The sequence below is a fragment of the Streptomyces sp. 378 genome, assembly GCF_030124145.1.
Lineage (GTDB): Bacteria > Actinomycetota > Actinomycetes > Streptomycetales > Streptomycetaceae > Streptomyces.
Window position 1 is genome coordinate 1 of record NZ_JASKMS010000041.1, and the last position, 56,384, is coordinate 56,384.

The 56,384-nt window shown below is 73.0% G+C and carries 49 protein-coding genes and 6 pseudogenes (1 of these 55 running past the window's edge); 28 read left to right on the forward strand and 27 right to left on the reverse strand.

All coding sequences use genetic code 11. From position 1 onward, the window contains the following. Positions 1–87: 87 nt before the first annotated feature. Positions 88–1,278 carry a zinc-dependent alcohol dehydrogenase gene (locus QNO09_RS35650; RefSeq protein WP_283974388.1) on the reverse strand — a complete coding sequence of 397 codons (1,191 nt, stop codon included), beginning with the start codon at positions 1,276–1,278 and terminating at the stop codon, positions 88–90. Positions 1,279–1,483: 205 nt separating this feature from the next. Between QNO09_RS35650 and QNO09_RS35655 the strand changes: the two genes are divergently transcribed. After that, entirely contained in the window at positions 1,484–2,464 is a 981-nt protein-coding gene (locus QNO09_RS35655) for a DUF3048 domain-containing protein (protein ID WP_283974389.1), read from the forward strand. A 23-nt stretch (positions 2,465–2,487) separates the two neighbouring features. Here QNO09_RS35655 and QNO09_RS35660 read toward each other — a convergent pair whose 3' ends face one another. Further along, complete coding sequence (locus tag QNO09_RS35660) at positions 2,488–2,952, reverse strand: MarR family winged helix-turn-helix transcriptional regulator (protein ID WP_283974390.1); 465 nt, start codon at positions 2,950–2,952, stop codon at positions 2,488–2,490. 205 nt (positions 2,953–3,157) lie between these two features. Between QNO09_RS35660 and QNO09_RS35665 the strand changes: the two genes are divergently transcribed. The 7 genes from QNO09_RS35665 to pcaDC all read left to right on the forward strand — a co-directional run bounded on the left by QNO09_RS35665 (position 3,158) and on the right by pcaDC (position 9,638). After that, a complete protein-coding gene (locus QNO09_RS35665; RefSeq protein WP_283974391.1) occupies positions 3,158–3,913 on the forward strand; it encodes a CoA transferase subunit A in 756 nt (251 codons plus the stop codon). Next, the gene (locus tag QNO09_RS35670) at positions 3,913–4,557 is read left to right on the forward strand and encodes a CoA transferase subunit B (RefSeq protein ID WP_283974392.1); all 645 of its coding nucleotides are present in this window, start codon (positions 3,913–3,915) and stop codon (positions 4,555–4,557) included. Before QNO09_RS35665 ends, QNO09_RS35670 begins: the two co-directional genes overlap by 1 nt. Continuing rightward, positions 4,554–5,756 (forward strand): thiolase family protein, encoded by a 1,203-nt coding sequence (locus QNO09_RS35675; RefSeq protein WP_283974393.1) that lies wholly within the window; start codon positions 4,554–4,556, stop codon positions 5,754–5,756. Before QNO09_RS35670 ends, QNO09_RS35675 begins: the two co-directional genes overlap by 4 nt. A gap of 92 nt (positions 5,757–5,848) precedes the next feature. Continuing rightward, positions 5,849–6,622 (forward strand): protocatechuate 3,4-dioxygenase subunit beta, encoded by a 774-nt coding sequence (pcaH, locus tag QNO09_RS35680; RefSeq protein ID WP_283974394.1) that lies wholly within the window; start codon positions 5,849–5,851, stop codon positions 6,620–6,622. 6 nt (positions 6,623–6,628) lie between these two features. Continuing rightward, the gene (pcaG, locus tag QNO09_RS35685; protein WP_283974395.1) at positions 6,629–7,234 is read left to right on the forward strand and encodes a protocatechuate 3,4-dioxygenase subunit alpha; all 606 of its coding nucleotides are present in this window, start codon (positions 6,629–6,631) and stop codon (positions 7,232–7,234) included. After that, positions 7,231–8,526, forward strand: a complete 1,296-nt coding sequence (gene pcaB / locus QNO09_RS35690; RefSeq protein WP_283974396.1) for a 3-carboxy-cis,cis-muconate cycloisomerase — start codon at positions 7,231–7,233, stop codon at positions 8,524–8,526. The genes pcaG and pcaB overlap by 4 nt, the downstream gene beginning before the upstream one ends. Further along, the gene (gene pcaDC, locus QNO09_RS35695; RefSeq protein WP_283974397.1) at positions 8,523–9,638 is read left to right on the forward strand and encodes a bifunctional 3-oxoadipate enol-lactonase/4-carboxymuconolactone decarboxylase PcaDC; all 1,116 of its coding nucleotides are present in this window, start codon (positions 8,523–8,525) and stop codon (positions 9,636–9,638) included. Before pcaB ends, pcaDC begins: the two co-directional genes overlap by 4 nt. Before the next feature lie 162 nt (positions 9,639–9,800). Here the strand turns inward: pcaDC and QNO09_RS35700 are convergent, their stop codons facing one another. Continuing rightward, the gene (locus QNO09_RS35700) at positions 9,801–12,485 is read right to left on the reverse strand and encodes an ATP-binding protein (protein ID WP_283974398.1); all 2,685 of its coding nucleotides are present in this window, start codon (positions 12,483–12,485) and stop codon (positions 9,801–9,803) included. A gap of 180 nt (positions 12,486–12,665) precedes the next feature. Here QNO09_RS35700 and QNO09_RS35705 point away from each other — a divergent pair. The 3 genes and pseudogenes from QNO09_RS35705 to QNO09_RS35715 all read left to right on the forward strand — a co-directional run. Further along, positions 12,666–12,933: pseudogene (locus tag QNO09_RS35705) on the forward strand (MFS transporter); the annotation flags it as partial. A gap of 212 nt (positions 12,934–13,145) precedes the next feature. After that, positions 13,146–13,262, forward strand: a pseudogene (locus QNO09_RS35710) (DUF2510 domain-containing protein); the annotation flags it as partial. A 624-nt stretch (positions 13,263–13,886) separates the two neighbouring features. After that, a complete protein-coding gene (locus QNO09_RS35715) occupies positions 13,887–14,846 on the forward strand; it encodes a hypothetical protein (protein WP_502962389.1) in 960 nt (319 codons plus the stop codon). 151 nt (positions 14,847–14,997) lie between these two features. Here the strand turns inward: QNO09_RS35715 and QNO09_RS35720 are convergent. After that, a pseudogene (locus QNO09_RS35720) lies at positions 14,998–15,177 on the reverse strand (TetR family transcriptional regulator C-terminal domain-containing protein); the annotation flags it as partial. An 83-nt stretch (positions 15,178–15,260) separates the two neighbouring features. On the opposite strand from QNO09_RS35720, the pseudogene QNO09_RS35725 reads away from it, so the two are divergent. Then, positions 15,261–15,491: pseudogene (locus QNO09_RS35725) on the forward strand (phosphatase PAP2 family protein); the annotation flags it as partial. Continuing rightward, the gene (locus QNO09_RS35730; RefSeq protein ID WP_283974399.1) at positions 15,488–16,435 is read left to right on the forward strand and encodes a DMT family protein; all 948 of its coding nucleotides are present in this window, start codon (positions 15,488–15,490) and stop codon (positions 16,433–16,435) included. The pseudogene QNO09_RS35725 and the gene QNO09_RS35730, both read left to right, overlap by 4 nt. On the opposite strand, the gene QNO09_RS35735 is transcribed toward QNO09_RS35730, so the two are convergent. Next, positions 16,425–18,476, reverse strand: a complete 2,052-nt coding sequence (locus QNO09_RS35735) for a phosphocholine-specific phospholipase C (protein WP_283974400.1) — start codon at positions 18,474–18,476, stop codon at positions 16,425–16,427. The genes QNO09_RS35730 and QNO09_RS35735 overlap by 11 nt on opposite strands. A gap of 377 nt (positions 18,477–18,853) precedes the next feature. On the opposite strand from QNO09_RS35735, the gene QNO09_RS35740 reads away from it, so the two are divergent. From QNO09_RS35740 to QNO09_RS35750, 3 genes are read left to right on the forward strand one after another with little or no spacing between them, the layout of a single operon-like run. Further along, the gene (locus tag QNO09_RS35740) at positions 18,854–19,924 is read left to right on the forward strand and encodes a Rieske 2Fe-2S domain-containing protein (protein WP_283974401.1); all 1,071 of its coding nucleotides are present in this window, start codon (positions 18,854–18,856) and stop codon (positions 19,922–19,924) included. Next, positions 19,921–20,100, forward strand: coding sequence for a hypothetical protein (locus QNO09_RS35745; protein ID WP_283974402.1), 180 nt, complete (start codon positions 19,921–19,923; stop codon positions 20,098–20,100). The genes QNO09_RS35740 and QNO09_RS35745 overlap by 4 nt, the downstream gene beginning before the upstream one ends. Beyond that, positions 20,097–21,032 carry a PDR/VanB family oxidoreductase gene (locus tag QNO09_RS35750; protein WP_283974403.1) on the forward strand — a complete coding sequence of 312 codons (936 nt, stop codon included), beginning with the start codon at positions 20,097–20,099 and terminating at the stop codon, positions 21,030–21,032. The genes QNO09_RS35745 and QNO09_RS35750 overlap by 4 nt, the downstream gene beginning before the upstream one ends. A 202-nt stretch (positions 21,033–21,234) precedes the next feature. Here the strand turns inward: QNO09_RS35750 and QNO09_RS35755 are convergent, their stop codons facing one another. The 7 genes from QNO09_RS35755 to QNO09_RS35785 all read right to left on the reverse strand — a co-directional run bounded on the left by QNO09_RS35755 (position 21,235) and on the right by QNO09_RS35785 (position 27,387). Next, complete coding sequence (locus QNO09_RS35755; RefSeq protein ID WP_283974404.1) at positions 21,235–21,906, reverse strand: GntR family transcriptional regulator; 672 nt, start codon at positions 21,904–21,906, stop codon at positions 21,235–21,237. A 41-nt stretch (positions 21,907–21,947) separates the two neighbouring features. Next, positions 21,948–22,949, reverse strand: coding sequence for a proline racemase family protein (locus QNO09_RS35760; RefSeq protein WP_283974405.1), 1,002 nt, complete (start codon positions 22,947–22,949; stop codon positions 21,948–21,950). A 5-nt stretch (positions 22,950–22,954) separates the two neighbouring features. Beyond that, positions 22,955–23,845, reverse strand: a complete 891-nt coding sequence (locus tag QNO09_RS35765; protein WP_283974406.1) for a dihydrodipicolinate synthase family protein — start codon at positions 23,843–23,845, stop codon at positions 22,955–22,957. Then, entirely contained in the window at positions 23,842–25,206 is a 1,365-nt protein-coding gene (locus QNO09_RS35770; protein ID WP_283974407.1) for an FAD/NAD(P)-dependent oxidoreductase, read from the reverse strand. The genes QNO09_RS35765 and QNO09_RS35770 overlap by 4 nt, the downstream gene beginning before the upstream one ends. Continuing rightward, positions 25,196–25,510: a (2Fe-2S)-binding protein gene (locus tag QNO09_RS35775; RefSeq protein WP_283974408.1), complete on the reverse strand. Its 315-nt coding sequence runs from the start codon at positions 25,508–25,510 to the stop codon at positions 25,196–25,198. Before QNO09_RS35775 ends, QNO09_RS35770 begins: the two co-directional genes overlap by 11 nt. After that, positions 25,507–26,661, reverse strand: a complete 1,155-nt coding sequence (locus QNO09_RS35780; RefSeq protein WP_283974409.1) for an NAD(P)/FAD-dependent oxidoreductase — start codon at positions 26,659–26,661, stop codon at positions 25,507–25,509. Before QNO09_RS35780 ends, QNO09_RS35775 begins: the two co-directional genes overlap by 4 nt. A 66-nt stretch (positions 26,662–26,727) precedes the next feature. Continuing rightward, complete coding sequence (locus QNO09_RS35785) at positions 26,728–27,387, reverse strand: MmyB family transcriptional regulator (RefSeq protein ID WP_283974410.1); 660 nt, start codon at positions 27,385–27,387, stop codon at positions 26,728–26,730. A 238-nt stretch (positions 27,388–27,625) separates the two neighbouring features. On the opposite strand from QNO09_RS35785, the gene QNO09_RS35790 reads away from it, so the two are divergent. From QNO09_RS35790 to QNO09_RS35800, 3 genes are all read left to right on the forward strand, one after another. After that, positions 27,626–28,285, forward strand: a complete 660-nt coding sequence (locus QNO09_RS35790) for a helix-turn-helix domain-containing protein (protein WP_283974433.1) — start codon at positions 27,626–27,628, stop codon at positions 28,283–28,285. Between the two features lie 32 nt (positions 28,286–28,317). After that, complete coding sequence (locus QNO09_RS35795) at positions 28,318–28,848, forward strand: toxin-antitoxin system, toxin component (RefSeq protein WP_283974434.1); 531 nt, start codon at positions 28,318–28,320, stop codon at positions 28,846–28,848. A 175-nt stretch (positions 28,849–29,023) separates the two neighbouring features. Next, complete coding sequence (locus tag QNO09_RS35800) at positions 29,024–29,248, forward strand: hypothetical protein (RefSeq protein ID WP_030841139.1); 225 nt, start codon at positions 29,024–29,026, stop codon at positions 29,246–29,248. 384 nt (positions 29,249–29,632) lie between these two features. On the opposite strand, the gene QNO09_RS35805 is transcribed toward QNO09_RS35800, so the two are convergent. Both QNO09_RS35805 and QNO09_RS35810 read right to left on the reverse strand, forming a co-directional pair. After that, positions 29,633–30,292, reverse strand: a complete 660-nt coding sequence (locus QNO09_RS35805) for a 4'-phosphopantetheinyl transferase family protein (RefSeq protein WP_283974411.1) — start codon at positions 30,290–30,292, stop codon at positions 29,633–29,635. After that, the gene (locus tag QNO09_RS35810; RefSeq protein ID WP_283974412.1) at positions 30,289–31,149 is read right to left on the reverse strand and encodes a metallophosphoesterase family protein; all 861 of its coding nucleotides are present in this window, start codon (positions 31,147–31,149) and stop codon (positions 30,289–30,291) included. Before QNO09_RS35810 ends, QNO09_RS35805 begins: the two co-directional genes overlap by 4 nt. A 254-nt stretch (positions 31,150–31,403) precedes the next feature. On the opposite strand from QNO09_RS35810, the gene QNO09_RS35815 reads away from it, so the two are divergent. Next, positions 31,404–32,540 (forward strand): ATP-grasp domain-containing protein, encoded by a 1,137-nt coding sequence (locus tag QNO09_RS35815; protein WP_283974413.1) that lies wholly within the window; start codon positions 31,404–31,406, stop codon positions 32,538–32,540. 285 nt (positions 32,541–32,825) lie between these two features. Here the strand turns inward: QNO09_RS35815 and QNO09_RS35820 are convergent. The 4 genes and pseudogenes from QNO09_RS35820 to QNO09_RS35835 form a co-directional block, all read right to left on the reverse strand. Then, a pseudogene (locus QNO09_RS35820) lies at positions 32,826–32,912 on the reverse strand (alpha-L-fucosidase); the annotation flags it as partial. 4 nt (positions 32,913–32,916) lie between these two features. Beyond that, complete coding sequence (locus QNO09_RS35825) at positions 32,917–35,958, reverse strand: alpha-mannosidase (RefSeq protein WP_283974414.1); 3,042 nt, start codon at positions 35,956–35,958, stop codon at positions 32,917–32,919. Between the two features lie 71 nt (positions 35,959–36,029). Then, on the reverse strand, positions 36,030–37,370 hold the full coding sequence (locus QNO09_RS35830; RefSeq protein WP_283974415.1) for a 6-phospho-beta-glucosidase: 1,341 nt from the start codon (positions 37,368–37,370) through the stop codon (positions 36,030–36,032). After that, the gene (locus tag QNO09_RS35835; protein WP_283974435.1) at positions 37,367–38,131 is read right to left on the reverse strand and encodes a DeoR/GlpR family DNA-binding transcription regulator; all 765 of its coding nucleotides are present in this window, start codon (positions 38,129–38,131) and stop codon (positions 37,367–37,369) included. The genes QNO09_RS35830 and QNO09_RS35835 overlap by 4 nt, the downstream gene beginning before the upstream one ends. Positions 38,132–38,279: 148 nt before the next feature. Between QNO09_RS35835 and QNO09_RS35840 the strand changes: the two are divergent. Beyond that, positions 38,280–38,468: pseudogene (locus QNO09_RS35840) on the forward strand (carbohydrate kinase family protein); the annotation flags it as partial. Between the two features lie 133 nt (positions 38,469–38,601). Beyond that, entirely contained in the window at positions 38,602–39,429 is an 828-nt protein-coding gene (locus QNO09_RS35845; protein ID WP_283974416.1) for a PaaX family transcriptional regulator, read from the forward strand. On the opposite strand, the gene QNO09_RS35850 is transcribed toward QNO09_RS35845, so the two are convergent. The 4 genes from QNO09_RS35850 to QNO09_RS35865 are packed head-to-tail and all read right to left on the reverse strand — an operon-like array spanning position 39,420 to position 43,213. Continuing rightward, complete coding sequence (locus tag QNO09_RS35850) at positions 39,420–39,875, reverse strand: MaoC family dehydratase (protein WP_283974417.1); 456 nt, start codon at positions 39,873–39,875, stop codon at positions 39,420–39,422. The two genes, QNO09_RS35845 and QNO09_RS35850, sit on opposite strands and share 10 nt — an antisense overlap. Before the next feature lie 8 nt (positions 39,876–39,883). Next, a complete protein-coding gene (locus QNO09_RS35855) occupies positions 39,884–41,386 on the reverse strand; it encodes an acyl-CoA synthetase (protein WP_283974418.1) in 1,503 nt (500 codons plus the stop codon). Positions 41,387–41,396: 10 nt separating this feature from the next. Further along, positions 41,397–42,272, reverse strand: coding sequence for an amidohydrolase family protein (locus QNO09_RS35860; protein ID WP_283974436.1), 876 nt, complete (start codon positions 42,270–42,272; stop codon positions 41,397–41,399). A gap of 23 nt (positions 42,273–42,295) precedes the next feature. Continuing rightward, positions 42,296–43,213 (reverse strand): SDR family NAD(P)-dependent oxidoreductase, encoded by a 918-nt coding sequence (locus tag QNO09_RS35865; RefSeq protein WP_283974419.1) that lies wholly within the window; start codon positions 43,211–43,213, stop codon positions 42,296–42,298. A 189-nt stretch (positions 43,214–43,402) separates the two neighbouring features. Between QNO09_RS35865 and QNO09_RS35870 the strand changes: the two genes are divergently transcribed. From QNO09_RS35870 to QNO09_RS35885, 4 genes are all read left to right on the forward strand, one after another. Further along, positions 43,403–43,828 carry a MarR family winged helix-turn-helix transcriptional regulator gene (locus QNO09_RS35870; RefSeq protein WP_283974437.1) on the forward strand — a complete coding sequence of 142 codons (426 nt, stop codon included), beginning with the start codon at positions 43,403–43,405 and terminating at the stop codon, positions 43,826–43,828. Between the two features lie 80 nt (positions 43,829–43,908). Continuing rightward, entirely contained in the window at positions 43,909–45,255 is a 1,347-nt protein-coding gene (locus tag QNO09_RS35875) for an MFS transporter (RefSeq protein WP_283974420.1), read from the forward strand. Beyond that, a complete protein-coding gene (locus tag QNO09_RS35880; protein WP_283974421.1) occupies positions 45,252–46,622 on the forward strand; it encodes an alpha/beta hydrolase family protein in 1,371 nt (456 codons plus the stop codon). Before QNO09_RS35875 ends, QNO09_RS35880 begins: the two co-directional genes overlap by 4 nt. Then, entirely contained in the window at positions 46,619–47,362 is a 744-nt protein-coding gene (locus QNO09_RS35885) for an IclR family transcriptional regulator (protein ID WP_283974422.1), read from the forward strand. The genes QNO09_RS35880 and QNO09_RS35885 overlap by 4 nt, the downstream gene beginning before the upstream one ends. Before the next feature lie 274 nt (positions 47,363–47,636). Here QNO09_RS35885 and QNO09_RS35890 read toward each other — a convergent pair whose 3' ends face one another. The 4 genes from QNO09_RS35890 to QNO09_RS35905 all read right to left on the reverse strand — a co-directional run bounded on the left by QNO09_RS35890 (position 47,637) and on the right by QNO09_RS35905 (position 51,614). Further along, entirely contained in the window at positions 47,637–48,488 is an 852-nt protein-coding gene (locus QNO09_RS35890) for an oxygenase MpaB family protein (RefSeq protein ID WP_283974423.1), read from the reverse strand. Between the two features lie 72 nt (positions 48,489–48,560). Further along, positions 48,561–49,445, reverse strand: coding sequence for an SDR family oxidoreductase (locus QNO09_RS35895; RefSeq protein WP_283974424.1), 885 nt, complete (start codon positions 49,443–49,445; stop codon positions 48,561–48,563). A gap of 47 nt (positions 49,446–49,492) precedes the next feature. Further along, positions 49,493–51,112 carry a phytoene desaturase family protein gene (locus tag QNO09_RS35900; RefSeq protein ID WP_283974425.1) on the reverse strand — a complete coding sequence of 540 codons (1,620 nt, stop codon included), beginning with the start codon at positions 51,110–51,112 and terminating at the stop codon, positions 49,493–49,495. Beyond that, a complete protein-coding gene (locus tag QNO09_RS35905; protein ID WP_283974426.1) occupies positions 51,105–51,614 on the reverse strand; it encodes an SRPBCC family protein in 510 nt (169 codons plus the stop codon). Before QNO09_RS35905 ends, QNO09_RS35900 begins: the two co-directional genes overlap by 8 nt. Positions 51,615–52,155: 541 nt before the next feature. Between QNO09_RS35905 and QNO09_RS35910 the strand changes: the two genes are divergently transcribed. After that, entirely contained in the window at positions 52,156–53,550 is a 1,395-nt protein-coding gene (locus QNO09_RS35910) for a glycoside hydrolase family 16 protein (RefSeq protein ID WP_283974427.1), read from the forward strand. Positions 53,551–53,610: 60 nt separating this feature from the next. Here the strand turns inward: QNO09_RS35910 and QNO09_RS35915 are convergent, their stop codons facing one another. Then, positions 53,611–54,498 carry a helix-turn-helix domain-containing protein gene (locus QNO09_RS35915; protein ID WP_283974428.1) on the reverse strand — a complete coding sequence of 296 codons (888 nt, stop codon included), beginning with the start codon at positions 54,496–54,498 and terminating at the stop codon, positions 53,611–53,613. A 157-nt stretch (positions 54,499–54,655) separates the two neighbouring features. Here QNO09_RS35915 and tkt point away from each other — a divergent pair, with 157 nt between their 5' ends. Then, positions 54,656–56,384, forward strand: the 5' portion of a protein-coding gene (gene tkt, locus QNO09_RS35920) for a transketolase (protein ID WP_283974429.1). 347 nt of this gene lie beyond the right edge of the window; the window shows 1,729 of its 2,076 coding nt (coding positions 1–1,729); its start codon is at positions 54,656–54,658; the stop codon falls past the right edge of the window.

Sequence of the window (56,384 nt, forward strand, 5' to 3'; positions counted from 1 at the left end):
CTCCCGTTCGAGCGAAGCCGAGAACGGGGGAGCGTGCCGGGCGTCGCGACGCCGCGGAGATCCATCAGAAGCGGTCTAGTGCCGTGCTCAGGGCTGCATCAGGACCTTGACCGCGCCGTCCTGCTTGCGCTGGAACATCTCGTAGGCGCGCGGGGCCTCCGACAGCGGTACCCGGTGGGTGGCGAAGTCGTCCACGCCGAGGGGGTCCTTGTCGGTCAGGTACGGGATGATCTCGTCGCTCCAGCGGCGGACGTTGGCCTGGCCCATCCGCATCTGGATCTGCTTGTCGAACAGGGTGAGCAGCGGCAGCGGGTCCGCCATACCGCCGTAGACACCGGACAGCGAGATGGTGCCGCCGCGGCGCACCAGGTCGATGGCGGTGTAGAGCGCGGCGAGACGGTCGATGCTGAAGCGCTCGGCGATCGGGGCGCCCAGTTTGCGGGGCAGGATCGCCGCGGTGTTCTGCACCAGGCGCGCGGCCGCGCTGCCGTGGGCCTCGGTGCCCACGGCGTCGATCACGGCATCCGGGCCACGGCCGTCGGTCTGGTCGCGGATCGCGGCGACGAGTTCCTTCTCGTCGTCGAAGGACCTGAGGTCGAAGGTCTCCACGCCCCGTTCCTTCGCCCGGCGCAGCCGCTCCGGGACCAGATCCACGCCGAACACCCGTCCGGCGCCCTGCACCTGGGCGACGCGGCAGGCCATGTCGCCGATGGGGCCGAGTCCCAGCACGGCGACGCTGCCGCCCTGCGGGACGCCGGCGTAGGCGACCGCCTGCCAGGCGGTGGGCAGGACGTCGGAGAGGTAGACGAAACGGTCGTCGGGCGGTCCCTGGGGAACCTTGATCGGGCCGAACTGGGCCTGCGGAACGCGCAGGTACTCGGCCTGGGCCCCCGGCACCGAGCCGTACAGGCGGGTGTAGCCGAACAGCGCGGCGCCCATGCCCTCGCCGTGTACCTGGGTGGTCTCGCACTGCGTGGGCAGGCCGGTGAGGCACATCCAGCAGTTGCCGCAGGCGATCTGGAAGGGCACCACGACCCGGTCCCCCACCTGGAGGTCCGGGACGCCGGCGCCGACCTCCTCGACGATGCCCATGGGCTCGTGGCCGAGGATGTCACCCGGGGTCATGAACGGCGTGAGCACTTCGTACAGGTGCAGGTCGGACCCGCACAGCCCGGTGGAGGTGATGCGGATGACCGCGTCCGTCGGCTCCTGGATCGCCGGATCGGGCACGTTCTCCACCCGCACGTCCCGCTTGCCCTGCCAGGTCACTGCCCTCATCGCCTCGCGCTCCCTCCGTCAGCGTGCGCGTCGGTCGTACGGCGTGGCCCGAGTACCCGGCCACCCCGCGCTGAACCTTGCGCCGATCGACGGACGCGACGGAGACACCGCTCCGCCTGAAACGATCGACTATGGCCATCGATGTTCAGATAAGCGCACAATCAAGACACATCGAATGACATGAGGCGCGATGGCGACGGTGGGCATGGGACGAGGAGCGCGCGGACGGCGTGCCGCGACAACGGCGGCGCTGCTGGCCGCGACGGTGACGGCCGCCCTGGCGGCGGGCTGCACGAGCGGGGGCGGACCGGGCGACGACGGACGCGGATCACCGAAGGAGTCAGGGCAGGAGTCCTCCCCCTCGCAGGCGGGCCCCTCGGCCCTCGCCGTCAAGATCGACAACGCCGCTCGGGCGCGCCCGCACACAGGTGTCGACGCCGCGGACGTGGTCTACACCGAGCAGGTCGAGGGCGGACTGAGCCGGCTGATGGCCGTGTACGCGACGCGGCTGCCGGAGACCGTCGGGCCGGTGCGCAGCGCACGTGAGTCGGACCTCGAGCTGCTCCGCCAGTTCGGCCGGCCCACGCTCGCCTTCTCCGGGGCACAGAAGAAGCTCCTGCCACTGATCGACGAGGCACCGCTGCGGGCGCGGACCCCGGGCAACGCCGCCGACGCCTACTTCCGCGGTTCCGGCAGACCCGCCCCGCACAACCTCTACCTGCGGCCCGAGCGGATCATGCCCGAGGCCCCCGGAAAGGCGGCCCTGACCACCGGCTTCCGCTACGGTTCGGCACCCGCGGGCGGCACCACGACGGACTCCCGGACGGTGCGCTACCCGGCGGCCCGTTTCACCTTCACCTGGTCGGACTCCCGCGACCGCTGGCTGGTCGGCATGGACGGCGCGCCCGCGACGACGGCCGACGGGGAGCGGATGACGGCCGCGACGGTCGTGGTGCAGTACGTGAAGGTGCGCGAGTCCGCCTTCCGGGACTTCCTCGGCAACAACACGCCGTACACGCAGACGGTCGGCTCGGGGAGGGCGGAGGTGCTGCGCGACGGGCGGACCTGGGACGTGCGCTGGAAGCGGGAGAAGGCCGCGGACGGAACCTCGTTCACCACCGGTGACGGCGCGCCGGTGAACTTCGCGAAGGGCCAGGTGTGGGTGGTGTTCGCCGAGGCGTCCTGACCGGCCCGCCCGGGCCGCGGCCCTCAGCGGGGCGCCACCAGGGGCTCCTCGGGATTGCGGAGCTCCTCGGCCGCGTCCGCGACCCGGCGGATGAGGTCGAAGAACACCGTCCGCTCGTCGGCGGTCAGCGGGGCGAGGAACACCTGGTTCATCCGGGCGGTGCGCACGGTCAGCCTGCGATGCGTGTGCGCCCCCTCGTCCGTGAGGTGCAGCAGGGAACGGCGGCCGTCCTGGGGGTCGCGGACCTTGTCGAGCAGTCCGCGCCGGCTGAGCCGGCTGATCACCTCGGCGATGGTGGAGCGGTCGAGCCCCACCCGCTCCCCCACCGTGCGCTGGTCCAGGCCCGGTTCGGCGACGAGGGTGTTGAGGACCGCGAACTGGGGCGAGGTGATCTCCTCGGAGACCATCGCGTTCCACAGCAGGTAGTGCGCCTGCTGGAGGCGCCGGGCCAGATGCCCGGGGTGGGTGGTGAGGTCCGCGGCCGCCATGTGCACCCCTCGGTCGTTTTCATCGGTGCACTGAACAATACGCAAAGTGTCGGGCGCTGTCTGCCGTCCATGCGCAGACTCATGTGCGGATACACAGAGGTCTTGACGCCCCGGTGCGCCGATGGCAGCGTGAGGGCAGCTCACAGAAATACTCAGTGCCCTGATTAATCTGGTCGGGTCGCTCGGAAGAGATGGGGCCTCTCGGATGGACAAGGTGGTCGCCACAGCCCTGGAGGCGGTGGCCGACGTGCCGGACGGCGCGTCGCTCGCGGTGGGCGGTTTCGGGCTGAGCGGGGTGCCGGACACGCTGATCCGGGCGCTGCACGAGCGCGGCGTGACCGGGCTGTCGGTGGTCTCCAACAACTGCGGGGCGATGGAGTCGGGCCTGGCGGTGCTGCTGGCCGCCGGCCGGATCGCCCGGGTCACGGGCTCCTACATCGGCGCCAACAAGGAGTTCGCCCGGCAGTACCTGGCCGGGGAACTGGAGGTCGAGCTGATCCCGCAGGGCACACTGGCCGAGCGGCTGCGGGCCGGCGGCGCCGGGATCCCCGCCTTCTACACCCCGGCGGGCGTGGGCACACAGGTCGCCGACGGCGGACTGCCCTGGCGCTACGACGGTGCGGGCGGGGTCGCGCTGGCCTCGCCGCCGAAGGAGGTCCGGGAGTTCGACGGCACCGAGTACGTGCTGGAGCGGGGCATCCGCACCGACTTCGCCCTGGTGCGGGCCTGGAAGGGCGACCGGCACGGCAACCTGGTCTTCAACAAGTCCTCGCGCAACTTCAACCCGCTGGCCGCGATGGCCGGGCGGGTCACGATCGCCGAGGTGGAGGAGCTGGTGGAGCCCGGCGGCATCGACCCGGACGCGGTGCACCTGCCGGGCATCTTCGTACAGCGGGTGCTCGCGCTCACCCCGGAGCAGGCGGCGGACAAGAAGATCGAGCAGCGGACGGTGAGGTCCTGATGGCCTGGACACGCCAGGAGATGGCCGCGCGGGCGGCACGGGAGCTGAGGGACGGCCAGTACGTCAATCTCGGCATCGGTTTGCCCACCCTCATCCCGAACCATCTCCCCGAGGGCGTCGAGGTCGTCCTCGAGTCGGAGAACGGCATCCTGGGCACCGGCCCCTACCCCACCGAGGACGCCGTGGACCCGGACCTGATCAACGCCGGGAAGGAGACGGTGACGGTCCTGCCGGGCGCCTCCTTCTTCGACTCGGCGCTGTCCTTCTCGATGATCCGGGGCGGCCACATCGACGTCGCCGTGCTCGGCGCCATGCAGGTGTCCGAGCGGGGCGACCTGGCCAACTGGGCCGTGCCCGGCAAGCTGGTCACCGGCATCGGCGGGGCGATGGACCTGGTGCACGGCGCCCGCACGGTCGTGGTCGTCATGACGCACACCGCCAAGGACGGCTCGCCCAAGATCCTCACCGAATGCGCCCTGCCGCTGACCGGCAAGGGGTGCGTGAACCGGATCATCACCGACCTCGGCGTCCTCGACGTCACCGGGGACGGTCTCGTCCTGGCCGAGACCGCGCCGGGTGTGACCACCGACGAGATCGTCGCCCGCACCGGCGCCGAACTGACCGTTCCGGAGGGCCTGAAGTGAAGGACGTCTACATCGTCGACGCGGTCCGCACGCCGATCGGCCGCTACAACGGGGGCCTCGCGAGCGTGCGCCCGGACGACCTGGCCGCGCACGCCGTCCGTGAACTCCTCGGCCGTACGCCGCAGTTGGACCCGGCGCGGATCGAGGACGTGTACTTCGGCAACGCCAACGGGGCCGGTGAGGAGAACCGCAACGTGGGCCGGATGGCCGCGCTGCTCGCCGGTCTGCCCACGTCCGTCCCCGGTGTGACGGTCAACCGGCTGTGCGCGTCCGGTCTGGAGGCGGTGATCCAGGCGGCACGCGCCATCGCGCTCGGCGACGCGTCCGTCGTGCTGGCCGGCGGTGTCGAGTCCATGACCCGGGCGCCGTACGTCCTGCCGAAGAGCGACAGGCCCTTCCCGGCCGGGCACACCGAGCTGTACTCGACGACCCTCGGCTGGCGGATGGTCAACCCGCGCATGGAGCCGCAGTGGACGATCCCGCTGGGCGAGTCGGCCGAACTCATCGCCGACAAGCACAAGATCGGCCGGGAACGGCAGGACGAGTTCGCCCTGCGCAGCCACGAGAAGGCGGCGCGGGCGCGGGCCGAGGGCCTCTTCGACGGTGAGCTGGCGCCCGTGGCGGTTCCGCGGCGCAAGGGCGAGCCGGTGGTCCTCGCCACCGACGAGTGCGTCCGGCCGGATGCCTCCCTGGCCGCGATGGCCGGGCTGAAGCCGTCGTTCCGCACGGAGGGCGGCACGGTGACGGCCGGCAACGCCTCGCCGCTCAACGACGGTGCGGCGGCGCTGCTCCTCGTCGACGACGCGGGGTTGAGGGCGACGGGCCGCGAGCCGCTGGCCCGCGTCCGCGCGACGGGTGTCTCCGCGACCGACCCGCACTACTTCGGGCTGGCGCCCGTCGAGGCGGTCAACCGGGCGCTGGCCAAGGCGGGCAGGGGATTCGGCGACCTGTCCGTGCTGGAGCTGAACGAGGCGTTCGCCGCGCAGGTGCTGGGGTGCGTGGCCGAGTGGCCCGAGTTCGATCCCGCGATCCTCAATCCGCAGGGCGGCGCGATCGCGCTGGGGCATCCGCTCGGCGCGTCCGGGGCTCGGCTGGCCGGCACGGTGGCCCATCAGCTGGCCCGGCTCGGCGGCGGTGTGGGTGTCGCCACGCTGTGCATCGGGGTGGGCCAAGGACTCGCCCTCGTCCTGGAACGCTAGGCGATCCGCGCGACCGCGGCCCCTTCGTTGCCGGTCGCGCCGCTCCCCGCGCCCGTCGAGGCGCGATCCGAAAGAACCTTTCAGGGGATCCCATGACTCTCACCCAGCACGACATCGATCAGGAGATCGCGGCACAGCACGCCGCGTACGAGAAGCGGCTCGCCGACGGTGGGCCCGTCGAGCATCAGCCGCGGCGCGACTACGCGCCGTACCGGCCCTCCGTGCTCCGGCACCCCAAGCAGCCGCCGGTCACCATCGACGCCGGCAAGGACCCGGAGCTGGTGGAGCTGTCCTCCCCCGCCTTCGGGGAGCGGGACATCACCGAGATCGACAACGACCTCACCCGGCAGCACGACGGCGAGCCGATCGGCGAGCGCATCACCGTCTCCGGTCGGCTGCTGGACCGCGACGGCCGCCCGGTGCGCGGCCAGCTCGTGGAGGTCTGGCAGGCCAACTCGGCCGGCCGGTACGCCCATCAGCGCGAGCAGCACGACGCCCCGCTGGACCCGAACTTCACCGGCGTGGGCCGCACCCTCACCGACGGCGAGGGCCGCTACCGGTTCACCACCATCCAGCCGGGCCCCTACCCGTGGCGCCAGCACGTCAACGCCTGGCGGCCGGCGCACATCCACTTCTCCCTCTTCGGCACGGCGTTCACCCAGCGGCTCGTGACGCAGATGTACTTCCCGAGCGACCCGCTGTTCCCCTACGACCCCATCATCCAGTCCGTGACGGACGACGCGGCCCGGCAGCGACTGGTCGCCACCTACGACCACAGCCTGTCGGTGCCGGAGTTCTCGATGGGCTACCACTGGGACATCGTGCTGGACGGCCCGCACGCCACCTGGATCGAAGAAGGACGCTGACCAGCCATGACGAAGATCGACCCCAGCCGGCCGGAGAGCGTGCTGCCCACCCCCTCGCACACCGTCGGCCCGTTCTACGGCCACGCCCTGCCGTTCCGCGGCGGCGAGGACATCGCACCCCTCGGCCACCCCGACACGGTCACCGTGCACGGCTACGTCACCGACGGCGAGGGCGAGCCGCTGCCGGACGCCCTGATCGAACTGTGGGGTCCCGACCCCGACGGCAACCTGCCGAGGGTGGACGGCTCCATGCGGCGCGACCCGGCCTCGGGCGGCTTCCTCGGGCGCAACGGCGTGGAGTTCACCGGCTGGGGGCGCGTCCAGACCGACGCGAACGGCCACTGGTACGCGCGCACCCTGCGGCCCGGCGCTCGCGGGCGGAGCGCCCCGTACCTCAGCGTGTGCGTCTTCGCGCGCGGGCTGCTCGTGCACCTGTACACCCGGATCTACCTGCCGGGCGACCCGGCGGCGCTCGCCGCCGATCCGCTGCTGTCCGGGCTGGAGGACGCCCGCCGCGACACGCTGATCGCCGCGCGGGAGGGGAACGGCGCGTACCGTTTCGACATCCGCCTTCAGGGCGAAGGCGAGACGGTCTTCCTGGAGTTCCAGTGACAGCTCCCTCCGGCGACACCGGGCTGCTCGCCCCCGGCTGGGCCGAATCGGCCGCCTCGGCCGCCACTGGTGACCACGCGTATCTGCGGGCACTGCTCGACGCGGAGGCCGCGCTGACCCGCGCCCAGGCCGCGACGGGGCTCGCCCCGGCCGAGGCGGCGACGGCGGTGACCGAGGCCGCCCGGGCCGGTGCCTTCGACGTGCGCTCCCTCGCCGAACGGGCCCGCACGGGCGGCAATCCCGTCATCCCCCTGGTCGCGGATCTGACGAGGGCCGTCGGCGAGACGTACGGCCCCTACGTCCACCGGGGCGCGACCAGCCAGGACATCATGGACACGGCGACGATGCTGATCGCCGCGCGGACCCTCGGCACGGTCCTCGCCGACCTCGGCCGTATCGAGCAGGCGCTGTCCCGGCTGGCCGCCGGGCACCGCGACACCGCGATGCCGGGGCGGACCCTCACCCAGCACGCCGTGCCGACCACGTTCGGGCTGAAGGCGGCCGGGTGGCGGTCGCTGACGCTGGACGCCCGGGACCGGGTGCGGGCCGTACGGGAGTCGCTGCCCGCCCAACTCGGCGGCGCGGCGGGCACGCTGGCGGCCTTCGGGGCGTACGGCGCGAGCGATCCGACCCGGCTGCCGGAGGCGTACGCCCGCGAACTCGGCCTGCGTGCGCCCGATCTGCCCTGGCACACCCTGCGGACGCCGATCGGCGATCTCGCCGGGTGCCTGGCCTTCACGGCGGGTGCGCTCGGCAAGCTCGCCGTGGACGTCCTCACCCTGTCGCGCACCGAGATCGCCGAGGTCGCGGAGGGCAGTGGCGGCGGTTCGTCCGCCATGCCGCACAAGTCCAACCCCGTACGGTCCACCCTGATCGCCTCCGCCGCGCGGCGGGCGCCCCAGCTCGCGGCCACCCTCTACGGCGCGATGGCCGCGCAGGACGAGCGTCCGGCCGGGGCCTGGCACGCCGAGTGGGAGCCGCTGCGCGATCTGCTGCGGCTGGTCGGTGGAGCCGCCCGGGATGCCGCGGAACTGGCGGAGGGGCTGCACGTCAGGCCCGAGGCCATGCGCGAACACCTGGACCTCACCCATGGGTTGATCGTGTCCGAGCGGCTGTCGGCCGAACTGACCCCGGTGCTGGGCCGCGCCCGCGCCAAGGAACTCCTCACCCGGCTGGCCGCCGAGGGACAACCACTCGCCGCGGCACCGGAGCTGGCGGGCTCCGATCTCGATCCCACTCACTACACGGGTTCCGCCGGGGCCCTCACCGACCGTGCTCTGGAGCGACGTTGACACTCCTGAACCACCACACCGAAGGTCCCGTCACCGCTCCCCCGCTGTTGCTCGGACCTTCGCTCGGCACGTCGTACGCCCTGTGGGACGAGGTCGCGCCCGAGCTGTCGATCACCCACCGGGTCGTGCGCTGGGATCTGCCGGGGCACGGCGGTTCGAGGGCCGGCCTCGTCAGGGCGGGCGCGACGGTCGGTGACCTCGCCGGGCTGGTGCTGGCGCTCGCCGACTCGCTCGGTATCGAGCGGTTCGCGTACGCGGGTGTGTCGCTGGGCGGGGCCGTGGGACTGCACCTCGCGGTGCACCATCCGGAGCGGCTGACGTCCCTGGCCGTGATCTGCTCGTCGGCGCACTTCAACGGCGCCGGGCCGTGGGAGGAGCGGGCCGCGCTGGTGCGACGGGAGGGCCTGGCCGGGCTGGCGGACCACGCCGACGCGCGCTGGTTCACCGGCGGCTTCACCGTGCCCCGCCTGGTCCGGGACCACCGGGACGCCGACCCGGAGGCGTACGCCGCCTGCTGTGACGCGCTCGCCGCGTTCGACCTGCGCGACCGGCTGGACGGCATCACCGTGCCGACCCTGCTGGTCGCCGGCCGCGAGGATCCGGCGACACCGCCCGCGCATCTGCGGGAGATCGCCGACGCGGTGCCGGGCGCGACGCTCGTAGAGCTGCCCGGCGCCTCGCACCTGGCACCCGCACAGTGCCCGCAGGCGGTGCTGACCGCGTTGCGCGCCCACCTCGGTCACAAGGCCCCGCGGGGCATGGCCGTACGGCGCGAGGTGCTCGGCGACGCGCACGTCGACCGGGCGCAGACCCGGCAGACCCCCTTCACCGCCCGCTTCCAGGACTTCATCTCGCGCTACGCCTGGGGCGAGATCTGGACCGACCCGACCTTGTCGCGCCGCGAACGCAGCATGGTCACCCTCACCGCGCTGGTCGCGCACGGCCACTACGACGAGCTTGCCCTGCACGTCCGCGCGGCGCGCCGCAACGGGCTCACACCGGAGGAGATCGGCGCGGTGCTGCTCCAGACCGCGGTGTACTGCGGGGTACCGGCGGCGAACTCGGCGTTCGCGACGGCCCAGCGGGTGCTGGCGGAAGAGGACACCCCCTAGCGACACCCCCTGGCACCGGCGGGTGACTCCGCCGGTCGTAGGCTCGGCCGGGCCCCGGGCCCGCCTTTCGGCACCCCTCCCGCACGGGCGGACGAGGCGGCCTGCGACCCCGCGATGCGCGGGGCCCGACGGCGGTGACCGACCCGTTGCCGCGCGTGTGGGCTACGCCGTGCCGACGCCGCCCCTGAGCGCTGCTCGGGCCCGCTCCGCCAGTCCGTCGGCCCCGCACGAGACCGCCAGATCCAGGCCGCGGCGCAGGTCGGCCGCCGAGCGGGCCGCGATGCCGTACTCGATGCGTGCCGCCGCGTGCTCGTACTGGCAGGGCGAGGCCTCCAGGTACGTCACGGCCTGGGCGTAGAGCCGGACCGCACGCTGGCCGGTCTCCAGGTCGGCGGCGCAGCGCAGGGCCTCTCCTATGGCCGTGTCCGTGCCGAAGCGCTCGGCCTGGCGGCGGACGTCGACGGCGAGCCGGGCGGCCCGGTCCGGGTCCTCGGTGCTGAGGGCGCGGGCGAGGTCGATCGCCCAGGGGACGAGCACCGGGTTGTGGTGGCCACGGGCTGCCGCCGCCTTCTCGGCGGCCTCCAGTTCGTTGATGCCGTCCTTGGTGCGTCCGACGGCCAGCAGCAGCCGGCCGCGCACCGAGCGCGGGTCGGGCAGGACGATGGTGGACGGGTAGGGCGGGGCGAAACCGTGGTGTTCGGCGACGTCCCAGGCCCGCTCGACATGGCCGCGGGCCAGCAGGGTGTCGACGAGGCTGCAGGTCGCGGACCAGTACAGGGGCAGGCCGCGGCCGACGCGCTCGGCGAGGCGCAGCGCCTCGCGCAGGGACGCCTCCGCCTCCTTCAGCCGGCCCCGCCTGCGATGGCCGATCCCCACATAGGCGTGGGCCAGGGCGAGGTGGCCGCCGCTCCAGCCTGCCGTCTCGTAGGCGCGCAGCGCCTCGTTGTAGAGGGTCTCGGCGCGGTCGAGGCGGTCGGTGAAGCCGTACGCGTTGGCCAGCATCAGCAGCAGTTCGATGCCCCACTCGGTGTCGGTCCAGCCGAGTCCGGGGGCCAGCCGGCCGTTCACCAGGGCGCGGTCGCACAGCTCGGCGACCTCCTCGGCGTTCTCGCCGTGCATCAGGGCGTCGAAGCCGCGCAGGATGAGCAGGGCGCGTTCGGAGTTGTCCCGGCCGGTGCAGGTGCTCGCGAGGTCGGCGAGCCGCTGGGAGCGGCCGGGTGAGGTGGCCTCGCCGGCGTGCAGGCCCTCCCACATGAAGTGCGCGGCCTGCAACCGCATCCGGGCCGGACCGGGCCGGAGCCGGGCGGCCTCCGCCTCGACGGTGCGAACGGCCTCCTCCAGCTGGTCGTTGTGGAGCAGCGCCTGGGAGAGCCGGAAGACGGCGTCCACCCGTTGGTCGCCGTCGAGACCCGGCATGGCGAGCGCGGCGCGCAGATGGCCGATGGTGCGGGCGGGCGCGGTGAGGAAGGTCGCCCCGGCCAGTTCGTAGAGCACGTGGGGGTGGGACTCGGGCCGGGGCGGCTCCTTCAGGGCCCGTTCGAGGCAGCGGCGGGCGGCGTCGGGGGCGCCGACGGCGAGGTGCTCGCGGGCGGCCTCGCGGAGTTGCCCGACGAGTTCCTCGTCGTCGTCCGGGTGGACTTCGAGGAGGTGGCGGGCGGCGGCCGCGGCGCCGTGCCCCTCGTCGGTGACGATGCGGGCGGCGATGCCGTGCATGGCGGTGCGCAGGGCGTCGGGGATGGAGTTGTAGACGTCGGTGGCGATCAGCGGGTGGACGAACTCCAGGTCACCGTCGGCGCTGCGGCCGGCCGCGGGGTCGGGTGCGGTGAGGATGCGGGCGGCACGCAGCAGTTCGGCGCAGCGGCGGGCGTCGTCCGGGCGCAGGGTGGCGAGCTTGGCGACCAGGTCGACGGAGATTCCGGTGCCGAGGATGGCGGCGGCCCAGGCGAACCTCGTGGCGTCGATGCCGAGTTCCTCCAGCCGGGAGACGAGGCCGCCGCCGCGGGCCGAGCGGTTCAGTTCACGCAGTTCGCCGGCCCGGGTCTCGATGGGTTCGAGTTCGCTGTCCCGGACCTTGGCGAGGAGTTCGACCGTCTCGAAGGGGTTTCCGGCGGTGACGGCCCAGACCTCACGGCAGAACGCGGCGTCGGCGTGCTTGCCCAGGGTGGCGCGGGTGAGACCGGCGGTGGCGTCCGGAGTGAGGGCGCTCAGCGTGGTGTCGGGGCCGTCGGCGGCGGCGGCCACGGTGTCGAGGTGGCGGGCGCTCGCGCCGGAGACGTCCCCGGGGCGGCGGGTCACGACGACCAGGACGGACATCTCGTCGAGGCGTTCGGCGAACCCGGCGAGCCAGTGCAGGGTCTCCTGGTCGGCCCAGTGTGCGTCGTCGATCAGCAGCACCAGCGGCCAGTCCCGGCGGGCGAGCCGGCGCACGGCCGCGACCAGGCCGTCGCACACGCCCTGCGGGTCGGCCTGCCGGTCTCCGGGGTCCGCGATGCCGAGGGCGGGGCCGGCGATGTCGTACCAGTCGCCGAGGTACTCGCGGGCCTCTTCCGGCAGCATCGACACCAGCGCCGGCTGCAGCAACTGCCGTACCACGTTGAAGGGGACCGACCTGAGGGTCTCGCCGCCGCGCGCCGACCAGACCGTGCAGCCGCGTGCCTCGGCGATGCGGCGGGTTTCGGCCAGCAGCGCGGTCTTCCCGAGTCCTGCCTCGCCGCGGAAGACCAGCAGTCCGCCGGACGAGGAGCGGTCCGCGCACAGGGCGTCGACCGCCCGCGTGACGGCGGCGACCTCCTCGTCGCGCTCCCACAGGGAAGCCGAGGCGGCGGCCGTGGGCCGTACCTCCGTCATCCCGCTACCTCCCCAAGTCGCCCGAACGACGTACAGATGTCGAGCGTAGCCGTCCGATTGCCTGAGTGGAGGATGGTCGGGGCACCTCTTGCCGTGACGGGTGACACCGGGTGCGGCAGGGCGACGCACTCGGCCCGTCACCAGCCGCCTTCGCGTCAACGGCGGTCAGGGTCACGGTAGGTGACGCTCTTTCAGCGATTGTGGGACACACGGCGCGGCAGACGGGTACCGGTCGCGGGTGCGGTGGGCCATCTCATCGAGTGGTATGTGTGCGGCGTTTACGGCTACTTGGCTGACGATCATCGCGGAGCGGTTCTTCACGGCGGAGGGCGGCGGCGCCGAGGCTCTGGTGAAGACCTACGCGCCCTTCGCGCTCGCGTTCTTCCTCCGGCCCGTCGGGGCGGCGCTTTTCGGCCGACAGGGCGACCGGGTCGGGCGGTGTCCGGTGCCGGCCCCTGTCCGATCGCAGCGGGTGACCGGTCTCATGTCCGGCACGTGGTGCTGGAGCCGCTCGGCATGGTGGGCCGGCTGTACGACGGCGAACTGCGCGGGGCCCTGACCGCCGCGCTGCGCGGCTCGACAGCCCACGCGGCTGCTGATGGAACAGCCGGTTCCGACTCCTCTCATGCCTCTTTCACCGACGCCTCATACGGTGGGGGCATGACGCAGGAGACTCCTCCCGGGTGGTACGCCGACCCCGGACAGACAAGTGACGGGCCCGCCACCGAGCGCTGGTGGGACGGCAAGGCCTGGACGGACCGCATCCGCCCGGCCCGGCCGCCCGCGACCTGGGGTCCCCCGACGGGCCCGGCATCCGCCGGGACCGCACCGACGGATCGGATGCCCGCCGGCGGTGCATCGACGGCACCGGACGACACGGCGCCCTCGGCGGACCCGGCACCGGCGGGGCGTCCGGCTGCCACCGACGGGCCGGGAGGCGGACCGACCGGCGCGGGGACGCCGACCGGCCCCGCGACACCGGGAGCCGGTCCGACCGACGCCAGGACCCCGGAAGCTGAGCCGACGAGCACCGCGGGGCAGGCAACCGGGCACCCGACGAGCCCCGGGGTCCCTGCCGCAGGCGGGCAGACGGCAGACGCCGGGGACCCGGGTGTCGCAGGGCAGCCGAGCAGGGGCGGGCAGACCGCAGGCGCCGAAGGCCCGGGTGACGCAAGGCAGCCGAGCGGGCCCGGGCAGACCGCAGGCACCGAAGGCCCGGGTGACGCAAGGCAGCCGAGCGGGCCCGGGCAGACCGCAGGCACCGAAGGCCCGGGTGACGCAAGGCAGCCGAGCGGGCCCGGGCAGACCGCAGGCACCGAAGGCCCGGGTGACGCAAGGCAGCCGAGCGGGCCCGGGCAGACCGGCTTCGGGCAGCCGAGCGGGCGCGGGCAGGCTGCAGGCGTGGGGGGCTTTGGAGCCGTCGGGGCTTCGGGTGCGGTCGGGCAGGCGGGGGTCGGGGGGCAGGCGAGCGGTGGCGCGTACCCGGGGGCTGCCGGGTATCCCGCCTATCCCGCCTACCCCGCCGTGCCTCCCGGCGGAAAGGGGCGGCGGCTGCGCACAGGTGCCGCCGTCACCGCGGCCGTGGTCGTTCTCGCCTGCGTCGGTGTGGGCGTGTACGCGCTGACGGACAACGGCGGCGGGAGCGGTTCGCCCACCTCGCAGGGACCGGGCGGGCCGGGCGCACCCGGGGGGCAGGGCGGCCCGTTCGGGGGGCCGGGCGGATCCGGAGGTTCCGGCGGTGACGGCGGCTCCGGGGGCTCCGGGGGCTCCGGGGGCTCCGGGGGCTCCGGCGGGCAGAGTCCGCAGCCCGAGCGGTCCGAGCCGCCGAAGATACGCGGCGGGTCGGTGACCGACGCGCTCAGCGGGATCAGTCTGCCGATACCGAAGGGCTGGTACGGCCAGCAGGCCAACGCCGGCGCGCAGGTGACCTCCGAGGACTCCTACAAGTGCCCCGGCGACACGTCCTCGACCTGCACGAAGGGCGGAGCCTACTCGGCACCGGCCCTGGCCCTCGGCGCCAGGGGCGAGACGGCAGAGGAGATCGCGAAGGCGGACATCGCGGCGAACGCCGAGGAATCCTACGGGGGCAAGTCCTACGGCGGGATCACCTCCCACGACGTGCTGGACTCCAAGGCCGTGACCGTGGCCGGGCAGAAGGGCTACCTGGTCCGCTGGAAGGCGGTGACGAGTAAGGGCGCCGACGGCATCGTGGAGTCGCTCGCGTTCCCCTCCCCCGCGAACCCCAAGCAGATGGTCATCGTGCGGATCGGCGTCGACGCCGACCAGAAGGAGACCGTGCTCGACGAGATCGCCGAGGGCATCAAGGTGTCGAAGGGCGGTGTCAACGGCCAGGACGTCTGACGCCCGGGGCCCGGACACCGAGCGGCCGGGTGGGGCGCCCCTGCCGCTCGCAGGGGCACCCCACCCGGCCGGGGGTGCGCGCCGCCCCCGTCCCCACGGGTCGGCGCGGTCGGTCCACCGTCCGGTCATCCGGCGGACGGCGGCCCGGGTCTCAGGTCAGGCCCAGTGCCGGCAGCACGGCGGCCTCGACGAATCGGACGAGGTAGTCCGGGTCGGCCCACTCGCCCTCCAGGACGGGCCGCACCCGCAGGACGCCGAGCAGCTGGGCCGGGACGTACTCCAGCGCCGGGTGATCGGCGGGCACCTCTCCGCGTTCGACCCCGCGCCGGACTCCTGCTCGTCGCAGGGCTCTTCCTCGTCTACGAGTTCGGCCGTCGGCCGGCCACGGGCCACCCCGACGAGGCCTTCCGCAACGCGCACCGCGTGTGGGAGCTGTGGCCGGCGCATCCGGTGCTGACGCTGCTGGTGATCGTCGGCACCGCGCATCACTACTGGCTCGACGCGATCGTGGCGGCGACCCTGCTGGGCCTGGCTCTCGCCGTGATCGTCCCGCCGCGGCGCACGGCGGCCCCGGCGGGCCGCTCGCGGGGCGGGCCCGCGCCGGCGCGGGCCGAGGAGCGGACGCTCGTGGGAGCCGGCCGATGAACGCCGTGCTGATCGCCGTCGCCCTGTCCCTCGTCTCCGCCGTCGCCTACGCGGCCGCGGCGGTCGCCCAGGAACGGCTCGCCTCCCGCTCCTCCGGTGCGGGCACCCTGCGGTTGCTGGGCAGCGGCGCCTGGTGGTGGTCGGTCGGGCTGAACGCGTCGGCCGCGCTGCTGCACGTCGTCGCCCTCCGGTACGGCCCACTGACCGTGGTCCAGCCGCTCGGCGCGCTCACCCTGGTCGCGGCGGTGCCCCTGGGGGCGCGGATGGCGGGTCGGCGGGTGAGCGCGGTCGAGTGGAAGGGCACCGCACTGACGCTGCTGGGCCTGGCCGCGGTCCTGGTCACGGCGTCCGGACCAGCACCGGACGAGGTGCTGAGCGTTCCTGAGGCGCTGGCGGTGGCGGGCGCCACCGCGGCGCTCATCGGGGGGCTGTCCCGGCCGGGCGCCCGCCCCGGACTGCGGCACGCGACCGCGTCCGGCCTGGCGTCGGGGGTCGCCTCCGCCCTCACCCAGACCGTGACGGTGGCCGCGACGGACCGGACCGGCCCGGTGCTGAGCGTCCAGGTGGTCGGGGTGGCACTGCTCGTGGCGGCTTTCGCGGCCGGCGGGTTGCTGCTGTCGCAGACGGCGTACCGGGGCGGTCTGGGCGGCCCGCTGGCGATGGTCACCCTGGCCAACCCGCTGGCCGCCGCGGTAATCGGCCTGTCGCTGCTGGGCGAACGCCTCCAGGGCGGGGCCGGGGGTGTGCCGCTCGCGCTCGCCGGGGCGGGCCTGGCCTCCTGGGGCGTGGTGCTGCTCAGCCGGGCCGCACCGGCGGCCGTCCCCGTGGACGACGACCATCCGGTGGCCGCCGTTCTGGCCCTGGAACCCGGTTCGGCCGCGGCCGAACCGGCGCTGGTGCCCCGGCCGCACGATCCGGGGCACCTCACCACGGCTACACGGTGATGATCGCCGGGTCGCTCACCCCCGGCCGCCCGTTCTCGACGTGTCCCGCGAACCGCCGCAGGAACGCCTTGTCGCCCTCGGCGGTGACGGTCAGGTCGTACCAGCGGCGGCTTGCGGCGAGTTCCACCGTCCGGCACACCGTCGCGCCCGGGCGGACGGTGACGGTCGAGGGCCGGCCGCCGTAGCCGCTGGAGAGTTTCAGACGGGCCGTGCCGGGGCCCTTGTTGGTGAAGGTCAGCTCGATGTCGTCGCCGGTGTGGCGGGCGGTGACCTCGCAGCCGGCCGTCCCGTTGGAGCCCTTGAAGGCGCGCACGAAGCCGTTCGGGCCGTGCACGGTCAGGTCGTAGGAGCCTCCGGAGTACGCCGAGTTCCAGGTGTCGGAGAGCGTCTTGCCGGCCTCGGTGGTGTACATCCAGGGGCCGTCGGCGCGGTTGCCGGACGTGATGTGGAAGGCGGCGCCGGCCTTCGCGCCGGAGGCGAAGGTGAGGGTGAGCTTCCCGGCGGCCGCGTCGACCGAGGCGTCCACGTGCGGGGCGTACTTGAGGGGCCGGGCGCGGCGCGGACCGCGTTCCTGCCGGGGCATGCGCGGGTCGGCCGGCGGGGTCGGCCGGTAGTCGGGGTGGCGTTCGCGGTCCTGCGGCTCGTAGTCGTCGGTGCCGGGCAGCGGGGCCGGGCGGGGGTCCTTGCGGGAGAAGTCGAAGGCGGCCGTCAGGTCACCGCAGACGGTGCGGCGCCAGGGCGAGATGTTGGGCTCGCGCACACCGAAGCGGCGTTCCATGAACCTCAGGATCGAGGTGTGGTCGAGTGTCTCGGAGCAGACGTAGCCGCCCTTGCTCCACGGCGAGACGACCAGCATCGGCACCCGCGGGCCGAGGCCGTACGGGCCGGCCGTGTTCTTGCCGTCCCCCGGGAAGAGGTCGAGGGAGACGTCGACCGTGGACAGGCCGCGGGAGGCGTCCTTCGGCGGCAGCGGCGGCACCACGTGGTCGAAGAAGCCGTCGTTCTCGTCGTACGTGATGAACAGGGCCGTCTTCGACCAGACCTCCGGGTTGGAGGTGAGGGCGTCCAGGACCTGGGCGATGTACCAGGCGCCGTAGTTCGAGGGCCAGTTGGAGTGCTCGGAGAAGGCTTCGGGGGCGGCGATCCAGGAGATCTGGGGCAGTTTTCCGGCCTTGACGTCGGCGCGCAGCAGGTCGAAGTAGCCTTCTCCGGCCTTGGCGTTCGTGCCGGTGCGGGCCTTGTCGTACCACGGGTCGCCGGGCTGGGCGTCGCGGTACTTGTCGAAGTACAGCAGTGAGTTGTCGCCGTAGTTGCCACGGTAGGCGTCCTGGATCCATCCCCAGGAGCCCTGGGCGTCGAGGCCGTCGCCGATGTCCTGGTAGATCCTCCAGGAGACGCCGGCCCGCTCCAGACGCTCCGGGTAGGTCGTCCAGCCGTAGCCGAGCTCGTCGTTGCCGAGGACCGGGCCGCCTCCGGTGCCGTCGTTGCCCGTGCAACCGGACCACATGTAGTAGCGGTTCGGGTCGGTGGAGCCGATGAACGAGCAGTGGTAGGCGTCGCAGACCGTGAAGGAGTCGGCGAGGGCGTAGTGGAAGGGGATGTCCTCGCGGGTCAGGTACGCCATCGTCGTGGTGCCCTTGGCGGGTACCCACCGGTCATACATGCCGCCGTTGTAGGCCTGCTGGCCGTCGGGCCAGGAGTGCGGCAGGCCCTCCAAGAACTGCATGCCGAGGTCGTCGGCGTCCGGGCGGAACGGCAGGATCTCCTTGCCGTCCTTCTCCTGGTGCCAGACCGGCTCGCCGTTGCCGAGGGTGACCGGACGGGGGTCGCCGAAGCCGCGGACTCCTCTCAGGGTGCCGAAGTAGTGGTCGAACGAACGGTTCTCCTGCATGAGGACGACGATGTGCTCGACGTCCCGGATCGACCCGGTGCGGTGGTTCGCCGGAAGGGCGGCGGCGCGCTGGATGCTGGCCGACAGCGCGCTGAACGCCGTGGTGGCACCCGCGAGTTGCAGAAAGCGGCGCCGGTTGACTTCGGACATGAAGGACAGACCTCTCATCCTGAGGTGCGGGATGGCCGGAGCATGACGGAATCTGCGCGGAAGGAGTGTTTCAGGGACACCAAACGACAAGGAAGGGGCGCGTGACACCCGTGTGAAAGTCGCCGGTACGCCGGGTGCGCCGGGGCGGCACCAGGGGAGGGTGAGGGGCGTGACAGAGACGAAGACGGTCTCCCCGCCGGCGAAACGGCCCGTTCGCCGACGCCTCGCCGCTCCGAGGTACTGCGCCCTGCTGCCGAGGTCACCGCGGCCGGGGACGATCGATACGGCAACCGCTTCCGTGGGGCGGAAGGACCGTTGCGGCGCCGAGAGGTCCGCCCCGACGATGACGGCACGACCAGAGACGGGAGTCAGCGCCCATGCCTCACATGACCGCCTTCGCCAGGAACCAGTGGTACGTCGCCGCCTACAGTCACGAGGTCGGGCGGGAGCTGCTCGGCCGGACGATCCTCGGTGAGACGCTGGTGCTCTACCGGACCGAGGAGGACGGCAACCCGGTCGTCCTGCACGACCGGTGTGTGCACCGCCGCTACCCGCTGTCGGAGGCGCCGACGCGGCTGGACGGCGACCGGATCGTGTGCGGCTACCACGGGTTCACCTACGACACGTCCGGTACGTGCGTGTACGTGCCGGGGCAGAAACGGGTGCCGCGCACCGCCCGGATCGCCTCCTACCCCGTCGTCGAGCAGGACTCGCTGATCTGGGTGTGGGTCGGCGATCCCGCGCTCGCCGACCCGCAGGCCATTCCCCGGGCCCGGCACCTCGACTCCCCCGGCTGGGTCACCGTGCGCGGGATGGAGCCCATCGACTGCGACTACGGCCTGCTCGTCGACAACCTCCTCGACCTCTCCCACGAGACGTACCTGCACGGCGGTTACATCGGCACCCCCGAGGTCGCCGAGACGCCGATCACCACGGAGGTCGACGAGGGCGCCGGGATCGTCCGGGTGAGCCGGCACATGGACGACGCCGAGTGTCCGCCCTTCTACGCCAGGTCCACCGGTATCGAGGGCCGGATCACCCGCTGGCAGGACATCGAGTACCACGCCCCCTGTCTGTATCTGCTGCACAGCCGTATCGCCCCGGTCGGTGTGGTGCCGGAGGCGGACGGCAGCGACCCCCACGGCTTCCACACCGAGATCACCTACGCCATCACTCCCTCCGGTGACGGCACGGTGTACGACTTCTGGGCGGTTTCCCGGGACTGGGCCACGGACGACGCCGAGGTCACCGAGTTCTTGCGGGGCAACAACCACACCGTGGTGATGCAGGACGTCACCGCGCTCAACCTGCTGCAGCGGACGCTCGGCACGGAACGCACCGGCTACCAGGAGCTGAGCATCAACATCGACACCGGAGGTCTGGCCGCCCGCCGTATCCTCGCCCGGCTCGTGGAGCAGGGCGAGAAGCCCGTGGAGCAGGTCCGGTGACGGCTCCCACCGGCGAGATCTACCGCATCGCCTGGCTGCCCGGCACCGACACCCTGCGCGGCACGTGCCACTGCGGCCGGGAGCACACCGCGCAGGACCCGGTCGAGATGTGGGAGTGGATGCTCGCCCATCCGCAGGGGCACCGCGTCGACGAGCCGCGAGGAAACAGCTCATGAGCGTGTACGAGACCGAACTCGTCGTCGAGCGGCGGGAGATCGCGGCCGACGGCGTGCTCGCCCTGACCCTGCGCCATCCGCGGGGCGAGCCGCTCCCGGCCTGGGAGCCGGGCGCGCATCTCGACGTCGTGCTCGCTCCCGGCCTGGAGCGGCAGTACTCGCTGTGCGGCGATCCGGCGGACCGGTCGACCTGGCGGATCGCGGTGCTGCGCGAGAGCCCCGGGCGGGGCGGCTCGGCCCATGTGCACGAGCGGCTCGGCACGGGCGCCGAGGTCCGGGTGCGCGGGCCGCGGAACAACTTCCGCCTGGAGCCCGCCCCTCGCTACCGCTTCGTCGCCGGCGGCATCGGCATCACCCCGATCCTGCCGATGCTGGCGGCGGCCGAGGCGGCGGGCGCCGAGTGGACGCTGCTGTACGGCGGGCGCACCCGCGGTTCCATGGCGTTCTGCGGGCAACTGTCCCGCTACGGCGACCGGGTGACGATCGCGCCCGAGGACGAGACGGGGCTGCTGGACCTGGCCCCGGTGCTGGACGACGTACCCGAGGGCACGCTCGTCTACTGCTGCGGCCCCGGGCCGTTGCTGGACGCCGTCGAGGCCCGCTGCCCGTCCGGGGTGCTGCGGGTCGAACGGTTCCGGCCCAAGGAGCGGGAGACGGGTGGGGACACCGCCTTCGAGGTGGAACTCGCGCGAAGCGGACGCACGTTGACCGTGGAGCCCGGCGTGTCCGTGCTGGACGCGGTGCGCGCAAGCGGGGTCGAGGTGCTGTACTCCTGCACCGAGGGCACCTGCGGCACGTGTGAGACCGACGTCCTGCAGGGCGAGCCGGACCACCGCGACTCGGTGCTGACGGAGGAGGAACGCGCGACGGGCGAGACCATGCTCATCTGTGTGTCCCGCTGCCGCGGCGGGCGGCTGGTGCTGGACCTCTGACCCGAAGGTGCCGCTTTCAACAAGCCTTCACCGCACGTGCATGGACCATGGCTCCGGATGGGCCCTGGGTTCCCGGCTGAGCACGTCCGTACCGCCTGCGCACAGCCTGTCGGAGCACCTCAGCCGGTCCCACAGGGGGAGCCATGCGTCGTCTGCCCGTCGGCCTCACGGCCTTGTCCGTCCTGGCCTCGGTGGATGCCCGTCAGGGCGCGGCCCACAGGCCCCGGACATGTCCGAGGTGCCGGCTCATCACGGCCCGTACGGCCTCCTCGTCGCGGGCGAGCAGCGCGTCCAGGATCTCCAGGTGTTCCTCGGCCGACGCCACCAGCCGCCCCTGTTCCGCCAGCGCCGTCAGCCCGTAGAGCCGGGAGCGGCGTCTGAGGTCGCGTACGACGTCGACGAGATGGCCGTTGCCCGCGAGCGCCAGCAGCCCGAGGTGGAAGCGCAGGTCGGCCTCCACATAGGCGATGAGATCGCCGGCCGCGGCGGAGGTGACGATCTCCCGGGCGACCGGGCGGAGCGCCTCCAGGGCCACCGGGTCGGCCGTGCGGGCCAGTTCGGCCGTGGTGGGGATCTCGATCAGTGCCCGGATGTGGGTGTACTCGTCGAGCTGCCGCTCGGAGACGGCGGTGACGCGGAACCCCTTGTTGGGCACGGTGTCGACCAGGCCTTCCTTCACCAGGTCGAGCATGGCCTCGCGCACGGGTGTGGCGGAGACGCCGAAGCGGGCGGCGAGACCGGGGGCCGAGTAGATGTCACCGGGCCGCAGTTCGCCGGCGATCAGGGCGGCCCGCAGCGCGTCCGCGACCCGCTCCCGGTGGCTGGGCTTCCTGCTGCCCAGTACGGGCAGGGCGGGGGTGTGCTGCGGGGCCATGACGGTCGGGGTTCCTCTCGTGGTCGGGTGCGCGGGCCGGTCTACAGGACGAACCCCGCCGGGAACGGGTCGTCGGGGTCGAGCAGGTACTGGGCGGTGCCGGTGATCCAGGCGCGTCCGGTGAAGCTGGGCAGGACGGCCGGCCGGCCGGCGACCTCGGTCGTGCCGAGCAGTCTGCCGGTGAACCGGGTGCCGATGAAGGACTCGTTCACGAACTCGGTGTGCAGCGGGAGGGCGCCGCGCGCGTGCAGTTGTGCCATGCGGGCGCTGGTGCCGGTGCCGCAGGGCGAGCGGTCGAACCAGCCGGGGTGGATGGCCATGGCGTGCCGGGAGTGGCGGGCGGTCGAGCCGGGGGCGGCCAGGTAGACGTGGTGCAGGCCGTGGATGGACGGGTCCTCCGGGTGGACGGGCGGGTCCTCGGCGTTGACGGCGGCCATGAGGGACAGGCCCGCGGCGAGGATCTCGTCCTTGCGGGACCGGTCGAAGGGCAGGCCGAACCGCTCCAGCGGCAGGACGGCGTAGAAGTTGCCGCCGAAGGCCAGGTCGTAGGTCACCGTCCGGCCGTCGGCGAGGGTGGCCTCGCGGTCGAGGCCGACGGCGAAGGAGGGCACGTTCCGCAGGGTGACCGCCTTGGCGGCCCCGTCCTCGACGGCCACCTCGGCGACGACCGGGCCCGCGGGGGTGTCGAGCCGGATGGTGGTGACCGGCTCGACGACCTCGACCATGCCGGTTTCGACCAGCACGGTCGCCACGCCGATGGTGCCGTGACCGCACATCGGCAGATAGCCGGAGACCTCGATGTAGACGACGCCCCAGTCGCAGTCGGGCCGGGTCGGCGGCTGGAGGATCGCGCCGCTCATGGCGGAGTGACCGCGCGGTTCGTTCATCAGCAACTGTGTGATGCCGTCGCGGTGTTCGCGGAACCACAGCCGCCGCTCGTTCATGGTGGCGCCGGGGATGGTGCCGATGCCGCCGGTGATCACGCGGGTCGGCATGCCCTCGGTGTGCGAGTCGACGGCGTGCAGGACGAGTCCGCTGCGCATGGTCCTCAGCTCGATCCGGCCGCGACGGCCATCTCCGTGGCGGCGCGCACCGCCGCCTCCTGCTCGGGCAGCAGCGCCGTGCGGGGCGGACGGCAGGGTCCGCCGCGGCGGCCCACGAGGTCCATGGACAGCTTGATGGCCTGGACGAACTCCACCCGCGAGTCCCAGCGCAGCAGCGGGTGCAGCCGCCGGTACAGGGGCAGCGCGGTGTCCAGGTCGCCCCCGACGGCGGCGCGGTACAGCTCGACGCAGGTACGGGGCAGCGCGTTGGGGTAGCCCGCCACCCAGCCCGTGGCGCCCGCCACCGCCAGCTCCAGCAGGACGTCGTCCGCGCCGATCAGCAGGTCCAGCTCGGGGGCGAGTTCGGCGATCCGGTAGGCCCGGCGGACATCGCCGGAGAACTCCTTCACCCCCTGGATGTGCCCCTCGCCGTGCAGCCGCGCGAGCAGTTCGGGCACGAGGTCGACCTTGGTGTCGATCGGGTTGTTGTACGCGACGACCGGCAGGCCCGAACCGGCGACCTCGGCGTAGTGGGCGACGACGGAGCGCTCGTCGGCGCGGTAGGCGTTCGGGGGCAGCAGCATCACCGCGTGGCAGCCCGCCTCGCCGGCCTGCTCGGCCCAGCGGCGCGACTCGGCGGACCCGTACGCGGCGACGCCGGGCATCACGCGTTCCCCGCCGATCGCGGCGACGGCCGTCTCGACGACCCGGGCCCGCTCTTCGACGGTGAGCACCTGGTACTCGCCGAGGGAGCCGTTCGGTACGACACCGTCGCAGCCGTTGTCGACCAGCCAGGCGCAGTGCTCGGCGTACCGGTCGTAGTCGACGCAGAGGTCGTCGTCCAGCGGGAGCGCGGTGGCGACGAGGACGCCGCGCCAGGGGCGGTGATCGGTCATGACGGTCCCTCCTGGGGATGGGGGTGCGCGAGGACGCCGAGCGGTACGGGACGGGCGAACGGACGCCTGGCCGGGGTGGGGGCACAGCCGGCGAGACCGGCGACGGCGGTGCCGCACATCCGGCCCTGACACCAGCCCATTCCGGCCCGGGTCAGGAGTTTCACGGTGCGTTCGTCGCCCGCTCCGAGGTCCAGTGCCTCGCGCACGGCCCCGGCGGTGACCTCCTCGCAGCGGCAGATCACGGTGTCGTCGGTGAGCTGCTCGGCCCAGTGCGCGGGCGGTGGGTAGGCGGCGTCGAGGGCGGCGGCGGAACGTCTGAGCCGTGCGCGGGAGGTGAGGGCGGCGGGAGCGGGGTCGGGGGCGGTGTCCCGCAGGTGCGCGGCGGCGGAGCGGCCGGCGATGTGGCCCTCGGCGAGGGCGAGGGCGGCGCCGCCGATGCCGGTGGCCTCACCGGCCGCCCACACTCCGGGGACGTCCGTGCGCTGCCCGGTGTCGACGGCCACGGCGAACCCGTCGAGGCGGCAGCCGAGGCTCTCGGCGAGGTCGGTGTGCGGGAGCATGCCGTGGCCGGCGGCCAGGGTGTCGCAGGGCAGGTGCCGCTCGGTGCCGGGCCGGACGCGCCCGTCGGTGTCGAGGGCGGCGACGGTGACGCCGGTCAGCCGGTCGTCGCCGTGGGCGCGGACGACGGTGTGGCGGGTGAGGACCGGCACCCGGTGGCGCAGCAGCCGGGCGGCGTACCCGGCTCCTTCCGGGAGTTTGCCCGCCAGGGCCCGGCCGTGGCGGGCGAGGCGACCGGGGGCGGCCGACTCGACGAGGGCGGCGACCTCGACGCCGGCGGTGGCGAGTCCGGTCGCCACGGGCAGCAGCAGCGGCCCGGTCCCGGCCACGACCGCCCGCCGCCCCGGCACCACGAGCCCGCCCTTGAGCATGGCCTGGGCTCCCCCGGCCGTGACGACGCCGGGGAGGGTCCAGCCGGGGAAGGGCAGCACTTGCTCGTAGCCGCCGGTGGCCAGGAGTACGGCGCGGGCGGGCACCTCGACGGGCTCCTCCCGCTCGGGCCCGAGCAGCGCGTGCACGGTGAAGCCGTCCGGGGTGCGCTCCACGGTCCAGACGTGGTGATCCGTCAGCACGCGTACGGCACTGGCGGCGAGCCCGTCCCGCAACCGCTCCCAGGTCCGCCATCGGTGGTGCAGCGCCTCGGGCCGCCCGGCGCCGAGTCCGGCGGCGGGCTGCCGGTAGAACTGTCCGCCGGTCCGCGTCGCGGCGTCGACGAGCGTGACCCGTACGCCGCGCGCGGAGGCCGCCAGGGCGGCGGCGAGCCCGGCCGGTCCGGCGCCGATCACGGCGAGGTCAGTCCGCATGTGCCCCCTCCTCGTGGCCCGTTCCGTCCTGCGTGCCGATCACGTCCCCGGGCCGCACCGGCACCAGGCAGGCCCGTTGATTGGGGCGGCCGTTGACGGTCACCAGGCAGTCGAAGCAGACGCCGATCCCGCAGAACACCCCGCGCGGACGGCCCTCGCCCCGGGTGGCGCGCCAGGAGGTGACGCCTGCCGTCCACAGCACGGCGGCGACCGTCTGCCCGGGCAGCGCCTCGACCGGCCGCCCGTCGAAGGTGACCGTGAAGGCGGGGCCGGGCCTGGCGTCCGCGAGCTCCAACGGGTTCACTCGGCCTCCTCGGTGAAGCGGTCGGGCCGGAACGGGCCGAGGTCCAGGTCGGGTGTCCGTCCGGTCAGCACCTGCGCGACGAGGTGCCCGGTGCCGGTGGCGAGACCGATGCCCGCGCCTTCGTGCCCGCAGGCGTGGAAGAGCCCGGGCGCCCTCGGGTCGGCGCCGATCGCGGGCAGGTGGTCCGGCAGATACGGCCGGAAGCCGGCGTACGTCCGCAGGGCCCGGACGCCGGTGAGGAACGGGAAGAGCCCTGTCGCCCCCGCCGCGAGCGCGCGCAGCGCCGGGAGGGACACTGACCGGTCGAAGCCGACCCGTTCACGGCTGGCGCCGATGAGGACCGGCCCGGCCGGGGTGCCCTCCACCACCGGGGAGGTCTGCAGCGCCGCCGAGTCGCTGGCGACGTCGGCCACGTAGTCGGCGGCGTACACCTTGTGCCGGATACGGGGCGGCAGCGGTTCGGTGACCAGGACGAAACCCCGCCGGGGCAGCACCGGCAGGGTGACCCCGGCGCGGGCCGCGACCTCGCCGCCCCAGGTGCCGGCCGCGTTGACGACCGCGGGCGCGTGGAGGTCGCCCCGGCCGGTCCGCACGCCGCGCACCGCGCCGCCCGGGCCGCGCAGGACCCCGGTCACCTCCCACCCGGTGAGCACCCGGGCCTTCGAGGCGCGCAGCAGGTGCGCCGCCGCGAGGGCGGGCATCACCTGGGCGTCCTGCGGGTAGTGCACGCCGCCCGCGAGACCGGGGGTGAGGTGCGGCTCCAGGTCGGTGAGCCGGTCGGACGGCACCGGGACCGCCTCGACCCCGGCCGCGCGCTGCTCGGCGGCGCGTTTCGCCAGCCCGGCCAGTGCGCGCTCGGTCGCGGCGACGACGACACCGCCCTTGGCCTCGTACTCGACGGCCGTTCCCAGTCCCTCCCGGGCCAGATCGGCCCACAGCCGGGCGGAGAGGAGGGCCAGTTCGAGTTCCGGTCCGGGTTCCTTGTCGGAGACGAGGAGGTTCCCCTCCCCCGTCCCGGTCGTCCCGCCGGCCACCGGGCCCCGGTCCACCACGACGGTGTCCAGGCCTGCCCGGGCCGCGTACAGTGCGGCGGCGGCGCCGACCACACCGGCTCCAACCACCACGACATCGCAGGTCAGCGACTCGCTCACGCCAGTACTATGTCACACACCACAAAACCCGGGAAGAGTGCCGCGAGGGCGGGCGCACGGGACCGGTCAGTCGGCCGCGGGGACGACGCTCAGGTGTGCGGCGCTGCGGCGGGTGCGGCGCTCCCGGGCCGGAGCGCGGCGGGCCTCGCGCAGGACGAACGTGACCCGGGCGCAGCCCAGTTCGTCGAGTGTCCTGGACGTCTCGACCACGATCCGGCATTCGGTGGCACCGCGGCGCGGATCCGGGTGCAGCAGCGGCCGTACGGCACCGTCCTGCTCGACGGCCCCCTCGCCGACCGCGCGGATCCAGTGCGGCAGGCCGTGCCGGTAGGCGGCCTCCATGATCGGGTCCTGGGCGATGTCGCGGCGGATGGCCTGCAGGCCGTGGTCGGGGCCGTGGCTCTCCACGGTCCGCGCGAAGTGCGCGAGCATCGGCAGGCACCAGCTCGCCTCGTGCTCGCCGAGCACCGCGGGGGCGTCGGGGTGGAACAGCACGAACCTGAGGAAGTTGTCGTCCGGCATGGCCGTCGGGTGTGGGCCGACCTCGCGAAAAAGTGACCGGAAGGCGCCGTTGGTCAGCACCACGTCCCAGCAGTGGTCGACGACGAGCGAGGGGAAGGGGACACCCTCCAGAAGCCCGGCGTAGTCCTCCAGGTAGGCCTGGGCCTCGGGAGTCTCGGGGACGGGCCGCGGTGCCGGCCGCCGCCCTCCTGCCTGATGTGCCATCGGGAGGTCACCCCTCTTGCCTGTGCGGCCTTGACGCGGCGTCCCGATCCTGCTGCCCCTAGCTGAGGCGTGTCAACTATCGTGGCATTTCATGCCGGTTGACGGCTGAAATTGGCCACAGTTGTGGCGAGACCTGGATGTGAGTTCGAAGCACCGGCTACGCTCCGGGAAGTTAACGCCGGGGTAGGTCACGGCATCCACTTGTGAGAAGCCTGTGAGATACGTAGGAGATCTGTCGGTGACGGGTGGCTTCGTCGAGGGTCCGAGCGCCACGCGTACGGCCGTGCTACCGGCCGTCGTCTCCCGTGTCGCCGCGCTCGCCGACCGGCTCGGCGTGCCGCACGCCGAGGTCTTCGACACCGGCCGGCTGTCCGTCGCCTCCGGCGTCCCGGAGGCGGTGGTCAAGGCGCTGCTCAGCGGCCGGCCCGCGGGCGAGCCCGATGTGCAGGCCCGGTTCCTGCAGCGCCTGGACCTGTTGCGCCGGACCCGGCTCAAGCCCAACGGCCGCAAGTACACCCAGCAGGAGATCGCCGACGGTGCGGGCATGTCCCGCCAGCAGGCCGGCGCCCTCATCAACGGCGACCGGCGGCCGACCATGGAGCACTGCGACGCCCTCCAGCGGTTCTTCCGGGTGCATGCCGGCTTCCTGACGGCCGAGGACCCCGAGGCGCTGGTGAGCGCCCTCCAGCACACCGAGCAGGAGCTGCTGCAGAAGCTCGCCGACCGCGAGCGGGAGGCGTCCGCGGCGGCGGACGACCCGCTGGAGCGGCTGTTGCAGGACCACGGCGTGCGCGGTATCGCCTGGCGGGCCGCGCAACTGCCCACCGACCAGCATCGCGACAAGGTCGCGGAGTGGCTGGACATGCTCCTGGAGAGCGTCAAGCGGCCCGAGTCGTGACCGTGGGGAGAACTGTGGGCATCGGTAAGGAAATGCGCCGCCTGTGCGGTGAGCTGGTCGCGGAGCTGACCCTCCCCGCGCCGGCTCGGCCCGACGAGCTGTACGCCGCCCTGTGCGACGGCATGAGCAGACGCCGCGGTCGCCCCGTCCTGTTCCGTACGGCCGCCTTCCCGCCCGGGACCGCCAGCGGGCTCTGGCTCGACATGGCCGAGCAGGACCTCGTCGTGATCGAGGAACGCACCGCTCCCGATCACCAGTTGGTGATCCTCGGCCACGAGCTGTGGCACATGAAGGCCGGGCACTGCTCCCACCACGTCGGGGGCGCCGCCGTCGCGGCCCGGCTGCTGGACGACGGAGCCGACCTCCAGGCGACCGTGCTGAAGGTCGCCGCGCGCACCCGCTTCGACCGTGACGACGAGAAGGAGGCCGAGAGCTTCGGTCTGCTGCTCGCCAGCAAGTGCCGGGCCTGGCTGGCCGGTTCGTCGTCGCGGGGGCCGGTGCAGCGGGACCACCTCGCGGGGCGGATCGAGGCCTCGCTGGGGTACCGCGGGCCGCAGGGCTGACGGGCCGTCCCCGGCGGCGACCGGTGTGTCCGCCTCCGCCGAGCGGGCGAACCGGAGGGCGGCCGGGCCGGATTGTCAGTGGTGGGCGGCAAGCTGGAGGTGCGCCACCGCTGTGCGGGGCGTGCGCGCCGCGAGGGCGCTTGACCGACGACGCCGACACGGGGAGAGCCGACCGATGCCCACCGCCGTTCTGACCGATCGTGAACGCACCGCCGTCCAGGCCTATCTGCGACTGCTGCACACCGTCCGGGCCGCCTTCGACCTGGAGGGCGGCCCGCCGCTCGTCCCGCCCGCGGTGCTCGCCGAGGCGGAGCAGGCCTTGGAGCGCGCCGGGCTGACCGGCAACGAGGAGGCGTTCTTCCGCCTCCTGGAGAACTGGTGCCCGGAGCCGGGCCCCTGACCCGGGGCACGCACGGGGGTTGCCGGAGCGGCGAGGACGGCCCGGGCCGTCTGCCCTGAACCGGTCCCGGAGCCCGGCGGTCGCCCGGCCGTGGACGGGACGCGGACCCGGATCCCGCGAGGCCCGGTGCCCTCCGCCGCGACGCCCACCCGGACCCACCGGCCCTCGCCCAGCCCCCGGTCGGGACGCGCCAGCCGGGTCCGGCTGCCCTAAAAGGCCGGGGCCCGTGGCCGGGCCGCGAGGGCGCGGTGCCCTCCGCCGCGACGCGGATCCGGGCCCACCGGCCCTCGCCCAGCCCCCGGTCGGGGCGCCAGCCGGGTCCGGCTGCCCGAAGAAGCCGGACCCGTGGTCGGGATGACCTGACCCGCGCCGACGCGGAGCGGGTCAGGCGTGCGGTACCGCGATCGCCGTCGCGATCAGACCCCGCCCGGCCGTCCAGCGGCCCTCGAAGTGGGTGAGGCGGCGGGCGCCCACGCGCGGGCCGGGGACGAGCAGTGCCGCGCGGAAGGTGCCGTCCGCGGTGAGCTCGATGTCGGCCTCCATGAAGTCCAGCCACTTCCTGGTGAGGGGGAACCACGCCTTGTAGACGGATTCCTTCGCGCTGAACAGCAGCCGGTCCCAGTGGATGTCGGGGCGTTCGGCCGCGAGCCGCCGCAGCCGGCCGGCCTCGGTCGGCAGGGACACGGACGACAGGACGCCCTCCGGCAGTGGGGCGTGGGTCTCGGCGTCGATGCCGAGGGAGGCGAGGTCGGCGGTGCGGACCAGCGCGGCGGCGCAGTAACCGTCGCAGTGGGTCATGCTGCCGGTCAGCCCCTCCGGCCAGCGGGGGGCGCCGCGTTCCCCCGGCAGGATCGGCCGCGGCGGCACGCCGAGCTTCTCCATGGCGCTGCGGGCGCAGGAACGCACGACGGCGAACTCCCTGCGCCGCTTGGCGACCGCCCGCGTCATGAGCGCCGCCTCCTCGGGGTGGAGCGGCGTGGCCGCGTCCTCGTGGCCGTACGCCTCCACGGTGACCGCGGCTTCCGGCAGCAGTTCCTCGATCACCGCTCCTCGCCCTCCCCCGGCAGGATCGTCCGCAGCCGCCCCGGCGGCCCGGACCGCTTGCGCCACTCGCGCGGGTAGCCCACCGACACCTCCTCGAAGCGCACGCCCTCGTGCCAGGTGGTGCGGGGGATGTGCAGATGGCCGTAGACCATCGTCTGGACGCGGAACCTGCGGTGCCAGTCGGCGGTCAGGTCCGTGCCGCACCACATGGCGAACTCGGGGTGCCACAGGACGTCCATCGGGTGCCGGTGCAGCGGGTAGTGGTTGACGGGGATCACGGGCAGGTCGCCGGGCAGTTCGGCGAGCCTGCGTTCGCTCTCCGCGACCCGGGCCCGGCACCAGGCCTCCCGGCTCGGGTAGGGGTCGGGGTGCAGCAGATACTCGTCGGTGCAGACGATCCCGGTGCCCTGCGCGTACTGCAGTCCCTGCTCCTTGGTGGCGCAGCCGGCCGGCAGGAAGGAGTAGTCGTACAACAGGAAGAGCGGGGCGACCGCCACCGGGCCGCCGGGGCCTTCCCAGACGGGGTAGGGATCCTCGGGTGTGGTCACTCCGAGTTCGCGGCACAGTTCGACCAGGTACGCGTAGCGGGCGGCGCCGCGCAGGGTCACGGAGTCGCTCGGGTGGGTCCACAGCTCGTGGTTGCCGGGCGCCCAGACGACCTTGCGGAAGCGGCCCGAGAGCGTCTTGAGGGCCCAGCGGATGTCCGCCACGGTCTCCGCGACGTCACCGGCCACGAGCAGCCAGTCGTCGTCCGTCCCCGGCCGCATGCCCTCGACCAGGGCACGGTTCTCCGGGTACCCGATGTGCAGATCGCTGACGGCCAGCAGTTGTGCGGCTCCACCGGCCGTCGACATCACCCTTCGCCCCCTCCGCGCACCCGGACGCCACCAAGAGATCACATCCGTGCGACCGGGACAAGGGCGGCCCGATCGCCGTGGTAGGAGAAATCCTTCACACGCGCGTTGCACGGCGGGGCCCGCCGAAGCCGTATGATCTGGCCCAACACCACCGCTTGGAACTTCCCTTCACAGGGGCGGTTTGGTGTCCCTCCATTCTTCTGCCCGGGCACGGGCTGCTCAGCCCTGCCCGCGAACCGTGAAAGGCGGCCTGCATGGTCTCTCGCGTACGCGTCTGGCTCAACCGCACGTACGCGGAGAACGTGTTCTTCATGGATCAGCTGCGGAGAAATCCCAGCGACCGGGCCGTCGAGATCCATGCCACCCACGGCGACCCCGACTCGCCCGTGCTGGCCGCCGCCGACACCGCCGAGCTGGAACCCGAGAACCTCTCCCCCGCCGGATATGTCGAATACGCGCTGGACCAGTGCGCGCGACGCGGGATCGACGTGTTCGTGCCCCGGCTGCACCAGTCGGCGATCGTGGCGCACCGCGCCGAGTTCGAGGCGGTCGGCACGGCCCTGCTGGCGCCGCCGCCCGAGGCCGTGGCCGTCTTCCACGACAAGGTGATCGCCTACGAGGCGGTCCAGGCGATCGGGGTACCGGTGCCGCCGTGGTACCGGGTTCGCTCGGAAGACGAACTCGTCGCGGCCGTCGAGGAGTTGGAGGCCGACGGGCACAAGGCGTGCTTCAAGCCGGCGTCCGGGGCCGGCGGGGTGGGCTTTCGTGTGATCACGCGTACGCCCTTCTCGCTGATGCATCTGAGCGGGTTCCCCAGCCCGTACGTGCCGCTCGATCTGGTGCTGGAGGCGCTGCGGGGTGCCGAGGAGCCGGTGGACTGGCTGGTGATGCCGCGGCTGGAGCAGCCCGAGGTGTCGGTGGACTGCCTCACGGGCCCGGACAATCTGGTGCGGCTGGCGGTGGGCCGCACCAAGAACGGCCGCCGCCGGGGCTTCACCCTGCACGAGCAGTGGCTGGACCCGGCCCGGCGGATCGCCGAGGGTTTCGGTCTGCACTACCTGTCCAACATCCAGTTCCGGATGTTCGGCGACCGGCCGGTCCTCATGGACGTCAACACCCGCCCGGCCGGCGGACTGCACCAGCTGTCCCTGTGCGGCGTCAACGCCCCCTGGGCCGCGGTGCGGCTGGCCCTCGGGGAGGACCCGGGCGAGATGGCTCCGCCGTTCCTGGGCCAGGACTACACGGTGGTGTCGGGGCCGCGTCCGCTGCGGCCGGTGTCGCTGCCGCAGCAGCGGCCGGAGGCAACGGAGCCGCTGCCGGGCGTGCCCGCGCCCCCGTCGGCGGAACCGGTCGGCCCCGTCGGAGCGGCGGCTCAGGCGCTGCCCCTCTAGGCCCGGGCGGCAAGTGCCTCGCACCACGGGGGGGCCGTCGACACCGTGGTGGTCGCAGCGTTCCGAGGAGTCCTTGATCTCCTGCGGGTCGGCGCTGGGGCGTGCAGGTGGGCCGGTGGGCCGACCGCGCCCCGGCGAACGTCGGCCGGTGACCGGCGAGCGGCCCGCGGTGTCCCGGGAGTCGGCGTGACGACTCCCGGGAGCCGGGCGACCCGTCGCCGGGGGCGTTCCGCTGCAGGATCATGGGCCGATTCGGCGGTCAGAAGCGGCCCTCGCCCCGGTACAGGATTCCTGGACGCCGTCGACGGCGTAGATGCCCCAGTGGACGAAGATCCCGAGTTTGGCGTCCTCGAACCACGGCTGCATGGCCATGAGGTCAGCCCCTCCGCAGGCGCAGGGTCAGGATCTGGAAGGGCCGCAGCGCGACGGGGACGGCACCGTCGGTCGTCTCCGCGTCCTGAAGCGGTCGTTCCAGCAGGTCGGTGATCTGGGCGCCGGCGAGCGGGAATCCGGTGCGCAGGGTGCCGGTGGCGCGACCCCCGCGGGACTCGTAGAGCCGTACGACGACATCGCCGGAGGCGTCGTCGGCGAGCTTGACCGCCTCCACGGTGACTCCCTCGCCTTCGGCGGAGACGATCGGCTCCAGGGCCCCGGCCGACTCCGCCACCCGGAGCGGCAGGTTGAGGGAGTAGCCCTCGGCCACGGCGTCCTCGATGGTCGCGCCGGGCAGCAGGGCGTAGGTGAGGCGGTGGCGGCCCTGGTCGGCCTCGGGGTCAGGGATGCGCGGGGCGCGGACCAGGCTGAGGCGGACGGTGGTCGTGGTGCCGCCGTCCTCGCGGACCGTGCGGGAGACGTCGTGGCCGTAGGTCGAGTCGTTGATGACGGCGACGCCGTAGCCCGGCTCGCCGAGGTGCACCCAGCGGTGGCCGGAGACCTCGAAGCGGGCCGCCTCCCAGGTGGTGTTGGTGTGGGTGGGGCGCTGGATGTGGCCGAACTGGATCTCGGCGGAGGAGTGCGGGGCGCGGATGTCGACCGGGAAGGCCGCCTTGAGGATCTTCTCGGTCTCGTGCCAGTCGATGTCCGTCTCGAAGTCGATCCGGGGGCTGCCGGCGCGGACGGTGATCGTCTGGGTGATGGTGGAGCCCTTGCCGAAGGACCGCTCGACGCGGAGGGCGCCGATCAGCGGGTCCTGCTCGACGACCGTGACGGAGGTGGCGTCGAGGAGGTCGGTGTAGCGGTTCTTGTAGTGCTTGTCGATGTCCCAGGCGTCCCAGTGGTTGGGCAGGTCGGTGTGCAGGCGGAGCAGGTTGCCCGGCTCGGCCAGCACCTCACGGCCGGCGCGCAGGTCGCGGACGGAGGACAGGGTGCCGTCCTCGGCCACCTCCACCCGGACCAGGCCGTTGTCGAGGATCCGGCCGTGCACCGTCACGGGCTGCGGGGGCGCCGTGTCGGCGAGGGGAGCGGAGCCGCTCGCGGGCACCCGCACGTACGCCGGTGCGCCGTCGGCGGTGCGGACCACTTCGGCGCGGTCGTAGGGACTGGTGTTGAAGACGCGGGCTTCGCCGGCGCCCAGCGCGGCCAGCGCCTCGGCGGTCAGCGCGTGCAGTTCCCGCGCGACGCGGGCGTACTCGGCCTCGGCCTCGCGGTGCACCCAGGCGATGGAGGAGCCGGGCAGGATGTCGTGGAACTGGTGCAGGAGCACCGTCTTCCAGAGCCGGTCCAGCTTCTCGTGCGGGTAGGCGTAGTCCGGCGCGTGCAGGGCCGCTGTCGTCGCCCACAGCTCGGCCTCGCGCAGCAGGTGCTCGGAGCGGCGGTTGCCCTGCTTGGTGCGGGCCTGGGAGGTGTAGGTCGCGCGGTGCAGTTCCAGATACAGCTCGCCGACCCACACGGGCGCGTCCGGGTACTCCTCGCGGGCCTTGGCGAAGAAGGCGTCGGGGTGTTCCACGACGACCTTCGGGGAGCCCTCCAGGTCGGCCAGCCGGCGGGCCCGTTCCATGATCTCGCGGGTGGGGCCGCCCCCGCCGTCGCCCCAGCCGAAGGGGGCCAGGGAGCGGGAGGCGCCGCCCTTCTCCCGGTAGTTGCGGACCGCGCGGGACATCTCCACGCCGCTGAAGCGGGCGTTGTAGGTGTCGACCGGCGGGAAGTGGGTGAAGATGCGGGTGCCGTCGATGCCCTCCCACCAGAAGGTGTGGTGGGGGAACCGGTTGGTCTGGTTCCAGGAGATCTTCTGGGTGAGGAACCACTCGTTGCCGGCGAGCTTGGCGAGCTGCGGGTAGGCCGCGTTGTAGCCGAAGGAGTCCGGCAGCCACACGCCCTTGGTCTCGATGCCGAAGTGCTCGATGAAGAAGCGCTTGCCGTGGATGAACTGGCGGGCGACGGCCTCGCCGCCGGGCAGGTTTCCGTCGGCCTCCACCCACATCCCGCCGACCGGCGCCCACTGGCCGTTCTTGACGGACTCCTGGATGCGGGCCCAGACCTTGGGGTAGTGGTCGCGCACCCACTCGTACTGCTGGGCCTGGGAGCAGGCGAAGATGAAGTCGTCGTACTCGTCGGCGAGCGAGGTGACGTTCGAGAAGGTGCGGGAGGTCTTGCGCTTGGTCTCGCGGATCGGCCAGAGCCAGGCGGAGTCGATGTGGGCGTGGCCGACGCCGGAGATCGTGTGGGCGCTGGCGTGCGCGGGCTTGGACAGCACCGGCTTCAGCGCCTCGCGCACCGCGGCGGCCGAGCCGGGGACGTCGTCCAGGTCGAGCTGGTCCATCGCCCGGTCCAGGGCGTGCGCGATCTCGTGGCGGCGCGGGTCGTGCTCGCCGAGTTCCAGCATCAGCTCGCGCAGCACCTGCACGTCGAGGTCGAGGTGGAAGACCTCCTCGTCGAGGATGGCGAGGTCGGCGGCGCGGAAGGTGTAGAGCGGCTTGTCGCCCGCGGTGAGCTTGTCGCCGAGGGGCGTGGGCGTGGCGAAGTCGTCCGCGAGGATGTCGGGGTTGGAGGCGGCCTCGACCAGGTAGTCGACGGTTTCGCCGCCCTGTGCGGGGTTGGCGATCGCCACGTACTGGTTGAGCGGGTTGACGGCCTTCAGCGGGGTGCCGTCGGTGAGGTGGACGAGGGCCTCGGCCTGGTTGCCGGGCCAGTCGCCGACGAAGCCGAGGTCGATGACGGCCTCGACGCGGCGGCCCGCCCACTCCTTCGGCACCCGTCCACGCATGCGGAACCAGGTGGTGCCCCAGGGCGGGCCCCAGGGGGTGCCCATCGCGAAGGGCCGGTAGGAGGCGGCGGCGGCCTCCTCGAAGGGGACCGGCTCCCCCGGGGCCTGCCAGGCCTCCACCTCGAAGGGCACGGTGGCCGCGTAGACCGCGGTCTTGATGCGCTGGTCGTGAAGGCGCTGCACGCGCTCCTCGATGCGGCGGCTTTCGTCGTGCATGGGGTGTCTCCAGGAAGCGGGAAGAGCGAGCAGGCGGCAAGCGGTGGGGGAAAGCGCTTACCAGGCGGCGTTCACCTAAGGTACGCCAACCCGGGATGGACCTCGGTGTAGCCCTCGACCAGCCTGCGGGCCACATGGACGGAGTCGACCAGCGGGTGCAGGGCGAAGGCCTTCACGGCCGTCGCGCGGGAGCCGGAGCCGGCGGCGGCCAGCACCTCGCGTTCGACGGCCTTGACGGCGCAGACCAGGCCGGTGGCGTGACCGGGCAGCGGGTCCACGGTGACGGGGTGGGCGCCGTTGGCGTCGACGAGGCAGGGGACCTCGATGACGGCCTCCGCGTCCAGGACCGACAGGGTGTGCCGGTTGCGGACGTTGAGGATCAGGGTGGTGCGCTCGTCCCGGGCGATCGCCCGCATCAGCGCGAGGGCGACCTTCTCGTAGCCGCCGGACAGGTCGTCCTCGTCGCGTTCGCCGGCGCCCGCGGTCTCGCGGTTCTCGGCCATGTAGGTGGCCTCGCGCTCGGCGCGGGTGCGGTCCCACGCCGTGAGGGCGGGGGCGTCCGGGTTCCTCATCTCGGTGTAGAAGCGGGCCTGCTGGTCGCGCAGGAACGCGCCGCGGGTCTTCTCGGCCTGTTGGTAGGCGCGGACGGCCTCGCGGTTGAAGTAGTAGTAGTGCAGGTACTCGTTCGGGATCGCGCCCAGGGACCGCAGCCAGTCGGCGCCGAAGAGCTTGCCCTCCTCGAAGGAGCCGAGCAGGTCGGGGTCGGCGAGCAGGCGCGGGAGTTCGTCGCGGCCGGCGACGCGCAGTCCGCGCACCCAGCCGAGGTGGTTGAGGCCGACGTAGTCGATCCAGGCCTCCGCCGGGTTCTTCACCCCGAGCACCCGGGCGATGCGACGGCCGAGGCCGACCGGTGAGTCGCAGATGCCGATGACGCGGTCGCCGAGGTGGTGGGACATGGCCTCGGTGACCAGGCCGGCCGGGTTGGTGAAGTTGATGACCCAGGCGTCGGGAGCGAGACGGGCCACCCGCCGGGCGATGTCCACGGCGACCGGGACCGTGCGCAGGCCGTAGGCGATGCCGCCCGCGCCGACCGTCTCCTGGCCCAGCACGCCCTCGGCCAGGGCCACGCGCTCGTCGTTCGCGCGCCCCTCCAGGCCGCCGACGCGGATCGCGGAGAACACGAAGTCGGCGCCGCGCAGGGCCTCGTCGAGGTCGGTGGTGGCGCTCACCCCGGGCGGGTCCGGGACGCCGGCCGCCTGCTCGGCGAGGACGCGTGTCACCGCCGACAGCCGTCCGGCGTCCAGGTCGTGCAGGACGACGTGCGTCACCCGGCCCTCGGCGTGGTCCTGGAGGAGCGCTCCGTACACCAGCGGCACGCGGAAGCCCCCGCCGCCCAGAATCGTCAGCTTCACGCCTGCACCCTTCCCACCACGACGACCTCGACGCCCGCCTCCTGGAAGGAGGTCCGCGTCGCCGCGTCGACCGGCTCGTTCGTCACCACCGCGTCCAGGTCCTCGGGACCGCAGACCTTCGCCATCCCGTGTCCCGGGAACTTCGACGCGTCGGCGAGGAGGACCACCTTCTCGCCGGCCTTGATCATGGCGCGCTTGACCGGCACCTCCACGACCGTCGTGTCCATGACCTGTCCGCCGGGCCGCACCCCGCTGGTGCCGAGGAAGAGCCAGTCGGCGTGCAGCTGCCGCAGGTTGTCCTCGGTGAGGAAGCCGACCAGGGAGCGGTACTCGCGGCGGACCATGCCGCCGAGCAGGACCAGCTCGATGCCCTCGTCGTCGACGAGTTCCTCGTAGACCACCAGGTTGCTGGTGATCACGGTGAGCCGCCGTCCGTGCAGTTGCCGGGCGAGGCGGTAGGCCGTCGTCCCGATGTCCAGCAGCACCGACTGGCCGTCCTCGATCATCGCGGCGGCACGCTCGGCTATGGCGTCCTTCTCGGTGACGCGCACCTCGGCGACCTCGGCGAAGGGCTGGTCGCCCTCCTCGACGACGGCTCCGCCGTGCACGCGTGTGAGCAGTCCGTCTTCTTCCAGTTTGACCAGGTCACGCCTGATGGTGGCGGGACTCACTCCCAGTTGCTCCGAGAGGTCGGTCACGGCCGCGGGCCCGCCTGCGCGCAGGGCCCGCAGGATGAGTTGGTGTCGTCGTTCTGCCAGCACGACCGGAACACTACTCGTCATCTTCAATCATTTCCATGCTCGGTTCTGCTCGGGTATTTACCCATCTCTCGGGAGCAGCGCACGATTCCGGTCATCGAATTGACGAGTTTTGACGATCTCCGTCGAAGCCATGAGCGAGGACACATCCGTGGACGATGACCGGCCGGATGTGCTGCCGACCGGACTGCTCTTCTACGACCTCGTGCTCACGGGCCTCGGCAAGCCGCCCGCCCCCGGCGAGGAGATCTGGACCCGGGGCATGGGCTGCGGCCCGGGCGGCATCGCGCACCTCGCCGTGGCCGCCACCCGCTTCGGCCTCACCACCTCCCTGGCCACGCCCCGCCCGGGGACGGTGACCCGTGGGCGGACACCTGGTTCTGCTCGAACCCCGTGTTCATCGACGTCCAGGGTGCGTGACCCCCGTGTACCAGCAGGTCACGGACTGATCGGGCGGAGGTACGGTGGGCCGCGTGACCGGTGAAGAGCCGCTGCGGCCCCAGTCCCTGATGCTGACGTTCCTGGGCGACCAGGTGCTCGGCCGTGACGTGTGCGTGTACTCGGGCAGTGTCATCGACGTGTTCGCCCGTGCCGGGATCGGCGAGCAGGCCACCCGCTCCACGCTCAGCCGCATGGCGGGCCGTGACCTGCTGCGCCGCCAGCGCGAAGGCCGCCGTATGTACTTCGGGCTGACCGAACGCTCGGAGGCGGTGCTGCGCGACGGCGAGCGGCGCATCTGGCGGACGGGGGCCGTCAACCGGCAGTGGGACGGCACCTGGACCCTGCTCGGCTTCTCCCTGCCGGAGTCCTGGCAGCGCCAGCGCCACGACCTGCGCTCCCAGCTGACCTGGAGCGGCTTCGGCCCGCTCTTCAACGGTCTGTGGATCGCCCCCGGCGAGGCCGACGTGTCGGCCCTGGTGGCCGAGCTCGGTCTGTCCGCGCACGTCAAGGTCTTCCGGGCGCACGCGGACACCGGCACGGACATCGCCCAGATGATCGAGGAGACCTGGGAGCTGTCCGACCTGGCCGGGCGCTACGAGGGATTCGTGCGGCGCTGGCGGGCCTGGGAGGACGACCTGCCGGACGCCGACGACGCCCTCGTGCTGCGTCTGCGCCTGCAGACGGAGTGGCTCCGGATCGTCCGGCGCGATCCGCGGCTGCCCGTCGGGCATCTGCCGGACGACTGGCCGGCGGAGCAGGCCGAGAAGACGTTCCGGACCGTGCACGAACGGCTCTCACCGCTCGCCCGCGACGCCTCGGAACGCCTGCTGCACCTGGTGCCCGTGCGGCCTCAGGCGTAGAACCGCGACAGGCTCTGCAGCACGGCGGCAGGCTTGCCGCCGCCCTCGATCTCGATGGTGCCCTCGACGGTGATCTGCGCACCGCCCGGCACGTCCTCGACCTCGGCGAGCCGGGCCACCAGCCGTATGCGGGAGCCGGCCTTCACGGGGGCCGGGAAACGCACCTTGTTGAGGCCGTAGTTGACCTTCGTCGTCACGCCCTGGACGTCCAGCAGCTCGGTGAACAGGGGAATGAAGAGGGAGAGCGTGAGGTAGCCGTGCGCGATGGGGGCGCCGAAGGGGCCCTCCTTGGCGCGCTCGGGGTCCACGTGGATCCACTGGTGGTCGCCCGTGGCGTCGGCGAAGGTGTCGATGCGCTCCTGCGTGACCTCGATCCACTCGCTGGTGCCGAGGTCGCCGCCGGCGAGCTTCTTGAGTTCGTCGAGGCCGTTGACGGTGAGGCTCATGCGGTTCCTTACTGCTTGCCGTACCGGGTACGGACACGGGACTTGAGGAGTTTTCCGGAGGCGGTGCGCGGAAGTTCGCCCGCGAGGACCACCGACTTGGGGATCTTGTACTTGGCGAGGTGGCCGGCGAGGGAGGCGAGCACCTCGTCGGGGTCGAGGGAGGCGCCCTCGCGGGGCACGACGACCGCGCGCGGCACCTCACCCCACTTGTCGTCGGGCACGCCGATCACCGCGCACTCGACGATGTCCGGGTGGGCGAGGAGCCGGTCCTCGATCTCGGCGGGGTAGATGTTCTCCCCACCCGAGATGATCATGTCCTTGATGCGGTCGACGATGTGGACGTAGCCGTCCTCGTCGACCTGGGCGGCGTCCCCGCTGCGGAACCAGCCGTCCGCGAAGGACGCGGCCGTCTCCTCGGGCAGCCCCCAGTAGCCGGGCATGACGTGCGGGCCGCGCACCACGATCTCTCCCACCTCGCCGGCGTCGACCGGGGTCAGGTCGGGCCGGACGACGCGGACGTCGCTGAAGAAGTGCGGCACGCCCGCCGAACCCGCCTTGGCGAGGGCGTGTTCGGCGTCGAGGAAGAGCGTGCCGGGAGCGGCCTCGGTCATGCCGTAGCCCTGGAGGAAGGTCAGGCCGCGCTCCTGGTAGGCCGCGATCAGCGGGGTGGGCACCGGAGAGCCGCCGCAGGTGAGGATGCGGAGCGAGGACAGGTCCGCGTCCGGCCAGCGCGGGTGGCGTGCCACCTGGTCGAACATCGTGGGCACGCCGAACATGAAGGTGATCCGGTGTCGTTCGATGAGGTCGAAGGTGGCGTCCGGGTCGAAGGCGTCGACCAGGACGCAGGTGCCGCCCTTCAGCAGGACGGGCAGCGTCAGCATGTTCAGGCCGGCGGTGTGGAACAGCGGGGCGGAGACCAGGGCTCGTTCGTCGGCGACCAGGTCATGGTCGATGAGGACGTTGATCGCGTTCCAGGTCAGGTTGCCGTGGGTGAGCATGGCGCCTTTGGGGCGGCCGGTCGTGCCCGAGGTGTACATGATGATGCAGGTGTCGTCGGCGCCGACCGGTTCGTCGATCGGCTCCCCGAACGCCTCGGCGACGGCCGCCTCGTACTCGCCGCCGACCTCCAGGTAGACGCGGACGTCCGTGCTGCCGGGCAGGCCCGCGACCAGACCGGCGCAGGACGGGCCGTAGACGAGGGCCCGGGCTCCGGAGTCGGCGAGCTGATAGGCGATCTCGGGTCCGGCGAGGCGGGTGTTGAGCGGGACGAAGACCGCGCCGAGGGTGCCGGCCGCGAACAGGGTCTCCAGGTAGGAGGGGTGGTTCGGGCCGAGGTAGGCGATGCGGTCGCCGCGGCGCACGCCCCGGGCGCGCAGGGCGTGCGCCAGTCGGGTGGTGCGGGCGTGGAGCGTGCCGTAGTCGGTGGTGGACCCGTCGTGGATCAGGGCGGTGCGGTGCGGGGTCTTGCGGGCCCGGCGTGCGGGCCATGACCCCAGTCCCTCGTTGCGCATGTCACGCCCCTTACGGTTTCGTCAGCCCGAGCAGGCGGGCCGCGTTCTCCTTGAGGATCTTCGGCCGGACCTCGTCCTTGATCGTCAGCTTGGCGAAGTCGGCGAGCCAGCGGTCGGGGGTGAGGACGGGGAAGTCGGAGCCGAAGAGGACCTTGTCCTTCAGCAGGGTGTTGGCGTACTGCACGAGCTGCGGCGGGAAGTACTTCGGCGACCAGCCGGACAGGTCGATGTGCACGCCCGGCTTGTGCGTGGCGACGGCCAGGGCCTCGTCCTGCCAAGGGAAGGACGGGTGCGCCAGGATGATCTTCAGATGCGGGAAGTCGGCGGCGACGTCGTCCACGTGGAGCGGGTTGGAGTACTTCAGCCTGATCCCGCCCCCGCCGGGGACGCCGGCGCCGATGCCCGTCTGACCGGTGTGGAAGAGGGCGATCGCGCCGGTCTCCTCGATCACCTCGTACAGGTCGTACGCCACCGCGCGGTCGTTGGGGAAGAAGCCCTGGATGCTGGGGTGGAACTTGAAGCCCTTCACCCCGTACTCCTCGACCAGGCGGCGGGCCTGCTTCACTCCCGCCTTCCCTCGGAAGGGGTCGACGGAGGCGAAGGGGATGAGGACGTCGGCGTTGGCGGCGGCCGCCTCGGCGACCTCCTCGTTGGGGACGGGCGGGGTGCCGGTGGCGGACTCGGCGTCGACCGTGAAGATCACCGCGGCCATGTTCCGCTCGCGGTAGTACGCGGCGGTCTCCTCCAGGGTCGGTTTCCGCTTGCCCTCGACCTTGAAGTAGGCCGAGGAGGCGTCGTGCAGGTCGTCGTCCAGGGACGAGTGGCCCTTGGAGGACACCTCGGCGTGGGTGTGGACGTCGATCGCGACCAGTGACTCCAGGTCCATCACGGGGTCCATCGAGGGGGCCATCACGCCTCCGGGAACTTCGGCGCCGGGATGCCGACCGACTGGAGTTCGGCACCGACCGAGGTGGGCCAGGCGTCGGCCAGCGTGTCCGGGGTCCAGCCGCCGTCGGCGTAGGCCGCCCTGATCTCCTGCGGATGCGACCAGAGTGCCACCTTGTCACCGCCGATGCCGACGCACTGGCCGGTGACGCCCCGGGCGGCCTCCGACGCCAGGAAGGGAACCAGGGCCGCGCAGTCCTCGGGGGTGCCGAAGCCCTCGCCCTTGCGCAGGAAGTCCGGCAGCGGCTCACCGTTCTTCATGGCCTCGATGTAGGGGGCGAAGGCCGGGATGGTCTCGGTCATCGCGGTGGCGGCGACCGGCACGATCGCGTTGACCGTGATGTTCGCCCGGCCCAGCTCCATCGACCAGGTGCGGGCCATCGCCGCGATGCCGGCCTTGGCGGCGGCGTAGTTCGTCTGGCCGAAGTTGCCGCGCTGTCCGGCCGGGGAGCCGACCAGGATCAGCGAGCCGCCCTCGCCCTGCTCGCGCATCCGCACGGCGGCGGCGCGGGCGCAGGTGAAGGTGCCCTTGAGGTGGGTGGTGAGGACCGCGTCGAAGTCCTCGTCGGTCATCTTCCACAGGACCTTGTCACGCAGGATGCCCGCGTTGGTGACGAGTACGTCCAGCCTGCCGAACTCCTCGACCGCGCGGTTCACCAGCCGCTCGGCAGCCTCGGAGGTGCCGACGGGCACGACTTCGGCGACGGCCTTGCCGCCCGCTTCCGCGATGGACTTCACGGCCGCCTCGGCCACCGCCTCGTCGACGTCGTTGACCACCACGGACGCGCCGTGGGCGGCCAGGGCGTGAGCGTAGGCGAGGCCGAGGCCGCGGCCGCTGCCGGTGACGACGGCGGCCTTGCCGGAGAGATCGATGCTGGGCACGGGTGGGTCCCTTCGCACGGGGTCGACTGCGAACTCGAAGCTAAGAGCAATAATTGTTGACGTCAATAGTTGTTGGAGACCTTTGGGTGCGGGATGCTGGAATCACCAGGACGCAGCACCGAGCACAGGGAGTCCGCCATCACACGCCAGAACCTCTCCGCGAAGCCCATCGACGCCCACGAGCCGTGGATGCGCGGACTGCACGCCGACACGGGCTACCTGCTGTACCGCCTGGGTCTGCGCTCGGGGCAGTTGTTCAACGCCTGCCTCCAGGAGTCGGGCCTGCGCCTGCGCCACTACGCGGTGCTGCGCTTCCTCGCCACCACCGACGGCGCCCTGCAGCGGGAGCTGAGCGCACGGCTCGGGTACGACCCGAGTGCGATCGTCGGCCTTGTCGACGACCTGGAGAAGCTGGGCTTCGCCGAGCGCCGCCCCTCTCCCGACGACCGCCGCAGCCGGATCGTCGCCCTGACCGACAGCGGCCGCGGCTGCCTCCGCGACACCGACGAGGCCGGCCTGCGGGTGACCGGCGAACTGCTGGGCCCGCTGGACCCGGCCGAGCGGGAGACCTTGCACGCGCTGCTGCTGCGGATCGCGGAGGACGGCCTGAACTGATGTTGTGCAAATGATTGACGGCTGCACGATGGATGCATAACTTCACGGGCCAACCGCGCCCCGTCCCCAGGGAGCCCACCGTGCAGCCATCCCCCTCAACCGCCCAACCCTCCCCCGAATCCCGCCAGTTGCGCCGCGTCGCCCTGTCCGGCCTGCTCGGCACGACCGTCGAGTTCTACGACTTCCTCGTCTACGGCACCCTCGCCGCGCTCGTCTTCGGCGAGCTGTTCTTCCCGCGGGCCGACCCGGCGGTCGGCACCGTCGCGGCGTTCGGCACCTTCGCCGCGGGCTATCTCGCCCGGCCGCTCGGCGGCATCCTCTTCGGGCACTTCGGCGACCGGCTGGGCCGCAAGTCGATGATGCTGCTGACCATGGTCCTGATGGGGTCCGCAAGCTTCCTCATCGGCCTCCTGCCGACGTACGACACGATCGGCGTCTGGGCGCCGGTGCTGCTGGTCACCCTGCGCGTGGTGCAGGGCATCGCGATCGGCGGCGAGTGGGGCGGCGCGATGCTGATGGTCGTCGAGCACGCCGAGCACGCGCAGGGGTCCCGGCGCGGCCTGTGGTCCAGCTTCACCCAGCTCGGCGCGCCGCTCGGTTCGGTGCTGTCGGCCGGTGTGGTCACCCTCGTCGCCGCCCTGCCGGACGAGGAGTTCCGCTCCTGGGGCTGGCGCGTGCCGTTCCTGCTGAGCATCGTGCTGCTGGGCGTGGGCCTGTTCGTGCGGCTGAAGGTGGCGGAGAGCCCGCTGTTCGCCCAGGCCAGGAGGGAACCGGTGGACCGGCCTCCGATCGTGGAGGTGCTGCGCCGCCCGAAGCCGGTGCTGCTGGCCGCCTGTGTCGGCATCGGCGCGTTCACCGCGCAGTCCCTGCTGACGAGCTTCATGATCTCCTACGCCGTGGACGAGGGCTACACCCGCCCGCAGGTGCTGACCGCGGTCACCGTCGCCTCCTGCGTGGCCCTCGTCGTCCTGCCCGCCGCGTCCGCGCTGTCGGACCGGGTGGGGCGCCGGCCCGTCGTCCTCGCCGGTGCCGTCGCCTCGGCGGCGCTCTCCTTCCCGGTGCTGGCCCTGGTCGACTCCGGCTCCCCCGGCCTGCTGATCCTCGCCCTGGTGCTCGGCCACGGCGTCGCCCAGTCCACGATGTACGGGCCGCTGGGCGCCCTGCTCACCGAGATGTTCGGCACCCGCGTCCGCTACACCGGCGCCTCCCTCGGCTACCAGGGGGCGACCCTGATCGGCGCCGGGTTCTCCCCGCTGATCGCCGGCAGCCTCCTGGCCACCTTCGGCGGCGGCAGCACTCCCGTGTCACTGCTGCTCTGCGCGGGCGCGGCCATCACCGCGGTCACCGTGTGGCGGCTGCGCGAGACCCACACGGACGCCCTGGACACCCCCGCCGCCGCCCCCGCCCTGGAAGGAACCCCGCGTTGAGGATCCGCCTCGCCCTCCTGACCGCCTGCCTGTCCGTGGCGACCGCGCTGCCCGCGCAGGGCGTCGACGCCACCGACGCCCACCTGGAGGGCGAGCTCCCTTCCGGCGCCGCGTACGTGATGGACGTACCCGCGGCATGGAACGGCACGGTGCTGCTGTACAGCCACGGCTACACCCCGGCCGGGGCCCCCAACCCGGCCCAGAACACGCCCGGACCGGCCGCCCGCGACAAGCTGCTGGCCGAGGGCTACGCCCTGATCGGCTCCTCGTACGCGACGAACGGCTGGGCGATCACCGAGGCGGTGCCCGACCAGCTCGCCACGCTGGACCTGTTCACGGAGAAGTTCGGCCCGGCGCGGCGGACGCTCGCCTGGGGCACCTCCTACGGCGGCTTCGTCACCAGCATGCTCGCCGAGCGCCACCCCGGCCGCTTCGACGGATCGCTGTCGATGTGCGGGCTGGTGCAGGGCGGCGTCGCCAACTGGAACAGCACCCTGGACCCTGTGTTCGCGCTGCGCACGCTGCTCGCCCCGGACTCCGGCATCCGGCTCGCGGGGTTCGCGGACCAGACCGAGGCGGTCGCCGCCGGCAAGGCGCTCAGCTCAAAGGTCGACGCGGCCCAGCAGACCCCCGGGGGCCGGGCCCGGATCGCCCTCGCCGCGGCCCTGCACAACATCCCCGGCCACAACGACGCCTCGCAGACCGAGCCCGCTCCCACCGACTGGAAGACCGCGCAGTCCAACCAGTACTCCGCCGTCCGGGGACTTCTCCGGCTGCCCGCCTTCAGCTGGCGGCAGGAGGCCGAGAACCGGGCGGGCGGCAACCCGTCCTGGAACACGGGTGTCGACTATCGCTCGATGCTCGCGCGGTCCCCGCTGTACAAAGAGGTGACGGAGCTCTACAAGGAGGCGGGACTGTCCTTGCGCACCGACCTCTCGGCCCTGGCCCGGGCCCCCAGGATCTCCGCCGACCCCTCGGCGGTGCGGTGGATGCGCGGCACCAGCGTGCTCTCCGGCCGGCTCACCGACCCCCAGCTGAACATCCACACCACCGGTGACGCCCTGATACCGGTGCAGTCGGAGAGCGCCTACCGGCGGGCCGCCACGGCGGCGGGCTCCGCCGGACTCCTCCGCCAGGCGTACGTCGACGCCCCCGGCCACTGCACCTTCACCACGGGCGAGACCCTGGCCGCCCTGCACACTGTGGAGAAGCGCCTGGACACCGGCCGCTGGGACACCTCGCCCGGCGCCCTCAACTCCCGTGCCAAGGCGGCGGACCCGGCGGCCGAGTCCCGCTACCTTCCGTACCGCCCGACCGTCTACCCCCGCCCCTACGACCTCGCCCACCCGGGAGACGCCCGGCTATGACCGCCCCCACCGCGCCCGACCGACTGCTGTCCGTGCTCGCGGCCTTCGACCACGAGCATCCGGGCCTCTGCCTGACGGACATCAGCCGGCGGGCCGGGCTGAGCCTGACCACCGCACACCGCCTGGTGGGCGCCCTCACCGAATGGGGCGCCCTGGAGCGGGACGAGTCCGGTGTCTACCACGTGGGGCTGCGGCTGTGGGAGCTCGCCGCACTGGCCCCGCGCGGCCTCGCCCTGCGGCAGGTCGCGCTGCCGTATCTGGAGGACCTGTACGAGGCGACGCACGAGAACGTGCAGCTGGCCGTCCGGGACGGCCGGGAGGTCGTGTACATCGAGTGGCTGTCGGGCCGGTCGGCCGTCGGCGTGCACATCCGGGTCGGCGCCCGCTGGCCGCTGCACGCCACCGGGGTGGGCCTCGCGCTGCTGGCCCACGGCGACCCGGTGTTCCAGGAGGAGTACTGCGCGGGCGACCTCGCGTCCTTCACCCCGTACACGATCACCGAACCGGAGCGGCTGCGGCGGGCGCTCGCCGAAGTGCGCAGGTCGGGGGTGGCGGTGAGCGACCGCCAGGTCACGCAGGACGCGCTGTCCGTGGCCGCGCCGGTCCGCGGCGCGGACGGCACGGTGACCGCCGCCGTGTCGATCGTCGTGCCCCACGCGGACGCCCAGGTCCCGGTGCTGGGCCCGGCGGTACGGATGGCGGCGCGCGGCATCTCGCGAGCGCTGGGGTGGCAGCCCTGAACGGTGACGGGCGCTGCCGCCCGCGACACGGGCCACGTCCACGTCCGCTGCCGTCCGCGGCACCTCGCGAGCGCCATGATGGCAGCCCTGAACGGTGACGGGCCCTGCCGCCCGCGACACGGGCCACGTCCACGTCCGCTGCCGTCCGCGGCACCTCGCGAGCGCCAGGATGGCAGCCCCGAACGGTACGGGGCCCTGCCGCCCGCGACGTGGGCCACGTCCGCTGACGTGTGTCGCGACCGGGTCGGGCCGGGGAGGGTCTGGGGGCGGGCCGTCAGGCTTCCCGGGCCGGGGTCATCGCCCAGCGGATGGTCCGGGTCAGGGCTCGGCCGGCGGGACGTACGGCGAGGTCTTCGACGACCGGCACCCGGGGCAGCCACAACATGCCGCGCGCCCAGGGCGGGAGCAGGGTGACGGCGTTCGCGGCCAGCCCGCCGTAGAAGGGCCGGACGGCGAGGGGCAGCGGAGGCTGGAACAGCAGGAAGCGGGCGGCTGCCCGCGCCTCGGGCGTGGCCCGCAGCTCGGGCCGGTAGGCGGTCAGACGCTCGGCCAGTTCACCGCGGTCCCGCGGCGGGTCGGCCACCCCCAGCGCCTCGGCGACGCGCGCGGTGTCGGCGACGTAGGCGTCGTAGCCGGCGGCGTCCAGCGGCCGGGCCCCGTAGCGCTCGTGGGCGCGCAGGAAGCTGTCCGTCTCGGCGGCGTGCACCCAGCCCAGCAGATGCGGGTCGGCCGCGTGGTACGGCACGCCCTCGGCGCTCGTGCCGCGGATCCGTTCGTGGATGCCGCGCACCTGGTCGACGGCCTGCTGGGCGTCCGCGGCGGTGCCGTAGGTCGTCACGGCCAGGAAGGTGCTGGTGCGCTGCAACCGGCCCCACGGGTCGCCGCGGAAGCCGGAGTGCCCGGCGACGGCCGCCATCGCGAGCGGATGCAGCGACTGGAGGAGCAGGGCGGTCAGCCCGCCGATGAACATCGAGGCGTCACCGTGGACCGCGCGGATCGGCCGGTCCGGCCCGAACCAGCGCGGCCCGGGGGTGTGGTGGATACGGGCACGGGTCGCGGGTCCGCCCGGGCCCGCGACACGGCGGAACAGGGCCTGGCCCAACTGGTCACGGACTCCGGTCAGCACGGTCGGCCTCCCTTCCCCTGCTGACCAGTGTCCGGCATGACCGTGCCGTCCGGACCCGCCGGCCCGGCCGCGTCAGGTCCCCGGCCCGGCCGCCGCACGGTCGGCCAGGCCGCCGGCGCCGAGCGGCCCGGTGGAGCGGAGCGAGGCCGAGGCCTCCAGGCGCGGCAGTGCGCGGCGCGCCACGCGCAGGACCACCGGGGGCATGGCCGGGCGTATCGGCTGGGCCAGCCGCAGCCAGCCCGGCGCGTACATGGCCGTACGGCGGCGTTCCATGCCTTTGACCAGGCGGGCGGCGACCGTGTCCACGGGGTACACGCGGCGGGCCGGCGGGGGCATGTGCAGACGCAGTTCCCGCAGGACGTCGTACCGCTCGGCGTCGCGGATCATGTCGGTGTCCGTCCAGTTGAGGTAGGCGATGCCCACGCCCACCCCGCGGTGCGCCACCTCCGCGCGCAGGGAGTGCGCGAAGGCCTCGGCCCCGGCCTTGGAGGCGCAGTACGCGCTCATCAGCGGGGCGGCGCCGAGCGACGCGAGGGAGGCGACCTGGAGGAAGTAGCCCGCCGTGTCGAGCAGGTCCGGCAGGAACGCCCGGGCCGTGTGGGCGCTGCCGGTGAGGTTGACGTCGATCACCCGGCGCCAGGTGGCCGGGTCGGAGTCGAGGAGGGCGCCGCCCTCGGCGATGCCGGCGTTCGCCACGACGGCCGAGGGACGGCCGAGACCGGCCCGCACGGTGTCCGCGGCGGCTTCCAGCGCGGACAGGTCGGTGACGTCGGCCTCCACGGCGAGGGCGGGGCCCGGCAGGGAGGCCGCCACCTCCTCCAGAACGGTCTTCTCATGGCCGACGAGACCTACCCGGGCGCCGCGGCGGGCGGCCTCGCGGGCCAAGGCGGCGCCCACACCGCGGGCGGCTCCGGTGATGACGACGGTGCGCTCGGCGAGCGGGCTGCTGCTGCTCATGGGCTGCCCTTCCTTCCCGGTGCCGGATACGTCCCCGAGGGCCCCGGTCAGTGCCTGGCTCCCGTGCGGTCGCGGCGGGCGAGGAGCCGCTGGGCGCGGGCCAGGCCGGGGGGCCGGTTACGGCGCAGGGCGGCCCGCGCGGCGTTGGCTCCCGGCGCTCCGTGCACGCCGCCGCCCGGGTGGGCCCCGGAGGAGGCGAGGTACAGGCCGGGCACCGGGGTCTCGGGGCGGCCGGTGCCGGGCAGCGGACGGAAGACGAGCTGCTGGTGCAGCGCGGTGGTGCCGCCGTTGATGGCGCCGCCGGCGAGGTTTCTGTCGAGTGCCTCCAGGGTCGGGGGCGCGAGGATGCGACGGCCGCGGATCAGGGAGCGGAAGCCGGGCGCGAAGCGCTCCACCTGGCGTTCGACCCGGTCGGCCATGAGCTCCTGGTCCTTGGCGTCCCAGCTTCCGGTGATCCCCTCGTCCGCGGCGTCGGCGCGGATCTCGTGAGGGATGTGGGTGTAGGCCCAGGCCGATTCGGTGCCCTGCGGCGAGCGCGTGGCGTCGGAGGTGGTCATCTGGCCGAAGATCAGGAAGGGGCGGTCCGGGACCTGCCGCATGGCGATCTGGGCGGCGAAGCGGGTCAGTTCGTCCATGCCGTCGGCGAGGTGCACCGTACCGGCCCGGGCGGCCTGCTCGGCCTGCCAGGGCACCGGGCCGTCGAGTGCCCAGTCGACCTTGAACGTGGCGAAGTCCCACTGGAAGCGGCGCAGGTCGTCGAGGAGCTGGGCGGGCAGGTGCGCGGGGGCGACCAGCTCGCCGTACAGGGCGGGCACCGACACGTCCGCCAGCACCGCCCGCCGGGCCCGTACCGCGTCGCCGGTGGCCGTCCGCACGCCGACGGCGCGCCCGCCGCGGACGACGACCTGCTCGACGCGCTGCCCGCAGCGGACCCGCCCGCCGCGGCTCTCCAGACGCCGGACCAGAGCCGAGGTCAGCGCCCCGGAGCCACCGGCCGGGACGGGGAAGCCGTAGGTCTGGCCCAGCATGGCCATCAGCCAGCCGAAGCCTCCGCTGCCCGCCGACTCGGGGGCGAGGTCGGCGTGCAGGGCGTTGCCGGCCAGCAGCAGCCGCCCGCCCTGGCCGCGGAACTCCTCCTCCCCCAGGCGCCGCACCGGCAGCACCAGGGAGCGGGCCATGCGCAGTCCGCCCGCCGCCCGCAGCCGCAGCGCCAGCCGTGCCGTCGCGCGGACGGGCGGGAACGGGGTGAACAGGGCTTCCAGGAGGCCGGGGCGCATGCCCTCCCACACGTCGTGCAGCCGTCGCCAGGCCGCTCCGTCACCCTGCTCGAAGGTGTCCAGGGACGCGGCGGTGATGTCGATGTTCCGGTCCAGGACGGCGCAGCCGCCGTCGGTGAGCGGGTGGGCGAGCACGCTGGGCGCGTGGCTCCAGCGCAGTCCGTGCTCCTCGGGGCGCAGCGCGGCCAGGACGGGCGAGGCGGCCGCGAGGGGGTAGAAGGAGCTGAACAGGTCGTTGACGAAGGCGGCGTCGACGCCCCGGTCGTGGCGCACCGCGCCCCCCGGTTCGGGCTGCTCCTCCAGCACCTCGACGCTCCACCCGGAGCTCGCGAGGACGTTGGCGGCGACCAGTCCGTTGGGGCCCGCGCCGATCACCACGGCGTCAGGCATCGCGGCCGCCGTCCGCGTCGGACGCCACGGTCACCTGGCCCAGGGCCCGCCGGGTGTCTCCCTCCTGGTTCGCCTGGGCCTCGCACAGCCGGGCCAGCCGGGCCAGCATGGCGCGGTGGCGCAACTGGATCAGCGCCTCGAATCCGACGTTGTGCAGCCGGCCGCCCGCGCCCATCAGCGGATGCTCGTCCACGATCACCAGACAGTGCTCGCCCCAGGGCCGCAGCTCGATCGCGATGCGTGCCGTGCCCAGCACACCGGCGTTCGCCTCCAGCTCCAGCCGGGTGCCCTCCTCGCAGTGGCGGACGACCGTCTCGTTCTCCAGGCGTGCCGGGCCGAGCCGGACTTCGTAGTGGATCGCCGCGCCCGTACGCGGCCACTGTCCGCGTACGGGGTGGGACTCGGAGGTGCCCACCACCCACTCGGCGTAGCGACGGCCGTCGGCGAGGACGTCCCACACGGCGCTCGGCGGGACTCGGATCAGGCGATGGCGTACGGCCACGGATGCCTCCTGCTGGCTCGACCGGTTCTTCCGCCCCCGAGTGCCCCGTCCGGCCGGGTTCAACAGCCTGGTGCGCGGGGTGCCGGACGGCGACCGGGGCAACCGTCGCGGCCCGACGGGAGTCGAACCCCGCGAGGTGCGGCGAGGGGGGGGCGGGGAGGGCACCGGTCGGACAGGGCGCGGCGGTGGGCACGGTGGCCGCCCGGCACACCACCGGTGGCGGGCCGGGCCGCGGTGGCTGCCGATGGCCGTCGTCTCGGTGATCGTCGGCACCGTCGTGGTCTTCGCGGGGCTTCCCGAGTGGACGACGGGATCGGCATCCTGCTCGTCCTGGCCCTGGACGACACGGTGGCCTGCACGTGAAGCGGTGGTCCGCCGACGAAGAGGCTTCCGGCTGACGCCCCGGTCCCTTTCCTTCAGGCTGTGCAGCCGGCGGGGCCCGCCCACCTTTCTTGGCTTCATCCCTTGACGGCCCGGGTGCGGTGGAGCACATTGGCGGCACTTTGAGAGCGCTCTCATCCCTGACCCGAGAGGCCCCCACATGAGCGGAACCTCAAGCACCCCCCGCAGACCCCGCCCCTTGCGCCGGGCGTTCGTCGCCGTCGTCGGCACACTCGGCCTCACGGCGGCCGCCGCCACGGTCGCCACCCCCTCGGCCGACGCCTCCGCACCGCCGCCCCCGTCGGGTTGGACGCAGGTGTTCGCGGACGACTTCAACGGCGCCGCGGGCTCCGGCGTCGACACCTCCGACTGGCGTTACGCGACCGGCAAGGGCTACCCGGGCGGTCCCGCCAACTGGGGCACCGGCGAGATCGAGACGATGACGAACAGCACGGAGAACGTCTCGCTCGACGGCAACGGCAACCTGCGCATCACGCCCCGGCGGGATGCCGCCGGCAACTGGACCTCCGGCCGGATCGAGACCAACCGCACCGACTTCCAGCCCCCGACCGGCGGCACGCTCCGCGTCGAGTCGCGCATCCAGGTGCCGAACGTCACCGGCGCCGCCGCCAAGGGCTACTGGCCCGCGTTCTGGATGCTGGGCTCCCCGTACCGCGGCAACTACTGGAACTGGCCGGCGGTCGGCGAGCTGGACATCATGGAGAACACCCAGGGCATGAACACGGTGTTCGCCACGATGCACTGCGGCACCTCGCCGGGCGGCCCCTGCAACGAGACCAGCGGCATCGGCGGCTCGACGACCTGTCAGAGCACCTCCTGCCAGGCCGGCTTCCACACCTACCGGATGGAGTGGGACCGCTCGACGAGTGTCGAGGAGATCCGCTTCTACCTCGACGGCGTCAACTACCACACGGTGCGCGCCAACCAGGTCGACGCGACGACCTGGAAGAACGCCACCGACCACGGCTTCTTCATCATCCTGAACGTCGCGATGGGCGGCGGTTTCCCCGACGCGTTCGGCGGCGGCCCGGACGCCGGGACGCAGCCCGGCCACGCGATGGTCGTCGACTACGTGCAGGTGCTGTCGTCCGGCGGCGGCACCACGCCTCCCCCGACCGGCGGCCGTGACGCCTACGGCACCATCCAGGCCGAGTCCTACGACGGCCAGTCCGGTGTGATCACCGAGACGACGTCCGACTCCGGCGGCGGTCGGAACGTCGGCGCCCTGGCCAACGGCGACTGGCTGCACTTCAAGGGCGTCGACTTCGGCTCCTCGGCGGCCCGGCAGTTCAGCGCCCGGGTCGCCGGCGGCGCGGCGGGCGGTGTCAGCGGGCTGGTCGAGGTGCGACTGGACAGCCGCAGCAACGCGCCCGTCGGGAGTATCGCGGTGGGGAGCACCGGGGGCTGGCAGTCCTGGCGGACCGTCCCGGCGAACATCAGCGCCGTGACGGGCACGCACGACGTGTATCTGACCTTCACCAGCGGACAGCCGGCGGACTTCGTGAACGTCAACTGGTTCACCTTCGGGCACTGAGCGTTCACGGCGGGGGCCCCACGCGCGCGTGGGGCCCCTTCTCGCTGTGCCGGGCCGCCGTCAGCGCAACTCGGCCCGGAACGCCGCCGGGGTCTGCTCCGTGTGCTGGTGGAAGAACTTGGAGAAGTTCGCGGCGTCCGGGAAGCCGACCGCCACGCCGACCCTGCCGATCGGCAACTCGGTGTGGGCGAGCAGCCGTTTGGCCTCCAGCACCACGCGCTTGTCGATGAAGGCCTTGGGCGTGTCACCGGTCGCCGCGCGCACCGCCCGGACCAGGGTGCGGCGGGAGTAGCCGAGCGCGTCGGCGTAGGCGCTGACGCTGTGGTTGGTGGCGAAGTCCCGTTCCACGGCGTCCCGGAAGAGGGTGAAGGTGGAGTCGGACCGCTGCCGCAGGGCCTGAGGCGAGCTCGCCGCGAGGTGGGCGAGCCGCAGCAGGAACACCGTCAGCGCGTGGCGCAGGACTGCGGTGTGCAGGCTGAGCGGGAGCGTCGCCGTGTCCTCGTACTCACGCCGCAGGTGTGCCAGTGCGGCCTGCAGACCGGCGAGTTGGGCCGGGTCCGGGCGCAGCAGCGGCGGCAGGTCGTAGCGGTAGAGGCCGGTGGCCTCCACGGTCGAGCGGGGCAGGAAGCCGGGTTGCATGGTCAGCACGGTTCCGCGGTACTCGCTGGAGGGCGAGAAGCGGTGGACCTGCCCGGGGCGGATCCACAGCAGGTCACCGGCCGTGGCGTCGTACTCGGTGAAGTCGACCATGTGCCGGACCGGGCCCGCGCCGAACAGCAGGACGATGTGGAAGTCGATGCGGTGCACGCGCTCCGGCGGCGTGTCGACGTGCCACGTCCGGCCGGTGCCCATCGGGCCGACCTGCATGCCGACGCCGCCGACACTGAGCTCGACCGGGAAGGGGAACGTAGCGATCCCGTCGCCACCTTGGATGCTTCTGTCCGCCATGTCCGCCTCGTGCCGCCCCGCTCGCGTGCCCTGCTGCCCGTGGGTGTCCCACTTTCACCACAGGCTGGCACACGACGACCTTCCGTCGAAAAAGTCAGACTTTTAGTTTTGAACACGTCAGACCAGCAACTTCGCTCCTATCGAGGACTTCTTGAAGATGAGCACGCAGACAGCGGACCGCTTCGAATGGACCGAACTCGACCGGCGTGCCGTCGACACCGCCCGTCTCCTGGCGGCGGATGCCGTCCAGCGGGTCGGCAACGGCCATCCCGGTACCGCGATGAGCCTGGCACCGGCCGCCTACACGATCTTTCAGAAGGTGATGCGGCACGATCCCGCCGATCCCGAGTGGACCGGCCGTGACCGCTTCGTCCTCTCCCCCGGCCACACCTCGCTGACCCTCTACACGCAGCTCTACCTCGCGGGCTACGAGCTGGAGCTCGACGATCTGAAGGCGTTCCGCACGCACGGCTCCAAGACGCCCGGTCACCCCGAGTACGGGCACACGGCGGGCGTGGAGACCACCACCGGCCCGCTCGGCCAGGGCGTCGCGAACGCCGTCGGCATGGCGATGGCCGCCCGCTACGAGCGCGGCCTGTTCGACCCGGACGCCCCCGAGGGAGATTCCCCCTTCGACCACACGATCTGGGCGATCGTCTCCGACGGCGACCTCCAGGAAGGGGTCTCCGCCGAGGCCTCCTCGCTCGCCGGCCACCAGAAGCTCGGCAACCTGGTCCTCCTCTACGACGACAACCACATCTCCATCGAGGGCGACACCGCGACCGCGTTCTCCGAGGACGTGCTGAAGCGCTACGAGGCGTACGGCTGGCACGTGCAGCGGATCGAACCGCGGGAGGACGGCGACGTCGACGTGCACGCGCTGTACACGGCGCTGCGGGCGGCGCGGGCCGAGACCGGGCGCCCCTCGATCATCGCGATGCGCACGATCATCGCCTGGCCCGCCCCGAACGCCCGGAACACCGAGGCCGCGCACGGTTCGGCGCTCGGCGAGGACGAGGTCGCGGCCACCAAGCACCTCCTCGGCTTCGACCCGGAGCGGTCCTTCGAGGTCGCCGACGAGGTACTGGCCCATACCCGCCGGGCCCTGGACCGGGGCGCCGAGGCGCACACCGCCTGGGACAAGCGGGTCGCCGCCTGGCGGGGCGAGAACCCGGAGCGGGCCGCCACCTTCGACCGCGTCGGCAAGGGCGAGCTGCCCGAGGGCTGGGAGGACGCCCTGCCGGTGTTCGAGCCGGGCAAGGCGGTCGCCACCCGTGCGGCCTCCGGCAAGGTCCTCCAGGCGCTCGGCCCGGTCGTCCCGGAGCTGTGGGGCGGTTCGGCCGACCTGGCCGGTTCCAACAACACCACCATCGACAAGACCAGCTCGTTCCTCCCGGCGGGCAACCCGCTGCCGGAGGCGGACCCGTACGGCCGCACGGTCCACTTCGGCATCCGCGAGTTCTCCATGGCCGCGGAGATGAACGGCATCGCCCTGCACGGCAACACCCGCGTCTACGGCGGCACCTTCCTGGTGTTCTCCGACTACATGCGCAACGCGGTGCGGATGTCGGCCCTGATGCAGCTGCCGGTGACCTACGTGTGGACGCACGACTCCATCGGCCTGGGCGAGGACGGCCCGACCCACCAACCGGTCGAGCACCTCGCCTCGCTGCGCGCGATCCCGGGCCTGAACGTCGTACGCCCCGCCGACGCCAACGAGACCGCCGTCGTCTGGGCCGAGATCCTGAAGCGGCACTCCACCGCCCCGGCCCCGCACGGACTCGCGCTCACCCGCCAGGGCGTGCCGACCTACGAACCGGACGCGCGAGCGGCACGCGGCGGCTACGTGCGGTTCGAGGCGGAGGGCGGCGAGCCGCAGGTGATCC

Bases quoted from the DNA above. Each gene is read 5' to 3' on its own strand.
- QNO09_RS35900 (WP_283974425.1), bottom strand. From the start codon at position 51,112: ATGCCTGACGCCGTGGTGATCGGCGCGGGCCCCAACGGACTGGTCGCC.
- QNO09_RS35910 (WP_283974427.1), top strand. From the start codon at position 52,156: ATGAGCGGAACCTCAAGCACCCCCCGCAGACCCCGCCCCTTGCGCCGG.
- QNO09_RS35760 (WP_283974405.1), bottom strand. From the start codon at position 22,949: ATGCGCAGCGGACTCGTCCTGCACGCCGTCGACTCGCACACCGAGGGC.
- QNO09_RS35915 (WP_283974428.1), bottom strand. From the start codon at position 54,498: ATGGCGGACAGAAGCATCCAAGGTGGCGACGGGATCGCTACGTTCCCC.
- QNO09_RS35650 (WP_283974388.1), bottom strand. From the start codon at position 1,278: ATGAGGGCAGTGACCTGGCAGGGCAAGCGGGACGTGCGGGTGGAGAAC.
- QNO09_RS35670 (WP_283974392.1), top strand. From the start codon at position 3,913: ATGGCCTGGACACGCCAGGAGATGGCCGCGCGGGCGGCACGGGAGCTG.
- QNO09_RS35730 (WP_283974399.1), top strand. From the start codon at position 15,488: ATGAACGCCGTGCTGATCGCCGTCGCCCTGTCCCTCGTCTCCGCCGTC.
- QNO09_RS35850 (WP_283974417.1), bottom strand. From the start codon at position 39,875: ATGAGCCTCACCGTCAACGGCCTCGACGAACTCAAGAAGCTCGCCGGC.
- QNO09_RS35860 (WP_283974436.1), bottom strand. From the start codon at position 42,272: ATGGACCTGGAGTCACTGGTCGCGATCGACGTCCACACCCACGCCGAG.
- QNO09_RS35665 (WP_283974391.1), top strand. From the start codon at position 3,158: ATGGACAAGGTGGTCGCCACAGCCCTGGAGGCGGTGGCCGACGTGCCG.
- QNO09_RS35740 (WP_283974401.1), top strand. From the start codon at position 18,854: ATGCCTCACATGACCGCCTTCGCCAGGAACCAGTGGTACGTCGCCGCC.
- QNO09_RS35825 (WP_283974414.1), bottom strand. From the start codon at position 35,958: ATGCACGACGAAAGCCGCCGCATCGAGGAGCGCGTGCAGCGCCTTCAC.
- QNO09_RS35800 (WP_030841139.1), top strand. From the start codon at position 29,024: ATGCCCACCGCCGTTCTGACCGATCGTGAACGCACCGCCGTCCAGGCC.
- pcaH (WP_283974394.1), top strand. From the start codon at position 5,849: ATGACTCTCACCCAGCACGACATCGATCAGGAGATCGCGGCACAGCAC.
- QNO09_RS35795 (WP_283974434.1), top strand. From the start codon at position 28,318: ATGCGCCGCCTGTGCGGTGAGCTGGTCGCGGAGCTGACCCTCCCCGCG.
- QNO09_RS35765 (WP_283974406.1), bottom strand. From the start codon at position 23,845: ATGACCGATCACCGCCCCTGGCGCGGCGTCCTCGTCGCCACCGCGCTC.
- QNO09_RS35660 (WP_283974390.1), bottom strand. From the start codon at position 2,952: ATGGCGGCCGCGGACCTCACCACCCACCCCGGGCATCTGGCCCGGCGC.
- QNO09_RS35655 (WP_283974389.1), top strand. From the start codon at position 1,484: ATGGGACGAGGAGCGCGCGGACGGCGTGCCGCGACAACGGCGGCGCTG.
- QNO09_RS35895 (WP_283974424.1), bottom strand. From the start codon at position 49,445: ATGAGCAGCAGCAGCCCGCTCGCCGAGCGCACCGTCGTCATCACCGGA.
- QNO09_RS35735 (WP_283974400.1), bottom strand. From the start codon at position 18,476: ATGTCCGAAGTCAACCGGCGCCGCTTTCTGCAACTCGCGGGTGCCACC.
- QNO09_RS35885 (WP_283974422.1), top strand. From the start codon at position 46,619: ATGACCGCCCCCACCGCGCCCGACCGACTGCTGTCCGTGCTCGCGGCC.
- QNO09_RS35785 (WP_283974410.1), bottom strand. From the start codon at position 27,387: ATGGCACATCAGGCAGGAGGGCGGCGGCCGGCACCGCGGCCCGTCCCC.
- QNO09_RS35750 (WP_283974403.1), top strand. From the start codon at position 20,097: ATGAGCGTGTACGAGACCGAACTCGTCGTCGAGCGGCGGGAGATCGCG.
- QNO09_RS35815 (WP_283974413.1), top strand. From the start codon at position 31,404: ATGGTCTCTCGCGTACGCGTCTGGCTCAACCGCACGTACGCGGAGAAC.
- pcaG (WP_283974395.1), top strand. From the start codon at position 6,629: ATGACGAAGATCGACCCCAGCCGGCCGGAGAGCGTGCTGCCCACCCCC.
- QNO09_RS35870 (WP_283974437.1), top strand. From the start codon at position 43,403: ATGCGCGGACTGCACGCCGACACGGGCTACCTGCTGTACCGCCTGGGT.
- QNO09_RS35770 (WP_283974407.1), bottom strand. From the start codon at position 25,206: ATGCGGACTGACCTCGCCGTGATCGGCGCCGGACCGGCCGGGCTCGCC.
- QNO09_RS35755 (WP_283974404.1), bottom strand. From the start codon at position 21,906: ATGGCCCCGCAGCACACCCCCGCCCTGCCCGTACTGGGCAGCAGGAAG.
- QNO09_RS35700 (WP_283974398.1), bottom strand. From the start codon at position 12,485: ATGACGGAGGTACGGCCCACGGCCGCCGCCTCGGCTTCCCTGTGGGAG.
- QNO09_RS35855 (WP_283974418.1), bottom strand. From the start codon at position 41,386: ATGCGCAACGAGGGACTGGGGTCATGGCCCGCACGCCGGGCCCGCAAG.